Source organism: Providencia sp. TYF-12, from assembly GCF_041344805.1.
Classification (GTDB): domain Bacteria; phylum Pseudomonadota; class Gammaproteobacteria; order Enterobacterales; family Enterobacteriaceae; genus Providencia; species Providencia huashanensis.
Genome location: NZ_CP166833.1, coordinates 2,824,208 through 2,881,878, shown reverse-complemented (window position 1 = coordinate 2,881,878; position 57,671 = coordinate 2,824,208). Strand labels below are relative to the sequence as shown.

Annotated in this window: 59 protein-coding genes, 1 riboswitch and 1 other annotated feature (1 of these 61 cut by a window edge); of the genes, 33 read left to right on the top strand and 26 right to left on the bottom strand. The window is 40.7% G+C overall.

The window, feature by feature from the left end; genetic code table 11:
- Positions 1-375 precede the first annotated feature (375 nt).
- The gene (locus ABE954_RS13115; protein WP_371025902.1) at positions 376-1,140 is read left to right on the top strand and encodes an SDR family oxidoreductase; all 765 of its coding nucleotides are present in this window, start codon (positions 376-378) and stop codon (positions 1,138-1,140) included.
- A gap of 98 nt (positions 1,141-1,238) precedes the next feature.
- Here ABE954_RS13115 and tkt read toward each other — a convergent pair whose 3' ends face one another.
- Together tkt and rpiB are read right to left on the bottom strand one after the other, a co-directional pair.
- Positions 1,239-3,248, bottom strand: coding sequence for a transketolase (tkt, locus tag ABE954_RS13110; protein ID WP_042844121.1), 2,010 nt, complete (start codon positions 3,246-3,248; stop codon positions 1,239-1,241).
- Positions 3,249-3,269: 21 nt separating this feature from the next.
- The gene (rpiB, locus tag ABE954_RS13105; protein WP_042844119.1) at positions 3,270-3,722 is read right to left on the bottom strand and encodes a ribose 5-phosphate isomerase B; all 453 of its coding nucleotides are present in this window, start codon (positions 3,720-3,722) and stop codon (positions 3,270-3,272) included.
- 323 nt (positions 3,723-4,045) lie between these two features.
- On the opposite strand from rpiB, the gene ABE954_RS13100 reads away from it, so the two are divergent.
- From ABE954_RS13100 to ABE954_RS13080, 5 genes are all read left to right on the top strand, one after another.
- The gene (locus tag ABE954_RS13100; protein ID WP_129465822.1) at positions 4,046-5,158 is read left to right on the top strand and encodes an alcohol dehydrogenase catalytic domain-containing protein; all 1,113 of its coding nucleotides are present in this window, start codon (positions 4,046-4,048) and stop codon (positions 5,156-5,158) included.
- Between the two features lie 128 nt (positions 5,159-5,286).
- Positions 5,287-6,558 (top strand): MFS transporter, encoded by a 1,272-nt coding sequence (locus ABE954_RS13095; RefSeq protein ID WP_042844117.1) that lies wholly within the window; start codon positions 5,287-5,289, stop codon positions 6,556-6,558.
- A gap of 12 nt (positions 6,559-6,570) precedes the next feature.
- Positions 6,571-7,572: a dihydroxyacetone kinase subunit DhaK gene (locus ABE954_RS13090; RefSeq protein WP_210786977.1), complete on the top strand. Its 1,002-nt coding sequence runs from the start codon at positions 6,571-6,573 to the stop codon at positions 7,570-7,572.
- An 11-nt stretch (positions 7,573-7,583) separates the two neighbouring features.
- Complete coding sequence (gene dhaL, locus ABE954_RS13085) at positions 7,584-8,237, top strand: dihydroxyacetone kinase subunit DhaL (protein WP_042844115.1); 654 nt, start codon at positions 7,584-7,586, stop codon at positions 8,235-8,237.
- A 162-nt stretch (positions 8,238-8,399) separates the two neighbouring features.
- Entirely contained in the window at positions 8,400-9,362 is a 963-nt protein-coding gene (locus tag ABE954_RS13080) for a sugar-binding transcriptional regulator (RefSeq protein ID WP_042844114.1), read from the top strand.
- A 165-nt stretch (positions 9,363-9,527) separates the two neighbouring features.
- On the opposite strand, the gene ABE954_RS13075 is transcribed toward ABE954_RS13080, so the two are convergent.
- Positions 9,528-10,940 carry an MFS transporter gene (locus ABE954_RS13075; protein WP_371025479.1) on the bottom strand — a complete coding sequence of 471 codons (1,413 nt, stop codon included), beginning with the start codon at positions 10,938-10,940 and terminating at the stop codon, positions 9,528-9,530.
- A 98-nt stretch (positions 10,941-11,038) separates the two neighbouring features.
- Between ABE954_RS13075 and ABE954_RS13070 the strand changes: the two genes are divergently transcribed.
- Together ABE954_RS13070 and crcB are read left to right on the top strand one after the other, a co-directional pair.
- Positions 11,039-11,824, top strand: a complete 786-nt coding sequence (locus ABE954_RS13070) for a helix-turn-helix transcriptional regulator (RefSeq protein ID WP_042844111.1) — start codon at positions 11,039-11,041, stop codon at positions 11,822-11,824.
- A gap of 117 nt (positions 11,825-11,941) precedes the next feature.
- Positions 11,942-12,011, top strand: a riboswitch (Fluoride riboswitch).
- A 111-nt stretch (positions 12,012-12,122) separates the two neighbouring features.
- Complete coding sequence (gene crcB, locus ABE954_RS13065) at positions 12,123-12,503, top strand: fluoride efflux transporter CrcB (protein WP_042844110.1); 381 nt, start codon at positions 12,123-12,125, stop codon at positions 12,501-12,503.
- Positions 12,504-12,600: 97 nt separating this feature from the next.
- Here crcB and ABE954_RS13060 read toward each other — a convergent pair whose 3' ends face one another.
- The gene (locus ABE954_RS13060) at positions 12,601-13,551 is read right to left on the bottom strand and encodes a sugar-binding transcriptional regulator (RefSeq protein WP_042844108.1); all 951 of its coding nucleotides are present in this window, start codon (positions 13,549-13,551) and stop codon (positions 12,601-12,603) included.
- 176 nt (positions 13,552-13,727) lie between these two features.
- Between ABE954_RS13060 and dalD the strand changes: the two genes are divergently transcribed.
- The 6 genes from dalD (at position 13,728) to ABE954_RS13030 (ending at position 22,324) form a co-directional block, all read left to right on the top strand.
- Positions 13,728-15,116, top strand: coding sequence for a D-arabinitol 4-dehydrogenase (gene dalD, locus ABE954_RS13055; protein WP_048606977.1), 1,389 nt, complete (start codon positions 13,728-13,730; stop codon positions 15,114-15,116).
- An 11-nt stretch (positions 15,117-15,127) separates the two neighbouring features.
- Positions 15,128-16,597 (top strand): xylulokinase, encoded by a 1,470-nt coding sequence (gene xylB, locus ABE954_RS13050; RefSeq protein ID WP_048606978.1) that lies wholly within the window; start codon positions 15,128-15,130, stop codon positions 16,595-16,597.
- 89 nt (positions 16,598-16,686) lie between these two features.
- Positions 16,687-17,976 (top strand): MFS transporter, encoded by a 1,290-nt coding sequence (locus ABE954_RS13045; protein ID WP_042844105.1) that lies wholly within the window; start codon positions 16,687-16,689, stop codon positions 17,974-17,976.
- A 637-nt stretch (positions 17,977-18,613) separates the two neighbouring features.
- Positions 18,614-19,837, top strand: a complete 1,224-nt coding sequence (locus ABE954_RS13040) for a hypothetical protein (RefSeq protein ID WP_042844104.1) — start codon at positions 18,614-18,616, stop codon at positions 19,835-19,837.
- A gap of 8 nt (positions 19,838-19,845) precedes the next feature.
- Positions 19,846-21,081 (top strand): Zn-dependent hydrolase, encoded by a 1,236-nt coding sequence (locus ABE954_RS13035; protein ID WP_166687144.1) that lies wholly within the window; start codon positions 19,846-19,848, stop codon positions 21,079-21,081.
- Positions 21,082-21,139: 58 nt separating this feature from the next.
- Positions 21,140-22,324, top strand: coding sequence for an amidohydrolase (locus tag ABE954_RS13030; protein WP_166687145.1), 1,185 nt, complete (start codon positions 21,140-21,142; stop codon positions 22,322-22,324).
- Between the two features lie 117 nt (positions 22,325-22,441).
- Here ABE954_RS13030 and ABE954_RS13025 read toward each other — a convergent pair whose 3' ends face one another.
- Both ABE954_RS13025 and ABE954_RS13020 read right to left on the bottom strand, forming a co-directional pair.
- Positions 22,442-22,618, bottom strand: a complete 177-nt coding sequence (locus ABE954_RS13025; RefSeq protein WP_071548014.1) for a DUF2526 family protein — start codon at positions 22,616-22,618, stop codon at positions 22,442-22,444.
- 59 nt (positions 22,619-22,677) lie between these two features.
- Positions 22,678-23,238, bottom strand: coding sequence for a helix-turn-helix domain-containing protein (locus ABE954_RS13020; protein WP_042844101.1), 561 nt, complete (start codon positions 23,236-23,238; stop codon positions 22,678-22,680).
- A 150-nt stretch (positions 23,239-23,388) separates the two neighbouring features.
- On the opposite strand from ABE954_RS13020, the gene ABE954_RS13015 reads away from it, so the two are divergent.
- The gene (locus ABE954_RS13015; RefSeq protein WP_042844099.1) at positions 23,389-24,045 is read left to right on the top strand and encodes an AzlC family ABC transporter permease; all 657 of its coding nucleotides are present in this window, start codon (positions 23,389-23,391) and stop codon (positions 24,043-24,045) included.
- Positions 24,046-24,047: 2 nt separating this feature from the next.
- On the top strand, positions 24,048-24,365 hold the full coding sequence (locus tag ABE954_RS13010; RefSeq protein WP_042844097.1) for an AzlD domain-containing protein: 318 nt from the start codon (positions 24,048-24,050) through the stop codon (positions 24,363-24,365).
- A gap of 61 nt (positions 24,366-24,426) precedes the next feature.
- Here ABE954_RS13010 and ABE954_RS13005 read toward each other — a convergent pair whose 3' ends face one another.
- The gene (locus tag ABE954_RS13005) at positions 24,427-24,615 is read right to left on the bottom strand and encodes a YegP family protein (RefSeq protein ID WP_042844096.1); all 189 of its coding nucleotides are present in this window, start codon (positions 24,613-24,615) and stop codon (positions 24,427-24,429) included.
- Between the two features lie 298 nt (positions 24,616-24,913).
- The gene (locus ABE954_RS13000; RefSeq protein ID WP_166687146.1) at positions 24,914-25,237 is read right to left on the bottom strand and encodes a hypothetical protein; all 324 of its coding nucleotides are present in this window, start codon (positions 25,235-25,237) and stop codon (positions 24,914-24,916) included.
- A gap of 275 nt (positions 25,238-25,512) precedes the next feature.
- On the opposite strand from ABE954_RS13000, the gene ABE954_RS12995 reads away from it, so the two are divergent.
- Positions 25,513-26,517, top strand: coding sequence for an LLM class flavin-dependent oxidoreductase (locus tag ABE954_RS12995; protein ID WP_042844093.1), 1,005 nt, complete (start codon positions 25,513-25,515; stop codon positions 26,515-26,517).
- Between the two features lie 94 nt (positions 26,518-26,611).
- Here the strand turns inward: ABE954_RS12995 and ABE954_RS12990 are convergent, their stop codons facing one another.
- From ABE954_RS12990 to hxpB, 4 genes are all read right to left on the bottom strand, one after another.
- Positions 26,612-26,998, bottom strand: a complete 387-nt coding sequence (locus ABE954_RS12990; protein ID WP_042844092.1) for a YkgJ family cysteine cluster protein — start codon at positions 26,996-26,998, stop codon at positions 26,612-26,614.
- Between the two features lie 247 nt (positions 26,999-27,245).
- Positions 27,246-28,637, bottom strand: a complete 1,392-nt coding sequence (locus ABE954_RS12985) for an L-cystine transporter (protein ID WP_042844090.1) — start codon at positions 28,635-28,637, stop codon at positions 27,246-27,248.
- 181 nt (positions 28,638-28,818) lie between these two features.
- Positions 28,819-29,394 (bottom strand): metal-dependent hydrolase, encoded by a 576-nt coding sequence (locus tag ABE954_RS12980; protein ID WP_166687177.1) that lies wholly within the window; start codon positions 29,392-29,394, stop codon positions 28,819-28,821.
- A 191-nt stretch (positions 29,395-29,585) separates the two neighbouring features.
- Complete coding sequence (gene hxpB, locus ABE954_RS12975; protein ID WP_042844088.1) at positions 29,586-30,251, bottom strand: hexitol phosphatase HxpB; 666 nt, start codon at positions 30,249-30,251, stop codon at positions 29,586-29,588.
- A 282-nt stretch (positions 30,252-30,533) separates the two neighbouring features.
- On the opposite strand from hxpB, the gene ABE954_RS12970 reads away from it, so the two are divergent.
- Positions 30,534-31,073 (top strand): YniB family protein, encoded by a 540-nt coding sequence (locus ABE954_RS12970; protein ID WP_042844087.1) that lies wholly within the window; start codon positions 30,534-30,536, stop codon positions 31,071-31,073.
- Between the two features lie 151 nt (positions 31,074-31,224).
- Here ABE954_RS12970 and ABE954_RS12965 read toward each other — a convergent pair whose 3' ends face one another.
- The 5 genes from ABE954_RS12965 to ABE954_RS12945 form a co-directional block, all read right to left on the bottom strand.
- Entirely contained in the window at positions 31,225-32,094 is an 870-nt protein-coding gene (locus ABE954_RS12965; RefSeq protein WP_042844086.1) for a fructosamine kinase family protein, read from the bottom strand.
- A gap of 362 nt (positions 32,095-32,456) precedes the next feature.
- Positions 32,457-33,323: a metal ABC transporter permease gene (locus ABE954_RS12960; protein ID WP_042844084.1), complete on the bottom strand. Its 867-nt coding sequence runs from the start codon at positions 33,321-33,323 to the stop codon at positions 32,457-32,459.
- Positions 33,316-34,206 carry a metal ABC transporter permease gene (locus ABE954_RS12955; RefSeq protein ID WP_042844083.1) on the bottom strand — a complete coding sequence of 297 codons (891 nt, stop codon included), beginning with the start codon at positions 34,204-34,206 and terminating at the stop codon, positions 33,316-33,318. Before ABE954_RS12955 ends, ABE954_RS12960 begins: the two co-directional genes overlap by 8 nt.
- Entirely contained in the window at positions 34,203-35,093 is an 891-nt protein-coding gene (locus ABE954_RS12950) for a manganese/iron ABC transporter ATP-binding protein (protein WP_042844082.1), read from the bottom strand. Before ABE954_RS12950 ends, ABE954_RS12955 begins: the two co-directional genes overlap by 4 nt.
- Position 35,094: 1 nt before the next feature.
- The gene (locus ABE954_RS12945) at positions 35,095-36,006 is read right to left on the bottom strand and encodes a metal ABC transporter substrate-binding protein (RefSeq protein ID WP_071548016.1); all 912 of its coding nucleotides are present in this window, start codon (positions 36,004-36,006) and stop codon (positions 35,095-35,097) included.
- Positions 36,007-36,290: 284 nt separating this feature from the next.
- Here ABE954_RS12945 and ABE954_RS12940 point away from each other — a divergent pair, with 284 nt between their 5' ends.
- Complete coding sequence (locus ABE954_RS12940; RefSeq protein WP_042844080.1) at positions 36,291-36,950, top strand: transglycosylase SLT domain-containing protein; 660 nt, start codon at positions 36,291-36,293, stop codon at positions 36,948-36,950.
- On the opposite strand, the gene ABE954_RS12935 is transcribed toward ABE954_RS12940, so the two are convergent.
- Positions 36,944-37,648 (bottom strand): MarC family NAAT transporter, encoded by a 705-nt coding sequence (locus ABE954_RS12935; protein WP_042844079.1) that lies wholly within the window; start codon positions 37,646-37,648, stop codon positions 36,944-36,946. The genes ABE954_RS12940 and ABE954_RS12935 overlap by 7 nt on opposite strands.
- Before the next feature lie 454 nt (positions 37,649-38,102).
- Here ABE954_RS12935 and fos point away from each other — a divergent pair, with 454 nt between their 5' ends.
- The 13 genes from fos to ABE954_RS12870 all read left to right on the top strand — a co-directional run bounded on the left by fos (position 38,103) and on the right by ABE954_RS12870 (position 49,755).
- Positions 38,103-38,516, top strand: coding sequence for a fosfomycin resistance glutathione transferase (fos, locus tag ABE954_RS12930; RefSeq protein ID WP_042844077.1), 414 nt, complete (start codon positions 38,103-38,105; stop codon positions 38,514-38,516).
- 105 nt (positions 38,517-38,621) lie between these two features.
- Positions 38,622-39,020 (top strand): hypothetical protein, encoded by a 399-nt coding sequence (locus ABE954_RS12925; protein WP_042844076.1) that lies wholly within the window; start codon positions 38,622-38,624, stop codon positions 39,018-39,020.
- A 100-nt stretch (positions 39,021-39,120) separates the two neighbouring features.
- Positions 39,121-39,570 carry an isoprenylcysteine carboxylmethyltransferase family protein gene (locus ABE954_RS12920; RefSeq protein ID WP_042844075.1) on the top strand — a complete coding sequence of 150 codons (450 nt, stop codon included), beginning with the start codon at positions 39,121-39,123 and terminating at the stop codon, positions 39,568-39,570.
- 73 nt (positions 39,571-39,643) lie between these two features.
- A complete protein-coding gene (locus tag ABE954_RS12915) occupies positions 39,644-40,231 on the top strand; it encodes a hypothetical protein (protein WP_048606987.1) in 588 nt (195 codons plus the stop codon).
- Between the two features lie 257 nt (positions 40,232-40,488).
- A complete protein-coding gene (thrS, locus tag ABE954_RS12910; protein WP_042844073.1) occupies positions 40,489-42,417 on the top strand; it encodes a threonine--tRNA ligase in 1,929 nt (642 codons plus the stop codon).
- A 3-nt stretch (positions 42,418-42,420) separates the two neighbouring features.
- Positions 42,421-42,960, top strand: coding sequence for a translation initiation factor IF-3 (gene infC, locus ABE954_RS12905; protein ID WP_071548018.1), 540 nt, complete (start codon positions 42,421-42,423; stop codon positions 42,958-42,960).
- Positions 42,961-43,332: 372 nt separating this feature from the next.
- On the top strand, positions 43,333-43,872 hold the full coding sequence (gene infC / locus ABE954_RS12900) for a translation initiation factor IF-3 (protein WP_071548019.1): 540 nt from the start codon (positions 43,333-43,335) through the stop codon (positions 43,870-43,872).
- An 81-nt stretch (positions 43,873-43,953) separates the two neighbouring features.
- Positions 43,954-44,151 carry a 50S ribosomal protein L35 gene (gene rpmI / locus ABE954_RS12895; protein WP_004263702.1) on the top strand — a complete coding sequence of 66 codons (198 nt, stop codon included), beginning with the start codon at positions 43,954-43,956 and terminating at the stop codon, positions 44,149-44,151.
- A gap of 45 nt (positions 44,152-44,196) precedes the next feature.
- Positions 44,197-44,553, top strand: a complete 357-nt coding sequence (gene rplT / locus ABE954_RS12890; RefSeq protein WP_042844069.1) for a 50S ribosomal protein L20 — start codon at positions 44,197-44,199, stop codon at positions 44,551-44,553.
- Between the two features lie 87 nt (positions 44,554-44,640).
- Positions 44,641-44,772 (top strand) — a sequence feature (Phe leader region).
- A gap of 120 nt (positions 44,773-44,892) precedes the next feature.
- A complete protein-coding gene (gene pheS, locus ABE954_RS12885) occupies positions 44,893-45,876 on the top strand; it encodes a phenylalanine--tRNA ligase subunit alpha (RefSeq protein ID WP_048606990.1) in 984 nt (327 codons plus the stop codon).
- 14 nt (positions 45,877-45,890) lie between these two features.
- On the top strand, positions 45,891-48,278 hold the full coding sequence (pheT, locus tag ABE954_RS12880) for a phenylalanine--tRNA ligase subunit beta (RefSeq protein WP_129465830.1): 2,388 nt from the start codon (positions 45,891-45,893) through the stop codon (positions 48,276-48,278).
- Between the two features lie 4 nt (positions 48,279-48,282).
- A complete protein-coding gene (gene ihfA / locus ABE954_RS12875; protein ID WP_004263721.1) occupies positions 48,283-48,579 on the top strand; it encodes an integration host factor subunit alpha in 297 nt (98 codons plus the stop codon).
- A 288-nt stretch (positions 48,580-48,867) separates the two neighbouring features.
- The gene (locus ABE954_RS12870; RefSeq protein WP_166687178.1) at positions 48,868-49,755 is read left to right on the top strand and encodes a hypothetical protein; all 888 of its coding nucleotides are present in this window, start codon (positions 48,868-48,870) and stop codon (positions 49,753-49,755) included.
- A 77-nt stretch (positions 49,756-49,832) separates the two neighbouring features.
- On the opposite strand, the gene ABE954_RS12865 is transcribed toward ABE954_RS12870, so the two are convergent.
- From ABE954_RS12865 to ABE954_RS12830, 8 genes are all read right to left on the bottom strand, one after another.
- A complete protein-coding gene (locus tag ABE954_RS12865) occupies positions 49,833-50,063 on the bottom strand; it encodes an ogr/Delta-like zinc finger family protein (RefSeq protein ID WP_166687179.1) in 231 nt (76 codons plus the stop codon).
- A gap of 71 nt (positions 50,064-50,134) precedes the next feature.
- Entirely contained in the window at positions 50,135-51,241 is a 1,107-nt protein-coding gene (locus ABE954_RS12860) for a phage late control D family protein (protein ID WP_371025478.1), read from the bottom strand.
- Positions 51,238-51,684 (bottom strand): phage tail protein, encoded by a 447-nt coding sequence (locus ABE954_RS12855; RefSeq protein ID WP_240133214.1) that lies wholly within the window; start codon positions 51,682-51,684, stop codon positions 51,238-51,240. Before ABE954_RS12855 ends, ABE954_RS12860 begins: the two co-directional genes overlap by 4 nt.
- Positions 51,685-51,759: 75 nt before the next feature.
- A complete protein-coding gene (locus tag ABE954_RS12850; RefSeq protein WP_371025477.1) occupies positions 51,760-53,907 on the bottom strand; it encodes a phage tail tape measure protein in 2,148 nt (715 codons plus the stop codon).
- Complete coding sequence (locus ABE954_RS12845) at positions 53,900-54,019, bottom strand: GpE family phage tail protein (protein WP_036962273.1); 120 nt, start codon at positions 54,017-54,019, stop codon at positions 53,900-53,902. The genes ABE954_RS12850 and ABE954_RS12845 overlap by 8 nt, the downstream gene beginning before the upstream one ends.
- A gap of 14 nt (positions 54,020-54,033) precedes the next feature.
- The gene (locus tag ABE954_RS12840; protein ID WP_036962040.1) at positions 54,034-54,342 is read right to left on the bottom strand and encodes a phage tail assembly protein; all 309 of its coding nucleotides are present in this window, start codon (positions 54,340-54,342) and stop codon (positions 54,034-54,036) included.
- A gap of 9 nt (positions 54,343-54,351) precedes the next feature.
- A complete protein-coding gene (locus tag ABE954_RS12835) occupies positions 54,352-54,867 on the bottom strand; it encodes a phage major tail tube protein (protein WP_036962042.1) in 516 nt (171 codons plus the stop codon).
- 2 nt (positions 54,868-54,869) lie between these two features.
- A complete protein-coding gene (locus ABE954_RS12830; RefSeq protein ID WP_371025476.1) occupies positions 54,870-56,042 on the bottom strand; it encodes a phage tail sheath protein in 1,173 nt (390 codons plus the stop codon).
- A gap of 211 nt (positions 56,043-56,253) precedes the next feature.
- Here ABE954_RS12830 and ABE954_RS12825 point away from each other — a divergent pair, with 211 nt between their 5' ends.
- A protein-coding gene (locus ABE954_RS12825) for a phosphoethanolamine transferase (RefSeq protein WP_166687184.1) crosses the window boundary here: on the top strand, positions 56,254-57,671 show its 5' portion. It continues 94 nt past the right edge of the window; 1,418 of the gene's 1,512 nt are visible here — the first part of the coding sequence; it begins with the start codon at positions 56,254-56,256; its stop codon lies off the right edge, out of view.

Here is a 57,671-nt window from a genome sequence, read left to right as displayed (position 1 = left end):
TTATGCGCCAGTTATTGCTAAATTTATACTGTATTATGCAGATAGTGGTTAAAGGACTATCAATAGGGGACTATGATTGTTTTATAATCTGTCATTGTGCTATCGAAAAAATGGATTAAATACTCATGTTAATATAAACAAATAATCAGTTTGAATTTAATTATGAACAAATGTTCTTAATCTTATTTTTTATTTCTAATAATATGAGAAGTGGCTCATTTTTATAAATTATAAATATAGATTTAAACCTGTAACACTATTATATTAGTAAAACTAAATATTAATTAACTCTCATCGAATATCATGGTGTTTCAGTTTCACCATCGTATTCATATTATATTTTTATTAAATATCACATCATGATGTTAAGGAATTATAATGAAAAAATTTAGTGGATATAACACCAACTTTTCTCTTGATGGTAAAGTGGCCGTGATCACAGGGGGAGCCGCAGGTATTGGGCTCGCCATTGCTCAGTTATATGCCGAGAAAGGGGCTAAAGTTGCCTTAGTTGATAAATCAGAAAAGGTTACTGAGGTAGCTAAAACGCTAGGAAATAGCTTAGGTATTCAATGTGATATCACAAATTCTGAGTCAGTTTCACAAATGGTTCAACAGGTTTTACAGCATTATGGCTCATTGGATATTGCTGTAAATAGTGCGGGGATTGTGGCATTAGCTCCTGCGGAAGATTTAGCAGAGTCTGATTGGGACTTAACCATGAATGTGAACTTAAAAGGTACCTTTCTTGTTTGTCAGGCAGTTGGTAATATCATGATTAAACAAGGAAAAGGGAAGATAATTAATATGGCTTCCCAAGCAGGGGTCATTGCTTTAGATCAGCATGCCGCATATTGTGCCAGTAAAGCAGCGATCATTGGCTTAACTCAAGTATTAGCGCTGGAGTGGAGCCCTAAAGGGATACAAACTAATACAATTTCTCCAACTATTGTGATGACGGAATTAGGTAAAAAAGCATGGGAAGGGGAGAAAGGTGATGAAATGAAAGAAAAAATTCCTGCTAGACGTTTTGCTGAACCGTCAGAAATTGCGGCATGTGCGTTATTTTTAGCCAGTGATGCATCTGATATGATCACTGGACATAATTTAGTTATTGATGGTGGATATAGTATTCAATAATTATCTAATTAAAAATAAGCCAAATAATAATGTTATTATTTGGCTTGTAATAATAATTACAAAGTAGGATAACGAATTTTAATAAAACTTAGCTTTAATTATTTATCGGCCTGTAATAATGAAAGTGACATACTAATTAGCTTTTCAACAGTGAAACCAAAATAGTCAAATAACTGCTTAGCAGGTGCAGATTCGCCAAAGCTATTCATTCCCATTATTAACCCATCCAAGCCAACATATTTACGCCAGTAATCATCAATGCTAGCTTCAATGGCAATACGTTGACGAACATGATTAGGTAAAACCTGTTGTTTATATTCATCAGGTTGTTTATCAAAAGTATCAGTGGATGGCATTGATATAACATTGACGTTAAAACCCTGTGCGGTTAAAACCTGCCAGGCTTCAACCGCTAAGGTGACCTCAGAGCCCGTCGCAATTAACAATAACTCAGGTGATTGGCTATTACTTCGTAAAATATACCCCCCACGCTGGATACAGGTAAGTTGCTCAGAGGTACGTGAGTGCTGATGGAGATTTTGCCTTGAAAGGACTAAGGCCGTCGGCTTATTTTGTTGCAGTATGGCTTGTTGCCAAGCAACTGCGGTTTCTACTTGGCAACAGGGCCGCCATACGGAAAGGTTGGGAGTAGCCCGCAATGCGGCTAATTGTTCGACCGGTTGATGAGTCGGTCCATCTTCACCTAAGCCAATCGAATCATGGGTGTAAATCAGAATTTGCGGTAATTTCATTAAGGCGGCCATGCGTACCGCATTTTGAGCATATTCACAGAACATCAAAAAGGTTGCGGTGTAAGGGCGAAACCCTCCGTGTAATGCAATACCATTGGCAATGGCAGTCATGCCAAATTCCCGTACACCATAATGAATATAATTACCCGCAGGATATTCATTGATAGGTTTTGAGCCTGACCAGTAAGTCAGGTTACTCGGCGCTAAATCTGCCGAGCCACCCATTAGCTCAGGTAAAACAGGGCCGATAATATTGAGAACATTTTGTGAAGCCTGACGAGTGGCAATTTCTGCTGGGTTATTATTCAGGTGCTGAATGTACTCATTGATAACTGAACTAAATGATCCGGTGGGTTGGTTTGATAAGCGCTGGTTTAATTGAAGGGCTAATTCGGGATATTGCTTGGCATATTCCCGTAGAGCCTGTTCCCAACGTAATTGCTGTTCAGCACCACGCTCTATTGCATTCCATGGTTGGTAAATCTCTTCAGGGATTTCAAAAGGTGGGTACTCCCAGCCTAATTGTTGACGCGTTAATGCAATTTCATCGTTCCCAAGGGGAGCACCATGTGAACTCGCTGTTCCCGCTTTATTGGGGGAGCCATATCCGATAGTGGTGCGACAAATAATCAATGTTGGTTTAGAGGTTTGTTGATGGGCTTGCTCAATCGCGGCTTTAATTGCAGGACGCGAATGTCCATCAATGGCTCTAATAACATGCCAACCATAGGCTTCAAAGCGTTGTGCGGTATCATCGGTGAACCAGCCTTGTACATCACCATCGATAGAGATCTGGTTATCGTCATAAAAAGCAATCAGCTTATTGAGCTTAAGAGTCCCTGCTAAAGAGCAAACCTCATGGGAAATCCCTTCCATCAAGCAGCCATCACCGAGGAAAGTATAAGTAAAATGATCGACAACAGGGAAACCTGAGCGGTTAAAGGTAGCCGCTAGTGTTTTTTCCGCGATAGCCATTCCTACTGCATTAGCAATACCTTGTCCCAGAGGGCCTGTGGTGGTTTCAACTCCCGGTGTGTAGCCTAATTCAGGATGACCAGGTGTTTTTGAATGTAATTGTCTAAACTGCTTTAAGTCCTCGATAGAAACATCATAGCCCGTTAAATGAAGCAAACTGTATAGCAACATTGAGGCGTGGCCATTTGATAACACAAAACGGTCGCGATTAGGCCAGCAGGGGTCGGCTGGGTTATGTTGTAAGTAGTCTCTCCATAATACTTCAGCAATGTCTGCCATCCCCATAGGGGCACCTGGGTGACCCGAATTTGCCTGTTGTACAGCATCGATTGAAAGAAAGCGGATTGCATTTGCTAATTTATTTTGTGTTTGTGTGCACATAACAAAACTCCCAAATTAAAACTAACGTTCCCCATTTTCATATTCACTAATACGGGCTACTTTGGGTGCTGAACGTCCCCCTTCATAATGGGAAGCTAGCCATGTGTCGACGATTATTTTGGCTAATTCGGGGCCTATTACCCGTGCTCCGAAAGTGATAATTTGCGCGTCATTGCTTTTTTGTGCCCGCTCTGCTGAGTAAGTATCATGGCAAAGCGCTGCACGTATCCCCGCAACTTTATTGGCTACGATAGACATCCCAATACCCGTGCCACAAATTAAAATTCCGCGTTGGTGTTTACCTTGTGTGATGGCGGTGGCGACGGCATGAGCAACGTCGGGGTACATTTCATCTTCAACCCCAGTCTTTAAGCAGTAATCTGTCACTTCAATATTTAGCTCTTTTAAGTGAGCTTTAATTAAATCTTTCATTTCAAATGCAGCGTCATCAGCACCAATGGCAATAGATAGCATGATAGAGATCCTTATGGTTGAACAAATGTTCATTAACTATTCAATTGTACTTAATAGAAAATAGGATCTTATGAACAAATAATCAATAGGTGAACATATGTTTTTATTTTTGGTATGCTTGATTCTGTGATCTAGGGCTTTAAATTACATTTTTTTTCGATAAATAGCGAAAAGTAGTCGTTTAAAAGCTATTTTATAAGAATATTTGCTCTAAATCACACTTTGACAATCTGGTTATGGGCAAGGATAAAGAAAAGAAGGTATGGTTAATTTGTATCTTCATTGAACTTATGTTCATTTTACAAACCGCCGAGGATAGAACTATGTGTGAACACTGTGATTCAAAAGCAACGATGAGCGCAGGCATCCCAGATAAAATGCAAGCCGTGGTTGCTTATGCACCGAAAGATTACCGTTTAGAAACGGTGGATGTGCCAAAAATTAGTGAAGAAGAAATTCTAGTGCGTGTAGAAGCTTGCGGTATTTGTGCAGGTGATGTGAAAGCCTTCGAAGGTGCCCCAAGTTTTTGGGGGGATGATGAACAACCTGCGTATATTAAAGCGCCGATGATCCCAGGGCATGAGTTTATTGGTCATGTTGTTGGTTTTGGTTCAAAGGTAGAAGGTTTTGCATTGGGCGACCGTGTTATTTCCGAACAAATCGTCCCATGTTGGGAGTGCCGTTTTTGTAAACGTGGTGAATATTGGATGTGTGAAAAACATGACCTGTATGGCTTCCAAAAAAATGTGAATGGCGGTATGGCTCAATACATGAAATTCACTAAAGAAGCGATTAACTACCATGTTCCTGTTGATATGCCAATTGAAGATGCCATTTTGATTGAGCCTTATGCTTGCTCCTTACATGCAGTGCAGCGCGCCAATGTCAAATTGGGGGATGTGGTAGTACTTTCAGGCGCAGGAACATTAGGCTTAGGAATGATTGGTGCGATTAAAAAGTCTGGTGCTGGAAAACTGGTTGTTTTAGACCTCTTTGATAAACGCCTTGAACTAGCAAAAGAATTTGGCGCGGATATCGTATTGAATCCGAAACGTGATGATGTGGATAAAATCGTTAAAGACATGACGGAAGGCTACGGTTGCGATATCTACATTGAAGCGACAGGCGCACCAAAATCTGTAGAACAGGGGCTGAAAATGATCCGTAAACTTGGAACATTTGTCGAGTTCTCTGTATTTAAAGACCCAGTGACCGTTGATTGGAGCATTATTAGCGACCGTAAGGAACTGGACTTATTAGGTTCTCACCTAGGCCCATATTGCTACCCGTTAGTCATTGAAGGTATCGGTAATGGTGATTTCCCAACAAAAGGTGTCGTCACTGATATCTTACCATTAGAAAAATTCGCAGAAGGCTTTTCTATGATGGCGAAAGGTGACCCGCATATTAAAGTGGTCTTAGACCCGAACCTATAATGCTGTAGCCGGTTCAAATTAAACGCGAAATAAAAAATAACGATAAAAATTGGACCTGAATAAATGTCACCCTACCAAGGCTTGTTATTCAGGTCCTAACCCAGCGAACAAGCACTGAGGTTAACGATATGATAATCAATAAATTGTCTAAAGTAACGGGTTTTTCACCAAAGTTACTACTTGGCTATTTTGGCGTCCTTATCTTTATGATGGGGGAAGGGCTAGAACAAGGTTGGCTATCGCCTTTTATTATTAGCCGTGGAATGAGTATTGAAGAATCTTCATTACTTTTTAGTGTATATGGTTTTTTTGCAGCGGTTGCCGCATGGTTATCAGGGGTGCTTGCTGAGATTTATACGGCGCGTCGAGTGATGATTTTTGGCTTTGTGATGTTTGTGATTGGCTCGGTTATTTTCTTATCCGTCGGGCTGCCAAGCAATAGTTTATCTATCATGGTCCCAACTTATGCCTTACGCGGGTTTGGTTATCCAATGTTTGCTTATGGTTTTTTAGTTTGGGTAGCGTATGAAGCACCTATTAAAAAATTAGGTTCAGCCGTCGGAATTTTCTGGTTCGTTTATAGTGGCGGGCTAGGTGTATTAGGCGTGATGTATTCAAGTTATGCATTACCTATTCTCGGTGAAATGGCGACGTTATGGAGTGGGCTGATATTTGTCACTATTGGGGCATTTATAGCGATAGCGCTCAATCGCAATAAAGCGGGCGATGTACAAGACAAACCAAAAGAAAAAGTTTCGCTCAGCTATTTATTTAAAGGAATTACCATCGCATTTGAAAACCCTAAAATCGGTTTAGGGGGCATTGTAAGAACCATTAACACATCAGCGGCATATGGTTTTGTGATCTTCATGCCAATGTTTCTCGCTGACTTTGGTTTTTCTCGAACAGAATGGTTACATATCTATGCCGCACTTTGGACTGTCAATATTGCCTTTAACCTTATTTTTGGTGTTGTGAGTGACCGAATTGGTTGGCGCAATATTGTGATTTGGTTCGGTTGTGTCGGTTGTATGATTTGTACCCTAATGTTTTATTACGTACCGTACTATTTCGGTCACAGTTATACCCTGATGATGATTGCCGCCGGTTTGTTTGGCGCATGCTTGGCAGGATATGTGCCACTTTCAGCTATCATGCCAACGCTAGCTCCTGAAAACAAAGGTGCCGCAATGTCAGTACTTAACTTAGGTGCTGGGTTAAGTACCTTTGTTGGTCCAGCATTAGTAGGGATATTCATTAGTAGTGTTGGGGCATTGGGCGTGATTTGGATCTTCTCAGGGCTTTATTTATTTAGTGCGATACTGATGAAATTTATCACTGTACCGCAAGAACTGCTTGAACAGTCAGCAAAGATGCAGCTAACACCAGAAAATAAGTAAATTGAGGGAATTATGAATAGAATCATTAATGAACCTGATCTTGTTGTTGAAGATGCGATTCAAGGCTATTTGAAAGCGCACCCTGAATATTTTGCGCAAACGGAGAACGCTCGGGTTTTAAAATATCCACAAGCGCCAGTATCAGGAAAAGTAGGGATTGTCACCGGCGGGGGTTCTGGTCATGAACCTGCATTTTTAGGTTATGTTGGCGAAAATATGCTAGATGCGGTGGCGATTGGCGAAATTTTTTCCTCACCAACCGCAGGCGCATTCTTAGATGCCTTTAAAGCGGCTGACAGTGGCGCTGGTGTTGCTTGCTTATATGGCAACTATGCAGGCGATAACATGAACGTCAAAATGGCGATGAAAAAAGCTGAAAAAGCGGGCATTAAAATTAAAACGGTGGTGGCAACCGATGATGTTGCCTCAGCACCCGCCAGCGAAAAAGAAAAGCGTCGTGGTGTAGCCGGTGAAATTTTAATGTGGAAAGTTGGTGCCGCCGCCGCCAGTAAAGGTTATGACCTAGATGGCGTGATTGGCGCAGCGCAAAAAGCTATTAATAACTGCCATTCTATTGGTGTCGGTCTAACGTCTTGCACCATTCCAGCGGTAGGGCATCCTAATTTTCATATTGAAGATGGCATGATGGAATTAGGCATTGGGCACCATGGTGAGCCGGGTATTGAAATCATGCCAATTCAATCTGCTGCACAAATGGCTCAAACCATGTTAACGCCAATCTTAGATGATATGCAGGCAAAACAAGGGGATGAAGTCGTGGTGCTAGTTTCTGGATTGGGCGCGACTCCCGTAATGGAACTGTATATTTACTACGCAGAAGTTGAAAAACAATTGAGTGAGAAAGGTGTGCGCATTGTTCGCAATTACGTAGGTAATTACTTTACTTCATTAGAAATGATGGGCGTTACTCTAACCTTAATGAAGGTAGATGATGAATTAAAAACACTGATGGACGTACCTGCGTATTCATTAGGTTTAACTCAGGTTAAGTAAAGGAGCCAGTTATGCAAGTTATATCAACGGATTGTGGCAGTGAAGTAACCCTTGATTTAGTGAATATTATTGTGACAAACCGTGAATACCTGAGCGAAATTGATGGTGCTATTGGTGATGGTGACCATGGGATCAATATGGCAAAAGGTTTCAATTTATGTGCCAAGGCAATTGAAGGTCGTCAACTATCATTGAGTGAAGGGTTTGAAGAAATTTCAGATGCGTTGATGGAAGGTATTGGCGGGTCAATGGGGCCGTTGTATGGTAGCTTCTTTATGGGCATGTCTGACAGCATTTCAGGTAAAACAGAGCTAACGCAACAAGATTTTCTCGCCATGCTGCAAAATGGGTTATCTGAATTACAAGATATCAGCAGTGCCACTGTTGGTGATAAGTGTTTAATGGACACGTTGATCCCCGCGACCCAAGCATTCGAAGAAGCGACAACATCAGGTAAAAGCTTTAAACAAGCGCTTGACGCAATGCAAGAAGCTGCGATTGCAGGGCGTGATTCCACATTGGATTTAGTGGCAAAAATTGGTCGTGCAAGCCGTTTAGGTGAGCGTTCAAGAGGCGTGTTAGATGCGGGAGCAACCTCTTGCTGTCTCTTGTTATGTCAATTGGCTCAAAGTGTCGAAAAACAAGCTGCTCTAGCTAATGCCTGATTACCTAACCTAGTCATTATATGGATATATACGTCACCGTTGTTTAGGCGTATATATCCACTCTATTTTACAACTTACTTATTAATTGCCACTAGAAACGCTATACTAAAACCTTATTATCCTTGTTGCGATTAACACCAATAAAGAGGAAACCACTATCTTATGGATAGATCACAAACATCTTCCGATATCGAGCTACTCACTGAAATTGCGATAGCATATTATCGTGATGAAATTACTCAGGAAGAGATCGCCAATAAGTTTGGTATATCGCGGATTAAGGTGGGGCGCCTATTAAAGCGTGCCAAAGAGGAAGGCATTGTTGAGATCAACGTACGCTATCATCCTATTTTTAGTACTCAGTTAGAGCAACAATTACTCTCCCGTTTTCCAATATCCCGTGCATTAATCGCATTAGACCATCCAGATGAAGAAGAGCAACGCTATCAAGTTGGAACGTTGGTTGCCAATTATTTATCAACCACATTACGCGACAATATGATTGTTACTGTAGGGCAAGGGCGCAATGTGGCGGTTGTGGCAGACAGCGGAGGAGCTGTACCTGAAAAAGATTGCCGTTTTATCTGTGGGATAGGCGGGACTCATCGCCCTGGTGATTCGATTAATGCAGACCATATCAGCCGCCGATTAGCGAAAAAATTTGGTGGAACCAGTGAAACCTTATATGCACCAGCCTATGTTGAAAATAACGAATTAAAACAGTCATTCATGAAAAACGGCACCATCAAGGAAACCTTAGATCGCGCCCGTAAAGCGGATATAGCGTTGATTGGTATTGGTGACATGAATGAAGACAGCTATATGGTTAAGCTAGGTTGGTTTACGCCTCGTGAAATTGTTGATGCCAGCTTAAATCAAGGGGTTATTGGGGATATTGCGGGTTATGATTTTTTTAATGCACAAGGGCAACATGTAGACACTGTCATGAATGACCGGGTGATTGGTTTAAGTATTGATGAGCTGAGAAAAATCCCCTGTGTAATTGCGATTGCATCTGAGTCATCAAAAGCGATGGCGATCATGGGGGCCTTACGTACTGGGGCGATTGATATTATCGCCACTAGTGCCAGCAATGTGCGGACGATTTTAAAAATGTCCCAATAATGGACGACACCTATCTTAAATAAGCAATAACCCTGTTGGTGAGCCTATGGCACATGACAATCCTCCTAAGGGTGATTGATTTTGTCTTTTTTAAGCGGCATGGTGATACTGTAAAAGCAAACCACCATGCCGAGAGCTACGTTGATAGCGAAACCGTGCTGCAAGCTATTTTTTATACAGCAAGGTCAACCGCCCAGTGATCATCAATAACAAAACAGCGGCACAGATTGCCATCAATACATTAAACCCTAGCCCCCAACTGATGGCCCATTTTAATTGTTCAAATGGTAATTGTTTTGGCATAGCCGCCAATGCATATTGCATAATGACCGAAACACTTGTCGCCCCCATCGCCGCGCCAATTTGTTGTAGTGTTGCGGTAAAACCTGATGCTTGGCCGACAAGCTCAGGGGTGACTTTTGCTAACACGAGATTTAACATTGGCGTCATAATCATGCCTTGTGTAAAGCCGATGAAGAATAATATTGGAGATAGCCATTCCACTGGGCTGTTTAATGAAAAAGCATACAATGCTATCAGAAGTAGCACATAACTTATTGCGTAGAATATGGCCCCCCAAAATATGACTCGGTCACCATAACGACGAGTCCAATATGGCGTTATAATTGATGAGATAACAAAACCAATACTTGAAGGAACAAATATTAAACCGGATAAAAACGGGGTTAAGCCCATGCCTTTTTGCAGTAGCAACGATAGCATCAAAGGGAAAGCAGATGATGTTGCGTACACGCTCATGACAACCAAAAGCCCAATGACAAAGTCACGATGGGTTAAAATGGATAGGGTAAATAACGGTGCTTTTCCTTGCTTTTCTAATCGTTTTTCTTGATAGACGAATAAGGTAAGAAGCATAATCCCACTAATGAGTAATACTGTGCCTATCGTTGACCATCCCCAGACGGGTAGCATGAGTAATGGAAATAATGCGCAACAAATACCGCTACTGGACAGGAATACACCATACCAATCTAAATTCACTTTCATTCGATGGCCTTCAAGTAGAAAACCCGATAAAAAAACAGCTACCGCACCAATGGGGAGGTTGACTAGAAAAATTGTCCGCCAGCCTAAACCAAACAGGTCGAGTGTAATTAACCAACCCCCTAAAGCTTGCCCAGCAATAGCGGCCAATCCTAAACTCATTCCCAGATAGCCAAAGGCTTTTTTAGCTGTCTGCTCCTTAAAATTAATGCGGATACTGGAATAGACTTGAGGGAACAATAAGGCAGCAGATAACCCTTGTAGAAACCGAGAAGTGACTAATAAAGATGCCGTTGGTGCTAAAGCGCAAAGTAGAGAGGTGATTGTAAACAGCGTCATTCCGACACGATATAAGCTTTTTTTGCCATAAATATCGCCCAATCGTCCCCCCGTGATCAGCAGCAGCCCAAATGCTAATTCATAGCCGACAATGATGAGTGTGATTTGTGTCAGATTGGCATTCAATGATTGCTGGATACTTACAATGGCTACATTGACAACAAACAAATCAAAAATTGTCACAAAACCTGCCAGTAATAAAACAAATAGCGCAATACTTTGGTGTCGGTTCATATTTTTCCCATTTAGACAGACAAATAAATGGGGACTATAATGAATGCATTATCCTGATACAATTTAACTAGTTATACTATTACTAAAAGCAATAGGCTATGAAAAATAGAGAACGTAACCGCCCTGAGTTAGCTGATTTTTTAAAGCAAAAACGTGAAAGTGTCTCTCCTGAATCAGTCGGTTTACCACGCACAACTCGCCGTCGAACGCCAGGATTGCGCCGAGAAGAAGTTGCCGCACTCGCTGGTGTTGGTTTGACGTGGTACACATGGCTTGAACAGGGCCGAGAGATAGGGGTTTCAACGCAATTTCTTGATAACCTGTCAAATGCACTTAATTTAAATACGGCTGAACGCCAGCATCTTTATCTACTTACGCATAACAGAGAACCTATAGCGACTGGAAATACAGAACACTGTGTGCCTTCGGCAATTTCAAAAATGATCACTGATTTTCCAGATAACTATTTATGTTATGTGCTTAATTTGCATTGGGATGTACTGGCTTATAATTCACGTGCTGATGATTATTTTCATTTTTCCGAAGCTGAACCGTATTTATGTAATTTTCTTTATTTATTATTCACCGACCTTCGCTATCAAGAACGGTTTGCGGATTGGCCGTTAGTCGCTAAACAGTTACTCGCAAGTTTTCGTCGTGATTATGCTTTGACTAAAAATGACCCTAATATCAAAACATTAGTAAAAACGCTGGTGGGGCAATCTGCGCTATTTAATCAATTATGGAATAAGCATGAGATTTATCAGCCTTGTACTGGTGTCCGTGAATTGGTTTATCAAGGAAATTTAGAACATTATGACTACACATCACTGACGTTTGATATTGAAAAAGGGAATCGACTATTAGTTTATATTCCTAAATAAATCATATATTTACTTCTTTTTAATCTCTCGCCTTGACGAGTTGCAACTTGAATTATTTAGGAGTATGTTTTTAAAAAGAGTTCACATAATATAATAAATAACATTATGATTTTATGTAGAACTATGGGAGATGGCATTCCTCCTGTTACAAAACCGCCCATGTAGGGCTGATGATGCCTACGTTAACCTTTTCAAAAGATAGGGTACGTAGGTATTATGTGCCCTGAATTTAGGGCATGAATGATCTAATAGGAAACTTTCCTTTCATTTATCCCGCCAGACATTAAAGGAAGTTTCTATGTATGCCTCTTTATTTGCAATAGCGCTGGGTTCTGTTCTCGGTGGGTGGTTAAGGTGGTTTGTTAGCCTGAAACTTAATCACTTTTATCCCAATATTCCCCTTGGTACTGTTGTTGTCAACTTAGTGGGTGGCTTTGTTATTGGTTTTGCTATTTCTTATTTTGCCAACGCCAATATTAGCCCCGCCTATAAGTTATTTATTGTGACGGGCTTTTGTGGTGCATTCACCACTTTCTCCACATTTTCACTTGAAGTGGTCGTTTTAATTCAAGAGGGGAAATTTGGCTTTGCCATCAGCACCATTGCCATCCATGTTATTGGCGCGTTGGTCTTTACTTTGCTCGGTATGCTGTGTCATCACTGGTTAGCACAGGGGTAATATTAACCTTATAAACTGAACAAACCATTTTTTAATGGAATGATTCGTTATAAAAAAGAAGAAACTCAAGCGATGCATTATCGCCTGAGTTTCTGTTTTAATTATTTTCTAATAAATGATGAGCTGTGGCTTCATCGGTTACTAACCCTGTGACCCAACCGCCATTTAATACCGCTTGTATCGCGTGAGTTTTATGGGAACCCCCAGCAAAAGCAATAACAGGTTTATTCGGTGGTGCAAATAGAGGGACGCTGGTGTGTGTGTCATCTAACGCTGTCGATAGCCTTTCCCCATTAGCTTGAATAAAATGGCCTAATAGCTCAGCGGCTACGCCTTTCTCAAGTAACATTTCCAGTTGTTCATCGGTGACAAAGCCTTCCGAATTCAGCGGGCAGCCTTTTCCCACCTCACCAATACCAATAAAAGTTATGTCTGCATTTAAGGCTTTTTCTGTTACTTCCTTATACACACGGTGTTGGCACCACATGGCCTTATCTTCTGGGCTATCTGCATATAGCGGGGCAGGTAAGATATAATGGCGACATTGCAGCTTTTCTGCAAAACGCAGTGGAATATCATAACGTGTTGCCGAACTGTCCCGAGCGATAGCGCCAATCAATGAAACACATTGATGTTGCGGGGTTTCTAGGTAAGGAAGGGCATCAATAATACTTCGTAATGTTCGGCCTGAACCAATACCGATCACTTGGGGGTTGTCTTGTTCGATTAATTGTTCCATTAATTCAGCGCCAGCCACTGAAATCATATCGAGGGTTGAGCCAGTATCAAGCTGGCCTGATGGAACCACACAACAATGTGTTAGTTGGTATTTCTGTTGAATTTCATTGGCGAGTTTAAGGCACTCAGTAATTGGGTGAGTGATCTGAACATGGACCATGCCTTGTTCTTTGGCTAGTGAAATAAGGCGTTGTGCTACTTGTCGTGATAAACCAAGTTCATGAGCAATTTCTTGTTGAGTTTTGCCTGCCACAAAATATAACCATGCTGCACGCGCTGCTTGCTCCATTTTTTTTAATTCTTTCTGCATGGACTGTCTCCTGCTTTTTTACGATATTGTAATTCTGGGCAATTGCTTATTAAAAGGGCAAAAGTCAATATTGTGAGCATTATCGCAGTAATTGTGATCAAGTTGAAACTAAAATATAACAAACGGGCATATGCCCAAACTTGTAGCAAATATTTATTCTAAGTTAAGGGGTCACAATGTTAAAGCAAAAATCAGTGTGGATGCACATCGGTGCTGGGTCATTTCATCGTGCTCATCAAGCTTGGTACTTACACCGCTTAATTCAACAAGGTGATGATAGTTGGTCAATCGCATTAGGGAATATCCGCAATGATGCTAATACATTGCTTGATAACTTAGCTAAACAAAATGGAGAATACACACTCGAAACGGTTTCCCCTGAAGGGGAACGTCAGTACGAAAAAATTACCTCGGTGCGTAAAATCCTTCATTGGGACTCTAATTTAAGCCAACTCGTTGAACAAGGTTGTGATAAAGCGACTCGAGTGATCGCATTTACCGTAACAGAAGCAGGTTATTATTTGACTCCACAGCATGAGCTGGATGCTGAGCAACCAGATATCAAGGCTGATTTGGCAGGCGCAATGTGTACTATTTATGGTGCATTGACCCATATTTTACGGGCACGCTTAGCCGCACATGGTGAGCCGGTAACCTTATTAAACTGTGATAATTTACGTCATAACGGTGAGCGTTTCAGGCATGGTTTTTTATCTTTTTTACAATTAAAAGGTGAAACAGAATTATATCAGTGGGTAAAAGAAAGCACTCGCTCACCAAATACCATGGTAGATAGGATCACACCTCGGCCAACACCAGATGTGGCTGAACGTGTAAAACAACATACAGGCTGGGATGATAAAGCTCCGGTAATGGGGGAAGCATTCATTCAGTGGGTAATTGAAGATGACTTTATTAATGGGCGTCCAGCACTAGAAAATGTCGATGTTGAAATGGTGGATTCAGTATTACCGTGGGAAGAAGCCAAAATCCGTATTTTGAATGCAAGCCATAGCTGTATTGCTTGGGCGGGAACACTCATTGGTTTGAATTTTATTGATGATAGCACCCGTGAAGCGGCTATTAAGCAGATGGCTTGGAACTATGTAACGCAAGATGTCATCCCTTCGTTATCACCAAGCCCGCTAGATCTTGAGCAATACCGCGATGTCGTTTTAGCTCGTTTTAGTAATCCTTACATAAAAGATACTAATCAGCGAGTTGCCGCTGATGGTTTATCAAAAATTCCAGGCTTTATCACTCCAACACTACAAGAATGCTATCAACGAGGCCAAGTTCCTGCAGCAACAGCAGTACTTCCCGCACTATTTTTTGTCTTTTTACAGCGTTGGGCACAAGGCAAATTACCGTATGAATACCAAGATGGCGTGCTTGATGCTGCATATTATCTACCCTTGATGAATGCCAGTGATGCATTGGAAAAATTCGTTTCCAGTGAAATGCTATTTAGCACATTAGCGCATTCAACGCAGTTTCATGAATTAATGAAAAATACAGTGGCAGATGTTGAACGCTGGTTGAAATCACCACATCAACCTCTGTAAGGAGAAAGTCGATGTACCTTGGAATAGACCTCGGCACTTCAGAATTGAAGGCAGTTTTAATTAATGGGCAGGGAGAAATTGTCTCCTCTAGCCATATGGCATTAACCGTGCAAAGGCCCCACCCTCAGTGGGCGGAACAATCGCCAGATAGCTGGTGGGAAGCGACTAATTCGGTGGTAGCCACACTTCGTCAAAAAGCACCAGAAGCATGGGCAGCAGTAAAAGCGATAGGTTTATCTGGGCAAATGCATGGTGCGGTATTACTTGATAATCATCATCAAGTGCTACGGGATTGTATTTTATGGAATGACACTCGAAGCGCGAATGAATGTGAATGGCTGATGGAAAACCACCCAGAGTTTTTGACAATAGGTGCCAACCTTGTCATGCCCGGTTTCACTGCGCCCAAATTATTATGGGTAGCACGTAATGAACCTGAGGTATTTAATCAAGTTGCTAAGGTATTGCTACCAAAGGACTATTTGCGCTGGAAAATGACTGAACAGTTTATCAGTGATATGTCAGATGCTTCAGGAACCCTATGGCTCGATGTCGCAAAGCGTGATTGGTCTGATGAACTATTGGCTGCAACAAATTTAACTCGCGAACATATGCCTACTTTAGTGGAAGGTGCAGAGAAAAGCAGTGTACTTCGTGCAGATTTAGCTTCCCAATGGGGGCTCAGTGCAGATGTTATTGTGGCGGGAGGCGGTGGGGATAACGCCGCCTCCGCTGTGGGAGTTGGTGCCGTTAATGAAGGGGATGCATTAATCTCTCTTGGCACGTCAGGTGTCATTTTTGTCGTGAACAATCAATTGCAGGCGGCACCACATCAAGGCGTGCATGCATTTGCTCATGCTTTACCAGACCGTTGGCATCAAATGAGTGTGATGCTAAGCGCCGCCAACTGTTTACGTTGGCTTTGCCAGTTGTTGTCTACAACGGAAAACCAATTGATGGATGAAGTAGGCCAATTGACTGAACAGCAAAAAAAACAATCTCCCGTGTTTTTACCTTACCTTTCTGGAGAACGAACTCCGCATAATGATCCTTACGCAATGGGGTCTTTTTTCGCCTTAAGGAATGAAACAACACGTGCTCAGCTTGGTTATGCGGTGATAGAAGGAGTGACGTTTGCCCTTGCAGATGGCATGAAAGTTCTAACTGAAACGGGCACACAAATTAGCCGTTGTAGTTTAACTGGCGGGGGAGCTCGTAGCCCTGTCTGGGCACAATTAATTGCCGATGTGATTGATATACCGATTGTTACACACCCTGCAAGTTCATCCGGTGCGTTAGGTGCTGCACGCCTAGCGTGGCTGGCGGATGGCGGAGATACCGAAACAGTATGCCAAAAACCTGATGTGTTAGACACTTATTCACCGCAAGAACAATACCAAACTTGGTTACATCAACGGCTTGATGTATTCCGTTTATTGTACCAACAGCAAAAACAAGCAAGGGAATTACTGCCACAGTAAGTCAGTATGGCGGTGTTCCCTACACACCGCCATTACTGTTAACTCTTCGCGATTGATTAAAATAACAAAATGACAATGAGGAAACTGCAATGGAACAGAAGCAGTATTGGCTTGGTTTACCTAAGCATTTGTTCTGGGGGTTCATCGCTATCGCTATTTTTATGAGTGGTGATGGTTTTGAAATGGCTTTTTTATCCAAACATATTACTGACTTAGGTTTTACACCGACGCAATCCGCTATGGTATTTACGGTATATGGCTTAATGGCAGCGGTTGCCGCATGGGCATCGGGTGTGGTGGCTGAAATTATTACTCCACTTAAAGCGATGATGATTGGGTTTATTCTGTGGATAGTGATGCATGCCTTATTTATGGCTTTTGGTTTAGGCCTGAAAAGCTATACTCTAATGTTATTATTTTACGGTATTCGTGGGTTGGCTTACCCGCTATTTATTTACTCATTTATGATGATGTTAGTACAGGTGATCCCCCGAGCTCACCTTGCTGCCGCAACTGGGTGGTTTTGGGCGATGTATTCTGTTGGGATAGGTGTAATTGGTAGCTATTTACCTAGTTTTTCTATTCCAATGATAGGGGAAACCGGCACATTATGGATGGCAATCGGCTGGGTCGCAGTTGGTGGTGCGATTGCTTATTTTAGCTTACGCCATGTTCCAGTAGACCGTTCAAAAGTAAACTTACCCATGAAGGATAAAATGGCGGAATTGTCGCGTGCTGCGACCATTTTATTCACCAATAAAGATATCTTTATGGCCAGTTTGATTCGCATCATTAACACGATTTCTCTGTTTGGTTTTGCGATCATCATGCCATTGCTATTTGTTGACCGCTTAGGGTTTACCATCTCAGAATGGTTACAAATTTGGGCCGTGTTCTTCTTTGTGACTATTTTTACTAATATTTTCTGGGGGATTGTTGGGGAGCATATAGGTTGGATACGCCAAGTCAGGTGGTTTGGCTGTTTAGGCATGGCTATCTCAAGCCTGATGTTTTACTACTTACCGGTCTATTTTGGGCATAACTTTGCGATTGCTTTAATACCTGCCATTTTATTAGGGATTTTTGTCGCTGCCTTTGTACCTATGACTGCGGTTTTCCCAAGTATTGAGCCTAACCATAAAGGCGCAGCGGTTTCTATTTATAATCTTTCGGCTGGGTTAAGTAACTTTGCTGCGCCTGCGATCGCCAGTTTGGTCTTACCTTTCTTTGATATTGTTGGCGTGGTTTGGGCGTATACAGGGTTGTATATTTTTGCAGGTGTTCTGACATTCTTTATTAAAGTCCCACAACCGGGTTTTGAAAATAATCGTAAGGTAAAAACCACTAAGTCTGTAGTAGAGCAGCAAACGAGTAATTAACTTATTTTATTAAACTCAAATCGAGCCCTATGGCCATATTATGGTTATAGGGCTTTTCTCATTTAGAGAGTAAATAAGGTATTAGAAAAGGCAAAAAAAGCGAAAGGTATATCCTCCTTTACAGTGGCAATATAAAGAGAAACAGATTAACGGTTAAATAAAGTATAATATTCCACGCAAATGGAAATATTAGTCATATTTGTAAGGCTGTTTCTGCTGTTATCGCGAGATTTATTGAAAATACATCCTGAAGCAATAGAATATAATTTCATAGATTAAAATTTAGTCTATAGTCGATCTTGTTATAAATAAGCTAATAAGTGAGATTAAATATTAATATCTGAACTATCATTAAGATGATATTAAGGAGACGATGCTTTCTGTTGTTATATCTGACTATTGAACAAGATTATTACCTTTATTCTAACCTACTTAATTCCTGTTTTGTTATCTATACATCTGTATTTTCGGTGTTATTATGATTTTTGTTGCAATTTTGTATTTTTGCAGCGAATTGCTCTTAATACTGATGTTTTATCAAACAAAATAAATTTTTTAATAAAGTTAAAAGATAAATTAAAAGCTTATAACACCAAAAAATAATCTAATAAAAAAAGATAAATGCGGGGAAAAAGTTATGTCACAGATGTTAGCTCTGTTTCTGATTGTGGGGATATTATATATCGGGGATGCTATTGCGGTTAGAACGAAAGCGTGGGTTCCTTCTGTTTTCGTGTGTGCGGTATTATTTTTAATCGGTTATTGGACTATTTTCCCAAAAGATATTGTCAGTATTGCGGGTATTCCTCAAGTGGTGGCAATTGCCTTAATGTATTTGCTAATTACCAATATGGGAACACTGTTATCTTTAAAAGAATTATTGCGTCAGTGGAAAACTATTTTAGTTTCATTAGCGGGTATTTTAGGGATCATCATTTTTACCTTAATTATTGGCGTAATGCTATTCGATTTAAATACAGTATTGGTTGCTGTACCTCCATTAGTTGGTGGTATTGTCTCTTCACTAATTATGTCAAAAGGTGCAGCGGAAGCTGGTTTGGTTGATTTATCGGTTTTCGCTATTTTAATTTATGTTATGCAAGGTTTTGCGGGTTATCCGTTAACCGCAATAATGTTAAAAAAAGAAGGGCGCCGAGTTCTGGAAAAATACCGTAATGGTCAATGGAAAGAAACATTAGCTACTGGAGAAACAAAAGAGGTTGAAGTCAAAACACTCGTTTCTGAAGACGAAATGCCTCGTATGTTTAAAAAAATTCCTAGCCACTATAATACAAGCTATTTCAAATTCTTACGTCTAGCTTTCGTAGGGTATTTAGCATATTTAGCGTCCAGTTTTGCCGCACCTTTTGTTAGTATTAGCCCTTTTGTACTGTGCTTATTATTCGGTGTAATTGCATCTTCATTAGGCTTTTTAGAAAGGCAGCCATTGCAAAAGGCTAATGGCTTTGGCTTTGCTATTATGGCGTTAATGTTGTTTATTTTTGATACATTAAACCATGCCACCCCAGATATGTTATTACGCCTAGTTTATCCGATGGTGGTATTAATTTGTGCTGCAGTGATTGGAATGTTTATCGCATCATGGATTGTTGGCAAAATTCTAGGCGTGACTAAAGAAATGGCTTTTGCTGTTGCGCTCACTGCATTGTATGGTTTCCCTGCAGATTACATCATTACCAATGAAGCGATTAATGCATTAACAAAAGATGAAAAAGAGCGCCAAGTATTAACTAGCCATATGTTAGGGCCAATGTTAGTGGGTGGTTTTATTTCTGTCACTATGGTTTCTGTGGTATTAGCGGGCATTATGGTTGCGTATATTGTTCCAGTAGCGGGGTAAATAAAACAATGGAAACAAGTACTTCAAGAATTCAGCGCCATTTAGAACAATTGGCAGAATATACTGCGACACCAGGTCAAGGTACAACGCGGATGAGCTATAGCGAGCAAGATAAACAAGCTCGTGATTATTTAAAGCAGGAAATGACCGCATTAGGTTTACACGTTCGCGAAGATGCGATCGGGAATATTTATGGGCGTTTGGAAGGTCAACAGCCTGATTTACCGGCAGTTATTATTGGTTCTCACTTTGATTCAGTTCCTCACGGTGGTGCATTTGATGGACCAGCGGGGATAGTCACGGGGTTAGATGTTGTTGCTCGGATACGCGAACAAAACTTAACACCAAAGTACCCATTAGAGGTGATTGCGCTGGTGGAAGAAGAAGGAACCAGTTTTGGCCGTGGTTTGATGGCTTCAAGTGTGATCACGGGGCTAATTGGCACCAAAGAATTGCACCAATTAAAAGATAGGCAAGGGGTAAGTGCCGCTGAGCGAATGGCTGCTGCGGGTTTTAATGCCGACAAAGCGTCAGAAGCTGTGCTTGACCCTAAAAAAGTGAAAGCCTTTTTAGAATTACATATTGAGCAAGGCCCCGTATTAGAACAGGCGAATGAAGATGTTGGCATCGTCGAAACAATTGTTGGTATTAGCCAGTTAGAAATAAAACTCACAGGTAAAGCAGGGCATGCTGGCACAACACCGATGAATATGCGCGCAGATGCCCTTGTTTGCGCTAGCCGAATTATCAGCCAAATCCCTAAGCTTGCAGAAGCTGCGGGGGATAATACTGTCGCGACAGTGGGACGGTTGGCGGTTTTACCAAATGGGGCTAACGTGATCCCAAGTGAAGTCACCTTCAGTGTTGATATTCGTTCTAAAAACGATGAAGCCCTTAGAAAAGTCATCGCTCAAATTATGGCTTTAACAGAGCAAGAAAGTACTGAAGCGGGAATAAGCAGTGACATTATTCAGCCATTATATGTTCAACCGACTGAGCTAAATAGCGAGATTCATACTCTAATGCAAGAACATGCCAGCGCTCAAAAGCTACGTTTTCGTAGCATGGTCAGTGGTGCAGGGCATGATACGATGATTTTTGCACAGATCACCCAAACGGGACTGATATTTGTCCCAAGTCGCAATGGGCTTAGTCATCATCCGGATGAATGGACTGATTATGCACAAATTGCACGCGGTGTTGATGTGATGTTTGAAACCGTTAAGTCACTCATAGAATGTTAATTATTAATTATATAAGCCATGCAAAACGTTATTTTGTGATGGGGTAAAAGGTAGAAAAATGATCAGCAAAACTATTACAGCCGCAATCAAAAAACATACTCAAGAAATGATTGCATTTCGACGTGATTTACATGCTCATCCTGAATTGCCATTTGAAGAAGTACGTACAACAAAACGTATTGCCGAAGAATTAGACAAAATAGGCATAGAATATCGCTTAACTGAGCCAACAGGGGTTATCGCTGAAATCAAGGGGGCGAAGCCAGGCAAAACCGTTGCATTACGTGCTGATATTGATGCGTTACCCGTATTGGAATTAAACGATTCGTTAGAATATAAATCCACTACAGCAGGGAAAATGCATGCCTGCGGTCATGATGCACACACAGCCATGTTGTTAACCGCGGCCAAAGCGCTATACGAGGTACGTGAAGAGTTAGCCGGCAATGTGCGTTTGATTTTTCAACCTGCGGAAGAGATTGCTCAGGGTGCATTAGCGATGATCAAACAAGGGGCTATCGAAAATGTGGATAACGTGTTTGGTATGCACATTTGGACAACGACGCCATCAGGCAAAGTTTCTTGTAATGTTGGCGGTTCATTTGCGTCTGCGGATTTATTAAAAGTCACCTTTAAAGGGCGAGGTGGGCACGGTTCTATGCCAGAGGCGACAATAGACGCTGCGGTTGTTGCTTCGGCTTTTGTGATGAATTTACAAGCTATTGTTTCTCGTGAAACCTCATCATTAGATTCAGCAGTGGTAACGATTGGTAAAATGGAAGTGGGAACTCGCTTTAATGTTATCGCTGAAAATGCGGTATTGGACGGAACGGTACGGTGTTTCGATATTGAAACGCGTAATCGTATTGAAGCCGCTATCCGCCGTTATGCAGAACATACTGCAGCGATTTATGGTGCAACAGCACAAGTCGATTATATTTATGGGACTTTACCTGTGATCAATGAAGAGCGCAGCGCACTGCTTGCTCAGTCAGTTATTTCGCAAGCCTTTGGTGAGCAAGCGTTGATCAACGAAAGGCCAACCCCAGGGGGCGAGGACTTCAGCTTCTACATTGAAGATATTCCGGGGTGTTTTGCGTTGCTAGGTACCGGGAATGCTGAGAAGGATACGCAATGGGCACATCACCACGGCTGTTTTAATATCGATGAAGATACGATGGCGACGGGGGCTGAGTTACATGCACAATATGCATGGGCCTATTTACAGCAGCAGGAATTTTAATTGAGTATGTTAATGTTCTTAGGGCTCGTTATTCTACCTATACCGGGCCTCCCTTTGACTTTGTTGCCTATTTATTTTGTTTATTAACACTCAGTATAGCGGCTAAGTATTTGGTCGCTATACATTATGGTGGGCAAATATAGCCTCCCTTAGACGCTGTTGTTGTGTAAAACGTTGGTCTTCATTGAGTTGTGGGTCATGGGATAACTGCATTAGCATTTCATTCATATGGTGAACAGAGTTTTCACCAATGAGCCGGTCAACTTTTTCGATAATTTCATCATAGTAGGGCATGTTTTAAGCTCCAATTAATATAGTCTATGGCTATTAGAGTGTTATAGGTATTTATGATGTCAATTTTGTTTCTCTATGACCATAACGGCCATCGTATTGGGTTCTAAGGCTCGCATGATATGCGGCTCATCTCCTGGATAATGAATATAATCCCCAACTTTTAACTCGACAGGGTTATCTAATGGGCCAACCAAAGCCCTACCGGCCATAATAATGATATGTTCACTTACACCATGCATATGTGGTTCTGAAATACGGTCACGACCCGGTTGGGCAATAACAGTATAAATATCACGTCGTGAATCATTAGGTGCAGATGATAATAAAAATGCTAAATAATTAGCATGTTCCGCACTGACGGGAAGGGCTTCCCCGTGGCGTATCACAGTGACAGCATCTTGTTTTTCTTCAATTAAACGAGCAAAAGGGATATCTAACGCAACACAAAGCGCCCATAAGGTTTCGATACTTGGGTTACCACTACCAGATTCCAATTGCGATAAGGTCGACTTCGCAATACCTGCTTTACGAGATAACTCGGACAACGATAACCCATTTTTTTGCCTTTCACGAGCCAGTGCTTTGGAGATCAACTCAATGGGGGGCGAAGGTAAGTTCAATTTTTTATCCTATTTATAATACTCGCTACAGATGATGAGGCTTACGCATTTGTCACCTACCTGCAACTTGAATTTTTCTGAGTATTGATTGCACTTTATAGTAAAGATCGACATAATGAACAAATGTATTTTATATCGAACGATTGGAAAATGCTAACTTCAACACTTAATAATAGCACAGTGAAAAATATCGCTCTCGTTTGTATTGCGGACTTAATTGTCGGTATTTCATATGGTGCACTTGCCCTTTCTCAAGGTTTTGATTGGTGGGTCCCTCTGACGTTATCTATTTTAGTACTTGCTGGAGCCTCTGAATTTTTATTTATTGGGGTTATTTTTTCAGGGGGAAGCCCCATTTCAGCTGCCTTAGCGGGTCTACTGGTTAATTCAAGGCATATTCCTTTTAGTTTTGCGGTTAGTGACCTAACAGGCAAGGGGGCAAAAGCGCTATTGGGTTACCACATCATGAACGATGAAAGCGTTGTATTTGGCTTAGCACAAGAAACAAATACAGAAAAACGCGCCGCATTTTGGCTGTGTGGGGTCGGGATTTTACTTTGTTGGCCTATAGGTGTACTGATTGGGGAAGTATTAGGCAGTTTAATCAGTGACACACATGTCTATGGCATGGATGCTATGTTTCCTGCGATTATTTTAGCGCTTTCATTGCCTGCGCTCACGGATAAACGCTTACGGATTACGGCCATTGTGGGCGCCGTTATTGCTGTTTTGGTAACCCCCGTCTTACCTGCTGGGATACCTGTTTTACTCGCATTATTGAGCCTAGTTATTTATATAAGGAAATAGTCATGACAAACAGCCCATGGTTAATATTTTGCGGGGTTTTACTACTAGCGGTCGGTACTTATTTAATGCGCGCATCTGGTGCATTACTTAGAGGCCGGGTGATTTTATCGGAAAATAGCAAAGCCCTTTTTTCAGCGGCAGCAATTATTATTTTGTTTTCTGTGGCCGTAACCTCTACATTATTTTCAGGAGAACAGTTGTCGGATTGGCAAAAAATAGTAGGGGTGTTAGTTGCAGGCGTACTTACATGGTATAAAAAACCATTTATTGTCATAGTTTTGTCTGCGGCAATTGTCACTGCGCTACTTCGGTTAATTTAGAATACAACTAATTGTAATTAGCGCGATAAAGCCCCTACCTAAAGAAAGTAGGGGCTATCAATTAAGCGGTTAAGTCTTTAATCGTCTCAGAAGGGCCATTGGTTTGTACTGACGCAATACCTTTTAATGCAGATTGTTTAGATGCATACATTTCACTTGTCGCAATGATCTCATGGTTAGCTGCTTTTAAAACGAAATAATAAGGCTGAGCAACATCTTTGGTAGATTTTTTTAATTCATAATACCCCATGGTAGGCTCCTGACTTTTGTGGTTAAAAATATGAAAACCGAGGAATAAATCATAAGCAGCAAATAAATATCTGCTTAAATAAGGTTAGTCGCTATTAGGTATTATTACTAGAAGAGGGGATAAAATTCAGAAAAAGTTCAAAAAAAAGCCCCTGATAAACAGAGGCAATCGTAGGATATATAGAACTCTTTATTATGTGGCTAAGATATCGGCTTCTATCTTATAAGGCTAGTCGATTATAGTTATCGATAAAAAAGGTTTTGCCGATAACGCCATGTAAGTTAACTGATATAGCTTACTACTGGGTTACTGGTGTATTGTTAGCTTTAGGCATCGGCATTGGAGTTATGTTCTTAAATTCAGGGACTTCCATCACGGTTACTTTAACCATGTAGCGTTTGCCATCTTCAATTTTAGGTGTATTATCCGCCAGCTTTTTTATTGTTTCATTTGGGGTAGTTGTCTGTTCCGCCACGCTATAAACCATATTATGGTGATTGCCATTTCCCATATGTTGACGTGGCATGTGGTTATTCCCTCCATTGCCGATGTTTGCTGCTGTCGCAGCAAAGCCGATAGACATTAACGTTAGGGCGAATAAACTGGTAGTTATTTTTTTCATTGCGATTTCCTTTATATTGGTGATGAACCAATAGTTAACCAATTGATTTCCACCCGCAATCGCTTTTACCTCCGCTGACTGAAGCTCCTTAATTACTGCACTTTTTGTTCAATCTTAATTCATATTCATGAGAAAACAGTGGGTTAGTAGACTTTTTTTTACATTTTTAGACCTCTTGTGCTAATGGGAACTTAAGCACTGGAGACATCAAATCGGATAGTCTACGATGGTAAGTTAGGTTCTATATCAATAAAACCCTAACAAAGTGAGCGTATATGTCTGATAAAAAAACACCCCTTTCTTTGCTTGATTTAGCACCAATTATTCAAGGTTCCACAGCCAAGGAGGCTTTCGCTCATTCCCTTGATATCGCAAAATTAGCGGAAAAATTGGGTTATCACCGTTATTGGTTGGCAGAGCACCATAATATGACAGGGATAGCTAGTGCAGCGACTTCAGTGTTAATTGGCTACCTTGCCGCGAATACTCACACTTTGAGACTTGGTTCTGGGGGCGTCATGTTACCGAACCATTCACCATTGGTGATAGCCGAGCAATTTGGCACACTTAATACGTTGTATCCTGAGCGAATTGATTTAGGTATTGGGCGAGCCCCTGGAAGTGACCAAAGGACAATGCAAGCATTACGTCGTCATATGAATACGGATATTGATAATTTCCCGCAAGATGTAGCACAAATCGTGAGTTGGTTTGATGCAACTAACCCAGAGCCTGCGGTACGCCCGGTTCCTGGGTATGGTGAGAAAATCCCCGTATGGCTACTCGGCTCAAGCTTATACAGTGCGAGGTTAGCGGCTCAAATGGGGTTGCCATTTGCGTTTGCTTCACATTTTGCACCGGACTTGCTGCTGCAAGCACTTGAGGTTTATCGTGCTAACTTTAAGCCATCATCACGGTTGTCAAAACCTTATGCCATGGTCTGCATTAATATTATTGCGGCAGACACCCAGCGCGAGGCTGAGTTTTTATTTACGTCGATGCAACAAGCTTTCGTTATGTTGCGCCGAGGTCAGCCATCGCAGCTTCCCGCCCCTGTTGAAAGTATGGAAAACATTTGGTCGCCAGCAGAGGAATTTGGTGTGCAACAAGCATTGGGGATGTCATTAGTGGGGGATAAAACTAAGGTGGGTTACGGTTTACAAACCATTTTACGCCAAACTCAAGCCGATGAAATCATGGTAAATGGTCAAATTTTCGATCATCAAGCACGTTTATATTCCTTCGAGTTAGCTATGCAAGTCATGAATGAAATTGTTTAAATTAGCTTCATAGCATTTGTTTGCAAGAGCGCGGGCAATCAACTTTTATTCATAACCAGAAAAGATAACCCAGAGAACTCTGGGTCATTGACGGTTAGCAAGCGATTTGCGGGTGGTGAGGCTCTAAAGGCGGTAAACCATGCGCTGCTCGCGCTCTGTCACAGGCTTCATTATATATTCCATCCTGCCAAGATTGCTCAAATTCACGACACGGCGTAGGCCTTTGAGCATAAATGGAACAAGATACACATTTGCCTATTGTACCTTCTAGGGCGGTACAACGGGTGTTTTGTTTTTGGTTAGTACCCTGCATACAGCTCATAAACGGCGTAATCTGCTCAGTTAAATGTTGGGGAACAACACCGCCGCCGCTTTCGGCTTCAGCCCAATAAAATGAGACACGAAAATAGGCGCAACAAGCACCGCAGCTTATACAGGGGTTATCTGAAGGATCAGTTTTTAGTATATGGACATTAGTCATATTAAAAACCACAAATAAATGTTGATAGAATTCCCATAGAAAATGGGATGACGCAACACAAGCAGGAAGCTCAAGAAAACGTTGCTCAGATTTTATTATCTAATGTTATGTTAGTTGATGGCAATGATTTTCAGTATAAAAGCCCGTGTTTTATTATTAAATGCAGGGTTAATGTGATTAATCATAAATTTACAGCAATAAAAAACCTGCTTATAAGCAGGTTTTTGTATCGATGAATGTTTAAAAACTAGACATGTTTTAATTCGCCATCATCGTCTTGGTTAAATACGGTTTTATCCGTTTCTCCCATAAGTTGGCTCGTCACCGTACCGGCGGTCATTGAACCACTGACGTTTAATGCGGTACGACCCATATCAATTAATGGTTCAACAGAGATTAATAGTGCGACTAAAGTGACGGGTAGCCCCATTGCTGGCAACACAATTAATGCTGCGAATGTTGCGCCACCACCGACACCAGCAACCCCCGCTGAACTGATTGTGACAATACCAACTAACGTTGCGATCCAGAGGGGATCAAATGGGTTAATCCCCATTGTTGGTGCCACCATGACGGCTAACATAGCAGGGTAAATACCGGCACAACCATTTTGACCAATGGTTGCCCCAAAAGAGGCAGAGAAACTGGCAATAGATTCAGGAATACCGAAACGACGAGTTTGTGTTTCAATATTTAATGGAATACTTGCTGCGCTCGAACGGCTCGTAAATGCAAATGTTAATACAGGGCCTGCCTTCTTAAAGAATTTAATTGGGTTTAAGCCGGTAGAGGTAACCAATATACCGTGTACAACAAACATGATGGCAAGTGCCACATAGGATGCGACAACGAAAGTACCCAAGTTAATAATGTCGTGAAGATTCGAACTCGCAACCACTTTAATCATTAGCGCCATAACACCATAAGGGGTTAAACGCATCACTAAGCGAACTAACTTCATCGCCCATGCTTGTAATACATCAATTGCTGCTAATGCTTTTTCACCGCGCTCTTTGTCATCTTTAAACAGTTGTAAAGCGGCTACCCCTAAAAAGGCAGCAAAGATAACGACACTGATTATCGATGTTGGATTAGCACCGGTTAAATCTGCGAATGGGTTTTTAGGGATAAAGGATAAGATTAACTGAGGTACAGTTAAGTCAGAGACTTTACCAATGTAGTTACTTTCAATAGCGGATAGACGAGCTGTTTCTGACTGACCTTGGACTAGGCCTTCAGCAGTCAAACCAAATACGTTAGCAATTAAAATACCAACTAATGCGGCAATAGCCGTGGTAAACAACAATGTACCAATGGTTAAAAAACTAATTTTACCCAGTGATGACGCTTTATGTAGCCTTGCTACTGCGCTTAAAATTGAAGCAAACACTAATGGCATAATTACCATTTGTAATAGCTGAACATAACCATTACCAACAATATTAAACCATAGAATGGAGTCTTTTACCGTTTGATGACCACTGCCATAAACTAGGTGCAGTATAACGCCATAGGCGACACCAAAAACCAGACCTACTAACACTTTTTTAGATAGGCTCCAGCCTTTAGCTCCCAGTTTTGCCAACAGTATTAGCAGTGCTACAAAGCCGAGCACATTAATAATTAGAGGAATATTCATTCCGAACTCCAAATCATATTTTTATAAGGTATGTTACTTGCCCTTTAATCCTTAATGGTTATAAGGATTTAGTTGCTTCAAACAACTGGTTATATGTTATCAATAGAAAAAGCACTTTTCTTATATCAAATGGTAATAAGATAGTATTATTCATACTTACAGTATATGACAAAACTTTAATTTAGATAGCAAAGTGAGTATCTAACTGATAATGAATGTATTTTATCACATTCTCAATTTGGCTATAAAAATCCAGTTGGTATCCAATAGGCAAAAAACAGGCACAAACCGTCAAAATAACAGCAATAAAACGCTCTGTTCGTTTGCTATTTTTCCCTCGAATAATGGGAAAACAAAAACGTTGAGGTAATGGCCATAAAAACGGTACACCAGAAGGTGTAAGCATATCGGCGATTAGGTGGCTGAGGTAACCTAATAAAAAGGCTTGAATAAGGTCATTTGGCACTTGCCATTCTATTGGCATCCATTGATAACAAGCTGCCATTACTAGTAACCATGCAACTAAGCTATGAGTAAAACCCCGGTGACCGCAGAGTTTAGAAATTGGTAATGAAAAAATGCGTAGCAACCTGCCGGGAAGAGATGAAGGGTGGTCAATATCGGGTAATAACGCGCCTAATAATGCACCCGGAACCATGTGTAGCCAATCACCTTGAGCAAGCTCAGGGGTGAGTTGAAGTTTATGGGCCATTATTAAAGAGGCGACGGAAAAAAGCAGATGCCCTTCAGCAGTCATGGTGGATAAAATACCATCTGTTTATCTATACAGTTAATTGGCAGTATAAAGTGTTTGAAAAGAATATGATAGAGGCAGAAAGGTAAAAAAACTCTTATTTATTAGCAAATAAGGAAAGGATTTTATATTTTTAAGCAAATCCCCTACCTAAGTAGGCAGGGGTGAGTGATAATTAATCAACATACTGATTCTTAACGTAAATGCTCAGCCTTTAACTCATTCAAAGAGGTGAGCTTGATATCGGCTAAGCCAAAGCGAGGGTCATTAAAATGCTGGCTATCAGGCACAACAATAGAGCGCATTCTTGCAGCCTTCGCAGAAATCATACCGTTAAAAGAGTCTTCCAATGAAACACAATTAATTGGTTTAGTTGATAATTCAGAGGCTGCTTTAAGGTAAACTTCTGGGTGTGGTTTACTCATCGGTAAATCCGCTGCGGAAACGACGGCAGAAAAGTAGTCACGAATATCCAGTAAGTTTAACACTTTTTCTAACATGTACAGGGGGGAAGCCGAAGCGAGGGCTATTTTTAGATCCATCGAGCGGCAAAGTTCCATCGCATGTTGTACGCCTGGCAAAATGGGGCGAGTTTCTTCAACTAAGCCAACAACTCGGTCAATAATTCGTTGTTTGGCTTCTTCTTGGCTACATCCTTGCCAAGGGGAAGCGTGGTACCAAAGTTCAACCACATGGTCAATACGTAAACCCAGTGTATCAGGCAGGGTATCTGCAATTGAAACGTCGACACCAAGTTGTGAAAAAACTTCAAGTTCAGCCTGTGCCCAGAAAGGTTCCGAGTCGATCAATAAACCATCCATATCAAAAATAACCGATTGGATGGGAAGGTTATGGTACATATCAAAACTCCATTCAGGTCGTATTAATTAACGAGCCAACTATAGTACCAGCAAAGGGCTAATATTCGTATTAATTGACATCAGTATTATCAGCTTTATGGCAAGATAATTAGGCATTCTGCGCGATAAATCGCCTTGAACCCAGGATGTTAGTATGTTGAACATTCTGAAAGTCGAATTATTACTATCAATAATGAATTGAAATTTGGAGGCATTTCATTATTTCAGCTATTATTAGCCATGAAAGTTTATCAAGAATAATAACTCTGAGGAAAAGCAGTAATGAATTACCACAATGCCAATTATGTCGCGATCGGCAAACGTATTTTTGGGTGGGTTGTTTTTCTGGTAGCATTAATTTCGACGTTAGCGTCTTTAATTAAACTTGCTGGCATGAAAGGGCTTGCAGGTGAAGGCATTAATGCGGTTGCCAATGACTTTATTAAATTAATGGCTGAAATGGTACGTCAAACGACACCGTTTTTAAATTTCTTTTGGAATAACTCACCAGTGCCTCAAGTCGCGAATGGCTTTTCAGGTAGCAATATCGGTTTTATCATTATTTTTATCTTTATTTTTGTTGGGCTAGCGCTTAGTGCTTCAGGTTTACGTATGTACCGGCAAATTAAATTTATTCGCGAAAGCTTAGAAGACCACGTGATTATAGAAAAAGCGAAGGGGTTAGAAATTTCCAAAGAAGAACTCGAAGCAAAAGTGACTATTCCACGGCACACTATTTTTACACAATTTTTTATTCTTTATTTTTGGCCTATTGTTTTAGGAATTGCCTTGTATTTTCTATTACGTTTCTTGAACTGGTGATTTTCAAATTTTACGTTATGAGAGTGTTGGCTGTGTTTAGCGACTCGGGGCACATACTTAGGTATGCTCCCCGAGATATCAGTATTTACCGCTAATTCATAACGCAACTTATTTGGCTGGTTGATACTTTGTGATTAGAGTTGCTAAAAAGTTATTTTTCGTTGAGTAGGTTATCTACAATAGTACGTGCTAATTGATAACTTTGTTCATTACCAAAAATATGGGCTTGATTGATTAAATAATACAACTGGTAAATGGGTTGCCTATCTAAAAAACCATTTGGAAGTGGCCAAACGCTTTGGTAGCCATCAATAATTTGTATTGGTAATTCTTTATATAGTGGGAGCATAGCAATATCACATTCTCTATCTCCCCAATAACATGCTGGGTCATAAAGTACGCCATCAATTTGATGGGTGATAGAGCAGTTAGCAGGCCATAAATCGCCGTGTAAAAGAGAGGGTTGGGGTTGGTGACCTGCTAGCTTGTGTTTAACAATATCGACAATTTGCTGAATATCGGCAAAAACCATCCCTTTTTCTGAGGCAAGTTGTAATTGTAAGCCAATCCGCTTTTCTGCAAAGAATGAATTCCAGCGCTTTTCCCAACCATTGGGCTGAACCACAGTGCTTAGCATGGTATCAAAATCAAACCCATAGCTGGGTTGCTCTTCCCATTGATGTAACCTTGCTAATTGTTGACCAAAGTGCCAAGCGTTGGTGCTATCAAAGGGTTTAAGAGGAAAATATTCGAGAAGAAGAAAGCTGTGGTGTTTGTTACTACCTACACCATAAACCTTTGGTACAGTTATGGTTTGGCTTTTAGCGAGCATTTCAAGTTGTTCGGCTTCTTGCTTGAACAAAGGTAAAAATTCACGCCGATTTTGCTTAATAAACACGGTATGGTCGCCGTAGTCAATTCGTAGCGTATGGTGAATATCACCACCAGAGAGAATGACTTTGTTACGTAGCTCTGCCTCACCTAAGTGTTCACTTAATAAACGACACATTGCTTGCCACATGACTCACCTCGCCTCTGCTTTGGTATTCATTAATACAATACTATAGTGATAATTTAGGAATTAACAGTGATAATTGTTTAAAAATAAGAGGGTATCACGAAAAAACTGAATAATTATCAGGTATAAAACCTAAATCTAGGTTATTGCAGAGGCGGTTCGGTTTACTTGTTTTTTATTAATTAACCCCGAGGTCTGCTGGAGAAAATAATTAACCATTTTAATAGTGTTGTTAGTTAATAATTTTATCAATAAAAGAGGAGGGATATCAGTATGCCAAAGTGTTTGTATGTTATCTTTATTCAGAAAGGAAAAAGCTGAACTTATCATACAGCGGTTCAGCTTTTATTTTTTCTCTCAATGCATTATGCGGTATGCATACTTTGAGGGTTAGTTTGGTTTCTTTTTCGAGCTAACACTAATTTGCTATATAACAGAGCAATTACAAAATAAACTGCTTGAGTCACTACAATTGTTGGCCCAGTGGTAGCGTTGATATGGAAGCTTAGAATAGTTCCTATCACACTTGATGTTACCGAAGCGATAATCGCGACAACGAGCATTTTCCCGAAGCTCCGACACAGAACAAACGCAATAATTCCCGGTGAGATCAGCATGGCAATAACCAGTATGATCCCAACAGCTTGCAGTGAAGCGACAATGGTTAATGCAAGTAAAGACAGTAAACCATAATGAATCAGCTTGACGGGTAGGCCAATCACACGGGCTTGGTTTGGATCAAAGCAATAAAGCATAAAGTCTTTACGCTTCAGTAAAATAATTGCGATGGTGATTCCGGCAAACAGTAAAATCTGTTTAAACTCACTATTGGTTATCCCTAAAATATCACCAAAAAGAATATGTGTGAGGTGCTGCTCAGTATCGATTTTGGCAAACATAACCAAACCAATGGCAAACATACCTGAGAAAACGATCCCCATAACCGTATCTTCTTTTATTCGGCTATTTTCTTTTAAATAACCTGTTGCAACAGCACAGAATAAACCCGAAGCAAATGCCCCAATAGCGAGAGGGATACCTAATACTGAAGCGATAATAATACCCGGCAAAACAGCATGGGAAATAGCATCCCCCATTAGTGACCAGCCCTTTAACACCAAAAAACACGAGAGAATAGCACAGACGGTCCCAGTGACTATTGCGGTAACGAGTGCTTTTTGCATAAATGGAAATGCAAACGGAGCCATCAATACGTCAATAAAATCACTCATGAGATGCTCCTTGTTGGTGTGATTGGTGGAGCTGGGCGACTTCTTTCCTTGCCTTACGGCGTGAAGCAAAAATACCGTGTTTAGGTGCAAAGAAGAATGCCAGCAGGAAAATAATGGTTTGTAATGTGACGATAAGACCACCAGTAGCACCATTAAGGAAATAGCTGATATAAGCACCAACTGCGCTCGTGACTGTGCCAATGGTAACTGAAATTATAAGTAAGCGCTTAAACTGATCAGTTAATAAATATGCGGTTGCTCCTGGGGTAACTACCATGGCAATAACTAATATAGCGCCAACAGTTTGTAATGCTGCGACCGTACAAGCACTTAATAACGTGAAGAAAATAATTTTCAGACGTAACGGGTTTAACCCAATAGAACGAGCATGGCTTTCATCGAAGAAGACGGCTAATAAATCTTTCCATAGACATAGTAAAACGATGAATGAAACACCGATAATAATTTCTACTTGTAAGACATCAGCATCAGCAATGCCTAAAATATTACCGAAAATAATACTTTGCACATTTACTGAAGTCGGGTTTAAAGAAACAATCAATAAACCTGCAGCGAAAAATGTGGAAAAAATAAAGCCTATGACAGCATCTTCACGTAACCGCGTTAAATGTTTTATTAATGTCATGGCAAGTGCCGCAAGGATACCAGTAAAGAAAGCCCCCGCAGCATAAGGTAAACCTAACGCATAAGCACCAGCCACGCCTGGAACAACGGAGTGGGAAAGTGCGTCTCCCATTAATGACCAGCCCTTTAACATCAAATATGCAGATAAAAAAGCACAGACTGCACCGACAATGGCGCTTACCCAAATGGCTTTTACCATAAAGTCATATTGAAAGGGCTGTAATAACATTTCAATCATTCGGAACCCTTAGTTTGATTTTTTCGAACTGGCGCATCATGGTCATGACCATAGAAGACAGCAGCTCTTTCATCATCGGTAATAACAGTAACAGAACGCGGGTCATCGTCGTCATGAAGTTCTTGACCTGACAAGTTGATATGGCGCAAGACCCCACCAAAGGCTTGTTGTAAATTTCGTTGTGTAAATGTGGTTTCGGTCGGACCACTCGCCAATACAGTGCGATTAATTAAAATCACATGATCACAAAATTCAGGAACACTCCCTAAATTATGGGTTGAAACTAAAATCAGGTGCCCTTCATCCCGCAAACTGCGTAATAGGTCGATAATGGCATTTTCTGTTTTAACATCAACACCGGTAAACGGTTCATCAAGTAATAGAACTTTACCTTCTTGTGCGAGAGCCCGAGCGAGAAAAACCCGTTTCTTTTGACCACCGGAGAGTTCGCCTATCTGACGATGCTCAAGCCCTGTAAGGTCAACTCTATCTAGCGCCATTTTTACGGCATCTTTATCTGCTTGTTTGGGAATACGGAAAAAACCCATTTTTCCGTAACGCCCCATCATCACAACATCTGAAACTAAAACGGGAAAATTCCAGTCAACTTCTTCTGTTTGTGGAACATAAGCAATGACGTTTTCTTTTAAGGCAGCTTTGATGGGTTGTTCGTTTAACATTACACTGCCAGAAGATGGGGTGACTAGCCCCATAATCGTTTTAAACAGCGTCGATTTACCACTCCCATTTACGCCAACGAGAGCACAAATAGAGCCACCTGAGATATTGAAGCTTGCGTCATAGATAGCTGTATGGCCATTGTTATAGGTTACAGTTGCATCATCGACGATAAGATTCGGGTGTTCGAATTGATTAGAGTGATTCATATTACTGTGAAAATCCTTTCGCTATCGTGTCTACAGTCGTATTTAACAGGTCAATATAAGTGGGTACAGGACCATCAGCAGTGGATAATGAGTCTACATATAATACACCGCCATATTTTGCCCCTGTTTCTTTACTGACCTGACGAGCTGGCTTATCAGAAATCGTACTTTCGCTAAATACGACAGGGATCTTATATTTGCGTACAGTATCAATGACTTTTTTAACTTGCTGTGGAGAACCTTGCTCTTCAGCATTAATCGGCCACAAATAAACCTCTTTAAAGCCATAATCTTTAGTTAAATAGCTAAATGCCCCTTCACTTGACACCAACCAACGTTCGTTTTCTGGGATACGGTTTAAACGTTCGCGAAGCGGAGCGTCAAGTGCTGCAATTTGCGCCGCATATTTTTTGGCATTTGCATTATATACTTCAGCATTTTCAGGATCATATTTCACTAAGGCTTCACGGATATTTTCTATATATATTTTAGCGTTAGCGGGTGACATCCATGCATGAGGGTTCGGGTTATCTTTATATTCACCCTCACGGATTGGCATGGGTTCAATCCCTTCGGTTACCACGACAGCAGGGACATTTTTGAAGTTTTCAAAGAAACGTTGGAACCAAACTTCTAAATTCATACCATTCCATAGGATTAAATCCGCATCGTAGGCTTTCATTATGTCTTTAGGGGTTGGCTGATATCCGTGAATTTCAGCACCCGGTTTGGTTATTGACTCGACAATTGCGGCATCACCAGCTACATTTTGTGCTATGTCTTGAATAATTGTAAAAGTAGTAACAACTTTAAACTTTTTCGCAAAGGCGGGTTGGCTAGCAAATATAATTGCTGTTAGCACAAATAAGGTTGTTATTAGAGGTGCAGATAAACGAGATAAATTCTTCTTCATAAAAATTGACCCTGACATTATTGGTTTAGCGTTTTCTAGCATATAGTTGTTAAGGTTTATAACAATTACATTTTATAACTCAACTGATAATGATAATCAATATCGTTTGAGTAAATAAACACAAATATTGTGGAATAACATACATACCCATTATGAAATGCTGGTTTTTATTGTTATTTTGTATGACTAAAACACGTCCTGAAGTAAAAGTTAAGTAAAAATAATTTTATTTTTCCTAGGATTAGTTATTCTTCCATCGGCTTAAGTAGCAGAGGATTATAATAGTGAAGAAAATGATTAGCGGGGCTATTCTGTTACTGCTACTTGCTGGTTGTTCTAGTGAACCAGATAGACCAGTGGCGAAGCAACGAATGTTGGATAACCCTAACACCTTGCCAGCGACGACACAAAATGGTGTATTCCCTCGCACTCCTTTTGATGAATTTATTCGGGACTCAGCAGCCCGCTACAGTATTGATGAAACTTTAATTAGGGCCATCATTGAGGTAGAGTCGAATTTCAGGCCGGAAGTTGTAAGCAAATCAAATGCGATTGGTTTGATGCAAATTAAAGCATCAACTGCGGGGAGAGACGCTTATCGTTATCAAGGAAAGTCCGGTGAACCTAGTTCTAGCGATTTAAAAGACCCTCGAAAAAATATTGATATAGGCACTGCATATATTCGAATTTTGAGGGAGCAGCAGCTTGCAGGTATTAGCCACCCGCAAACGTTATATTACGCAACAGTTGTGGCTTATGTGAATGGCGCAGGGGCACTATTAAGAACGTTTGATAATGATAAAAGTAGGGCAATAGCTATGATTAATAGTTTATCACCTGAAGAGTTTTATCAACACGTTCAAACTAAGCATCCCGCACCACAAGCTCCGCGCTATTTGTGGAAAGTTAAAAATGCATACAATGCATTAGCGATGTCTTACTGATATTCCTTCAATAAGTGTGGGAGTTGCGCGACAATCTCAACAATACCGTTGATAACAAATTGCACTCCCATACAGATTAATAAGAAACCCATTACACGGGCTATTGCATCAATACCGCTATTTCCTAACCATCGCATAATTGATGTCGCACCTCTCAAACCAATCCACACGATTAGACTCGCAATTAAAAAGGTGAGTACTGGCGCTACTTTTAATACCCAAGGAGCAAAGCTGACATTCCCTTGCAATGAGGCCGTTGAGCTGATGATCATCGCAATAGTACCTGGCCCCGCAGTACTTGGCATTGCTAATGGAACAAAGGCAATACTGGGTGACTCTTGGCGTTTTTTAGGGACATTAGGGTCATCAAGAGCTGCTGCTGTTTGGTCTTCTCCTGAATCATTACTGGGAAATAACATACCAAAACCAATAAATGCAACAATTAACCCACCTGCAATACGAAGCCCAGGTATTGATATACCAAATGTATTCATCACTAATTGGCCTGCATAAAAGGCTATAGTCATAATTGCGAATACATAAATAGAAGCGAGTAACGATTGGTGATCACGTTGCTCTTTGGTCATATTTGCGGAAATACTGAGCATGACCGCAATCGCTGTTAAAGGGTTAGCGAGTGGAAGCAATAAAACAAGGCCAATACCAACAGCTTGAAATAGCTCGAGGAAATTTGTCATAGTGATTAAATACAAGCTCCCAGTTTAGATAGATGAGTACCCTTATCTTAGATGATAACAAAATTTGTTATAGATCTGTACCTTAGCATATCTACCTAGATTAATGTTTTAATATTAAAACAAAATACGATTAAGAATTTATGTAAACTACAAATGAGTACTGGGACGAAAAAGTTGTTCACATTAACTGTGGATAACCCTCAGTTTCCTTTGTGAATAACTCAATTAACTTTATCAATAACATAGACATATGTGGATGAGCTAAAAGTATTCAATTATAATAGGCAAAAAAAAACCTTTTTATGGGGGTCATAAAAAGGTTAAGGGCATCTATTAACAGGTTGTCTTAATGTTGATGTGTTATAGATTGTAACGGTTACAATGTTATTTACTGGTAGTTTATGTAAATTCATTAAAAGAAATCGTTTAGCGTTCATATAGGATGAAAAATAGTATGTTAGTTGGAATTAACCATTTAACCATTGCAGTGACTGATGTTGAGAAAAGCATCTTCTTTTATCAATCATTACTTGGTATGAAGCTACATGCAAGTTGGAAAAATGGAGCGTATATCTCCTGTGGGGATTTATGGTTATGTTTATCGTTAGATAAAACACGCTTATCTTTTTCACATACCGAAACAGATTACACTCATTATGCTTTTACAGTTAGTGAGGCAGATTTTCCTATCTGTGTTGCCAAACTAAAACAGGCTAATGTCATTGTTTGGAAAGAAAATAAGAGTGAGGGGAAATCATTTTATTTTCTTGACCCTGATGGGCACAAATTAGAACTGCATGTGGGTGGCTTATTGCAACGTTTAAAAAGCTGCCAAGAAGCCCCTTATGAGGGTATGAAATTTTATTAAATAAGCCTGAGAATTTCTTTACAAATGATTTTTAATTTTAAAAATAGCTTTACGTAGAGTGATATATCCTATTTTTAATGAATTATTAAAGAAATAGGAATAGGTATGAAAAAACTCATAGCGACATTCGCAGGGGCGTCAATGTTGTTGGTTTTGGCTACCGCAATGATTTTGATTGTTTTCCCTCAGCAGTGGAAACAAAATATTTATCCAACTATATCTCAACTATTGCCAACATCGCTTAGTACAATTTTACCTAAAAGTTTAGTGAGCAATAATGTCTGTGATAGCTTAGAGGATAATCTGCAAAACTTTGCAAGCTACCTTAAAGTTAACCAAGACATTGTAGATATTAAGGGTATGAATAGCTTAGATGAGCAACTGACGAATATCCAAGCAAGGATTGATGCAATGCCGTCAGATGTTCGTGACCTTGTATGCCAGCAGGAGTATAGCAAATTAGAAGGGTTAAAAAGTGTATTCTCTTTAGGGCCTAATAATTAATTTTTTGGGTTAGTTATTTTGCTTGGTAATATCCCATACAAAGCCTTTCTATTGTTTTATAATATGCTGATTACCTTATTTTTGAGTTTAAGGCAGCATAATGAAAATTCTAAAATTTCCATTGTTGAATTGGCTAATTGCGAATGGCGTTGCAGTTTATTTTCTTTTTAAACAAGGTGCGTTAGATTGGTATTTTTCTGGCTGGCTGGGGGTTTTAGGGATTTTAGTTGCTCTAGAAAGTGTCAGTTGGGTGGCAACAAGTTTATTTTATTTTTATAAACATAAAACATCGCCTAATCCGAGTGTGCGGGCAACGCACCTCATCACAAATGGCCCATATCGATTATCCCGCAACCCCATGTATCTGGCTTTTACTTCCATGAGTTTGGCTCTGGCTCTATTAACACATTCCCCATATTTCTTAGTTTCTGGCTTAGTATTCTGGCTAGTAACCGATTTATATACAATTCCGCAAGAAGAAAACTTTTTAGCTAAATCCTTTAAAGCAGAATGGGATAGTTATCACAAACAAACGAGGCGTTGGTTATAAAATCATATTAATGAGACTTATTCTCATCTATGATTGAGTCTATTTTTCTATAACGCACAGGCTAAGGTAATTAATGAATTATCAAGTGGCTCCATTTTGGATTAATTCAGGTAAGTTAGCGTGTTTGATTGTTATTAGTTTGTTCCTTGCATTTTTTTCTGTAAGTACTTTTATCGCATATTTACTGGTTATTGGTGTGGGATGGGCAGTATTGGTATCGTTCAAAATACATGCAATGAAAGAAAAGGGAGTAATACTAAAAAACAGTGATACATCAGATTGGATGGTTTATATCCAAGGTATTCCAGTTGAAGAGAAAAGGCAGACATTAGCTAACCCCTGTTTTGCAACATTACAGCACGCCCAGTCATTTTTCAGCAATGCATTTATGATTAGGGTTTTAATTCAAGTTATATTTTGTAGCTATATTCTTTGGCAAATATGGGGATTAGATAATATCAATGTACAAATACTTACCTTGATTGGAGTGGTATATCTTGGGTATACGTTATGGGTATCAATTCAGCGATATATTACTCTTAAACAAGGTAACTTAATCATTGAAGAATTAACGGCGCCTAGTGGATCTCTTTGGTATAGGGTGTATTTCAAAGAAAAAGAAAAACTATTTCCTGCTTTGGATGGATTATTCGCCATTTAATCGGGAAGGTATTGATTTTTCTTATGAAGAAGAACAATAAACGGCTTTGCGCTATCGCCATAAATTATGTCTGTGTTATCATTGATAGTTGAGTTACTCGCGATGTATCAATTTATGTTATCTTAATTTAACTAGAATTGTGTACATATCTCGCATAGTGAAGTGAGAAATCGTTAGTAACGTATTGATTTATAATTTTGGAATAATCAAGCAAGTGATCTGGCGTGTGGGTCACCACTGCTGATAAGGATTTTTTAATGCCTGTTATTACTCTTCCTGATGGAAGTCAGCGTCAGTTTGACCATCCTGTTTCTGTGATGGACGTGGCTCGCGATATTGGCGCGGGTCTAGCAAAAGCGTGTATCGCCGGTCGCATTAATGGCGAACGTGTTGATGCGTGTGAAATGATTGAACATGATGCTAATGTGTCAATTATTACGAGTAAAGATGACGACGGACTCGAAATTATTCGTCACTCTTGTGCTCACTTGTTAGGTCATGCCATCAAGCAATTATGGCCAAACACCAAAATGGCAATCGGTCCAACTATCGACAACGGTTTTTATTATGATGTCGATTTAGACCATACGCTGACGCAGGAAGATTTGGAAAAGCTAGAGAAGCGTATGCTTGAGCTTGCCAAAACAGATTATGATGTGGTGAAAAAACGTGTTTCTTGGAGCGAAGCTCGTGAGACATTTGTTGCCCGCGGCGAAGACTATAAAGTTGAAATCTTGGATCAAAATATTAGCCAAGATGATCGCCCTGGTTTATATCACCATGAAGAATATGTTGATATGTGTCGTGGTCCACATGTACCTAATATGCGTTTTTGTCACCACTTCAAATTGCAAAAAGTGGCTGGCGCGTATTGGCGTGGTAACAGCGACAATAAAATGTTGCAGCGTATCTACGGTACCGCATGGGCTGATAAGAAACAATTGGCAGCCTATTTATTGCGTTTAGAAGAAGCCGCTAAGCGTGACCATCGTAAAATCGGTAAACAATTAGATTTATATCATATGCAAGAAGAAGCGCCAGGTATGGCGTTCTGGCATAATGATGGTTGGACAATTTTCCGTGAACTGGAAACTTTTGTACGTACGAAACTGAAAGCTTATAACTATCAAGAAGTTAAAGGTCCATTCATGATGGATCGCGTACTGTGGGAAAAAACAGGTCACTGGGATAACTATAAAGATGCAATGTTCACGACTTCATCAGAAAACCGTGAGTATTGTGTAAAACCAATGAACTGCCCTGGTCACGTACAAATCTTTAACCAAGGTTTGAAATCTTATCGTGACTTACCATTACGTATGGCAGAATTTGGTAGCTGTCATCGTAATGAGCCATCAGGTGCTTTACATGGTTTGATGCGTGTGCGTGGCTTTACTCAAGATGATGCACATATCTTCTGTACAGAAGAACAAATTTTAAGTGAAGTAACTAGCTGTATTGAAATGATTTATGATGTTTACGCAACTTTTGGTTTTGAAAAGATTGTTGTGAAACTATCAACTCGCCCTGAAAAACGTATCGGTACTGACGAGATGTGGGACAGAGCGGAAGAAGACTTAGCTAACGCTCTGAAATCAAAAGGTATTGAATTCGAATACCAACCAGGCGAAGGCGCATTCTATGGTCCTAAAATTGAATTTACACTGTATGACTGCCTTGACCGCGCATGGCAATGCGGTACCGTCCAGTTAGACTTCTTCTTGCCGGGCCGTTTAACCGCTTCCTATGTAGGCGAAAATAACGAACGTATCGTTCCTGTTATGATCCACCGTGCTGTATTGGGTTCACTTGAGCGCTTTATTGGTATTTTAACAGAAGAATACGCAGGCTTTTTCCCAACATGGTTAGCACCACAACAAGTGGTTGTAATGAACATAACGGATAGCCAAGCTGATTATGTTCAAGAATTAGTTAGCAAGCTGCAAAGTGTTGGCATTCGCGCGAAAGCAGATTTACGTAATGAGAAAATTGGCTTTAAAATCCGCGAACACACGCTGCGTCGAGTCCCTTACATGCTAGTATGTGGTGATAAAGAAGTTGAATCAGGCAAAGTTGCTGTACGTACCCGTCGTGGTAAAGATTTAGGTAGCCTTGATGTCAACGAATTCATGACTAAACTGCTTGAAGAGATCCGCAGTCGTCAACTCAATCAGATGGAGGAATAAGGTATTAAAGGCGGAAAAAAACTCCCAACAGCACGTCCTAATCGTATTAACGAAGAGATCCGTGCTACAGAAATCCGTGTCACAGGTCTAGACGGTGAGCAACTCGGTGTTATGAGTGTGCGTGAAGCACTCTTTAAGGCTGAAGAAGCAGGTGTCGACTTAGTCGAAATCAGCCCAAATGCTGAGCCACCCGTTTGTCGTATTATGGACTACGGTAAGTATCTTTATGAGAAGAGTAAGTCTCAGAAAGAACAGAAAAAGAAACAAAAAGTTGTTCAAGTGAAGGAAATTAAATTCCGTCCAGGAACAGACGAAGGCGACTACCAAGTTAAATTACGTAGTTTAATTCGCTTTTTGGAAGAAGGTGACAAGGCTAAAGTCACACTACGTTTTCGTGGTCGTGAAATGGCTCACCAACAGATTGGTCTGGAAGTGCTTAATCGCATCAAAGCTGATCTGGATGAACTGGCGTCAGTGGAATCATTTCCTTCAAGAATTGAAGGGCGCCAGATGATCATGGTATTGGCACCAAAGAAAAAATAATTAAGCCAGTATTGGTATAGCTAAGCAGTGCTCGTTATGGGCACTGCTTATCTTGTATTGTCAGTAATGTGAGCAAATGTCGTGCTTATTCAGTAATAAGCTAAATTAATAACTAATTAAAATAGACTGATTGATAGAAATAAATACGGTAAAACTAAATTTTTAAATAAGTTAACGTGATTTATTTCAAGATTTACTTGAGTAATCGGGCAATAAGCATTAAAATCCGCGGTCGAATCGCTTTGTCAGTTTTTTAATAATAAGCAGACAAGCCAAAGAATCTTGTACGCAGATGTTGTATTAAGCAATAATAGTTCTGCGTATTGCTTTAGAGAGTATGCAAATCTCTTTATCCAGTTGGAGGAATGAAGTATTAAAGGCGGAAAAAGAATCCCAACAACACGTCCAAATCGTATTAACGATGAAATCCGTGTTCCTGAAGTCCGTTTAACAGGTTTAGACGGTGAACAGTTAGGCATTATGAGCGCACGCGAAGCGCTTGAAAAAGCTGAAGAAGCAGGTGTAGATCTTGTGGAAATCAGCCCAAATGCTGAACCGCCAGTTTGTCGTATCATGGATTACGGCAAATTCCTTTATGAGAAGAGCAAATCTCAAAAAGAACAGAAAAAGAAACAAAAAGTTGTTCAGGTGAAGGAAATTAAATTCCGCCCTGGTACAGATGAAGGTGATTATCAGGTCAAACTACGCAACCTGGTTCGCTTTCTAGAAGATGGTGACAAAGCTAAAGTTACGCTGCGTTTTCGTGGTCGTGAAATGGCTCACCAACAGATTGGTCTGGAAGTGCTTAATCGCATCAAAGCTGATCTGGAAGAACTGGCGTCAGTGGAGTCATTCCCTTCAAGAATTGAAGGACGTCAGATGATTATGGTGTTGGCACCGAAGAAGAAATAATTAGGCCTTGCAAGTAATAGCGAAAGTTATTCGCCTAATTAATTCGTAGTTTATCACAATGCGAAGTTGGAAATAAAAGAAATGCCAAAGATTAAAACTGTACGTGGCGCAGCAAAGCGCTTTAAAAAAACTGCAGGCGGTGGCTTTAAGCGCAAGCATGCAAACCTTCGTCATATCCTGACTAAAAAGTCAACTAAGCGTAAACGCCATTTACGTCCGAAAGGAATGGTATCTAAGGGCGATCTGGGTCTGGTAGTAGCCTGCCTGCCTTACGCATAAGTAAACAATTTAGTTAATTAAGATAAAAGACGATAGGAGATAGCTATGGCTCGCGCAAAACGTGGTGTAATCGCCCGTGCACGTCACAAAAAAATTCTGAAGCAGGCGAAAGGTTACTATGGTGCACGTTCACGTGTTTACCGCGTAGCGTTTCAGGCGGTAATCAAAGCTGGTCAATACGCTTACCGTGACCGCCGTCAACGTAAACGTCAGTTCCGTCAACTGTGGATCGCGCGTATTAACGCAGCGGCTCGTCAGAACGGTCTGTCTTATAGCCGTTTCATCAATGGCTTGAAAAAAGCTTCGATTGAAATCGACCGTAAGATCTTAGCAGACATCGCAGTTTTCGATAAAGCAGCATTCACTGCTTTAGTTGAAAAAGCAAAAAGCGCTTTAGCTTAATTGTTTGCTTGAAGAGAGGAAGGTAACTTCCTCTTTTCATTTATAACTATTTGTGTTAATACTTTAATAGCCCATTTTTTGAGAAATCATTGCATGTGTTTTGTTATTTTTCGTTTCTTTTTTTACTTTAGCACCTGATTCTCGGGGGCTTTTGCGCGTAAAGATAGAAAGAATAAACGAAAAGTTACGCTAAAGCCTCCTTAGGGAGGCTTTTTTGTTTCTGGTTTAGGATTAAATACAGTAAAATCAGTTAACTACCCCGCCATCTTAAATGGAATGTGGGTTTAATAATTTAGTGAATAACTAGCAAAAAGACCGAGTGGTCATAAAGGGGAAACAATGCCACATCTCGCTGAGTTGGTTGCACAGGCAAAAGCAGCCATTGAACAGGCCCAAGATGTTGCTACGTTGGAGTCAGTGCGTGTTGAATTTTTAGGCAAAAGCGGCCACTTCACACTACAGATGAAAACGTTGCGTGATCTGCCTGCCGATGAACGTCCAGCAGCAGGGGCCGTAATAAATGAAGCCAAAGTACAGGTTCAAGATGCACTAAACGCCCGTAAAGATGCCATGCAAGCTGAGATCCTCAATGCGCGTCTCGCTTCAGAAAAAGTGGATGTATCATTACCTGGGCGTCGTATGGAAAACGGTGGACTACATCCAGTGACCCGCACGATCCAGCGAATTGAAGAATTTTTTGGTGAATTAGGTTTCTCTGTTGAGACTGGCCCTGAAATTGAAGATGACTATCATAACTTTGATGCGCTAAACATTCCTGCTCACCACCCAGCACGTGCAGATCATGATACTTTTTGGTTTGATGCTAAGCGTTTGTTACGTACCCAAACCTCTGGGGTACAAATTCGTACTATGAATGGTCAACAACCTCCAATTCGTATCATTGCACCAGGTCGTGTATATCGTAACGACTATGACCAAACACATACTCCAATGTTCCACCAAACAGAAGGTCTGATTGTTGATAAAGACATCAGCTTTACTAATTTAAAAGGCACATTGCATGACTTCCTGAATAACTTTTTTGAAGAAGAAGTACAGGTACGTTTTCGCCCATCATATTTCCCATTCACAGAACCTTCAGCTGAAGTTGATGTCATGGGGAAAAATGGTAAATGGCTAGAAGTGTTAGGTTGTGGCATGGTACACCCGAATGTACTTCGCAATGTTGGGATTGACCCAGAGGTCTACTCAGGTTTTGCATTTGGTATGGGAATGGAACGCTTAACAATGTTGCGTTATGGCGTTTCTGACCTACGTGCATTCTTCGAAAATGATCTTCGTTTCCTCAAACAGTTTAAATAAGGCGGGTTTATCTCATGAAATTCAGTGAACTATGGTTACGCGAATGGGTGAACCCGGCGATCAATAGTGACGCACTATCAGACCAAATCACTATGGCTGGTCTTGAAGTTGATGGGGTTGAAGCTGTTGCTGGTCAATTTCACGGTGTTGTTGTTGGTGAAGTGGTTGAATGTGGTCAACATCCCAATGCAGACAAATTACGTGTTACCAAAGTGAATGTTGGTGGCGATCGCTTATTAGATATTGTCTGTGGTGCTCCAAATTGTCGTCAAGGGTTGAAAGTTGCAGTTGCAACGGTAGGCGCAGAACTGCCGGGTGATTTCAAAATCAAAGCGGCAAAATTACGCGGTGAGCCATCAGAAGGCATGCTGTGTTCTTATTCGGAACTGGGTATTTCTGATGACCATAGCGGGATTATAGAATTACCGTTAGACGCCGTTGTTGGAACCGACATCCGCGAATATTTAAAACTTAATGATAACGCAATTGAAATCAGCATTACGCCAAACCGTGCAGATTGCTTAAGTATTCTTGGTGTGGCTCGTGATGTTGCTGTTATTAATAAATTAGCGCTAACTGAGCCTGCTATCAATGTGGCTCCTGTTACGACTAAAGACACATTTCCTATCCGTGTTGAAGCTCCTAAGGCCTGTCCGCGCTTTTTAGGCCGTGTAATCAAAAATATCGATGTGTCTGCACCGACACCGATGTGGATGAAAGAAAAGCTGCGTCGTGGTGGTGTGCGTTCTATCGATGCTGTTGTTGATATTACCAACTATGTATTACTAGAACTAGGGCAACCTCAGCATGCGTATGACTTAGACCGTTTAGATGGCGCTATTGTTGTACGTATGGCAAAAGAAGAGGAAAAACTGGTTCTTCTTGATGGTAGTGAAGCCACATTGAAACCAGATACACTTGTTATTGCTGATGAATCTAAAGCATTGGGAATTGCGGGTATTTTTGGTGGTGAACATTCAGGTGTTAATGCTGAGACGAAAAATATCCTGCTAGAGTGTGCATTTTTCGACCCTCTATCAATCACAGGTCGCGCACGTAATTACGGCTTGCATACTGATGCCTCTCACCGTTTTGAGCGTGGTGTTGATCCACAACTACAATTTAAAGCTATTGAACGTGCGACAGCGTTAATCGTTGAAATTTGTGGTGGTGAAGTCGGCGAAATTATTGATGCTACGAGTGAGCAACACTTACCAAAAGCAGCCAATATTAAGCTGACGCGCAATAAATTAGACCGTTTGATTGGCCATGTTATTGAAGATGAATTAGTTACCGACATTTTAACACGTTTAGGTTGCCAAGTCGTGGTTTCAGCAGGGTGTTGGGATGTAGTGGCACCAAGCTGGCGTTTCGATATGCAAATCGAAGAGGACTTAGTAGAAGAGGTCGCACGTGTTTATGGCTACAACAATATTCCTGATGTGCCGTTACGCGCCGATCTGGTTATGACTAATCATAAAGAAGCTAACTTACCATTAAAACGTCTTAAAGCGATGTTAGTTGACCGTGGATATCAAGAAGCGATTACGTATAGCTTTGTGGACCCGAAAGTTCAGGCATTATTGCACCCACAACAAGATGCATTAATGTTGCCGAACCCAATTTCTGCGGATATGTCGGCGATGCGTTTGTCTCTATGGACTGGTTTATTGACAACGGTTGTCTATAATCAAAATCGTCAACAAAATAGAATTCGTTTATTTGAAACAGGTCTACGCTTTATTCCTGATAATCAAGCAGAATATGGAATTCGCCAAGAACCTATGTTGGCGGGGGTCATTACAGGTAACAGATTTGAAGAACATTGGTCATTAGATAAACAAGTTGTTGACTTCTTTGACTTAAAAGGTGATCTTGAAGCTGTTTTTGAATTGACTGGGAAACTAAATCAAATTACATTTAAATCTGAGGCACATCCTGCATTGCATCCAGGTCAAAGTGCTGGGATTTATCTGGAAAATGAACACATTGGCTTTATTGGTGTGGTTCATCCAGAATTAGAACGTAAACTCGATTTAAATGGTCGTACGGTGGTGTTTGAGGTTCGTAGTGATGCGATAGCACAACGTGTCATCCCTGAAGCTAAGGCGATTTCACGCTATCCGTCGAACCGCCGTGACATCGCTGTGGTCGTGCCAGAACATGTAGCTGCTGCAGAAGTTTTAGCAGAGTGTAAAAAAGTTGGCATAAATCATATAGTTGGCATAAACTTATTTGATGTGTATTGTGGTGAGGGAATAGCAGAGGGTTATAAGAGCCTAGCTATCAGTCTTATCTTCCAAGATACTCAACGTACGATGGAAGAAGAAGAGATTACCGCGACCGTTGATCTGTGTGTTGCTGCGTTAAAACAGCGATTCCAAGCCTCCTTGAGGGACTAAACCTATGGCGCTTACTAAAGCTGAAATGTCAGAAAATTTGTTTGAAAAACTGGGTGTTAGCAAACGTGATGCTAAAGACCTTGTCGAAACTTTCTTTGAAGAGGTTCGCCTTTCCTTAGAAAATGGTGAGCAAGTAAAATTATCTGGATTCGGTAACTTTGATTTACGTGATAAAAATCAACGTCCCGGACGTAACCCAAAAACTGGGGAAGATATTCCAATTACTGCACGCCGTGTTGTTACTTTCCGTCCAGGCCAAAAATTAAAAAGCCGCGTGGAAAAAGCAACACCTAAAGAGTAATCATATCAATTGATATAGAAAAGACCGCCTAGGCGGTCTTTTGTTTATCTATAATCGCATGTTTTATAAAAGGATTTATAAAACATCATCCACATTACATCCACATGTAACCCACCTTTAGCATTAGCCCCTTGCAATAAGGGGCTTTACTTATCGTTTAAAGCTATCTCTAAATTCAAAATGCATGTTTAATCGAACCAATGAAATGGCAATAAACAAGTAGTATTTATATTTACAGTAAGTATATTAGTTAGCATGCACATCAATATAAGATAAGGAAATATAATAATGCTTTCGTTTCAGATTAGTAGACCAGTTGTTTTGATGGATATATGTACTATTTCATATATTAAGGATAGAAAAAAAATTAAAGGGGGACAAGATCAAAGAAAACAAGAGCGATTAAGACAATTGAAGGTTCTTGTCGATCGTGGTTATCGTTTTTCATTTCTATTAGCTATCTTAGAAAAAGGAACAGATCGTAACCATCCTTTAAATTGCGATCAATTGCTAGAACGATTTAAAAGAGATTATGATTTAATCGTTGATTTTATTGGAAAAAACAATATTGTTGAATCCATTCAAGCACTGGACCAACTTATACCTATATTTATGGATGAAACATATTCTAAGGATGAGAGAGCTGAACTTTCAATACCATCAAGTATTAAATTATTAGAGTTTTATAACGATATGAAAATATCAAGTACACCTTCCGCTAAGGAACGATTTGATTTAGCAGTAAAAATCACTACTGAAGGGAAAACATTAGGATTAGTTAAGGGGTATCCTCCAATATCGATTTGTGTATCTGCTATCTATGGGTGTGAAGATGCCAGAAAAGTACTAAAAATTAAAAAAGATGGTAGTAAGTTTAATCCAAGCAATTGTTTAGGTGACATTATGTCATTTTATAGAGTTGCTGAGGCCACATACCGAATTAAAGAATTTCTTCCAGATGCAAAAGTTATATATAGGACAGAGGATGAAGCACTTGAAAATCTTCATAAATATTTAATAACAACGGTAAAAAGTAAGATAGATAATACATCTGCTATGAATATTATTTGTACTAATCCAGAAAAATTATTTCCGACTTTATTTAAAAATGAAAAATGTATAAATCAAACTGAACTTGATAGTATTTATGAGTTGTTAGATTTTAAAGTGAATTAAATTGCCGAAGCTAAGATAATTGGCTAAATATCTCGCAAAAGGTATATTTTCAATTATCTTAACTATTTAATTATAGTTTATGAGTTAAATTTTAATTCTAAAGTTTCTTGTTTATCTCGATTGATATGTGATTTCACGGCATCTACTTCTCCCGGCTTACTAATAAATCGTGCTACTGATTCGTGGCTAATGAACGTTGCACTACAATTAATATTTTGGCACTGGTTATAGCGTTCTTTGGTTTCGGATGAGACTTGATAGGAACTACGTGTATGTGCAGAGTGACCGCATTCAGGACAATTCATCATGATTATGTATCCTTTGTCATGATGTTGATGTTATGTAAATTATATCATGTATATCCATACAGTCTAAAAAATTATTCGTCAGCCATATCTAAATCCGAAATTTTCACCTCTAACTCTAATGCGGTTGTAAAACCACTGTCATTCAGTGAATGAACGACTCGCGTTAATGTCCAGTCCGCGTTATCAATTTCGGGCTTGAACCCGCTCACGGTGATGGGCATTTCAGGGTAGAGATCTGCACGGCCAACCGCGAGTTGAATCGAAAATGACGCAACACCACGTTGGATTTTTTCCCATTGGGCTTTAGCTGCTCGGGCTGCATTTTCTTTAGTGGCGTAAGTATGGGAAAGCGTCAGGACATTCCCTTGTTCACCTGCTAAATATTCCCCTTGTTTTTCTTTAGGTTCTGTTGGCTTTACAGGTTTAGCTGGCTTTTTACTTTTTCGTTTTCGCTTTACAGTGACTTCTTTTTTCTTTTTGGGCTCGCGGGTGTTTAGCCAATTAGCCACAACGCCAGTGTATGCGCCGCGGTCTGCCAGTGAAAAGCGGTGTCCATCACCCACTGAACGGGTGATATGCATCGTTTGAATGGGCTGGCCTGTGGCGGTTAAGCCTTGGCCTTGTTTCATAAACAGTAAATTACCATTTTTAACTGCAACGATTGCCCCCTCTGATTTCGCTACTCGTGTTAAAAATGAGCCGTCCGATTCGTTGGTTTGGTCGATATGAGCGAGTTTAATTTTATCTAATTTTTCATCAATAACCGCCTTTAACTTATTGCGTTCCGCCAAGGTGCGGACAATATCGCCCAACGATTTTTGATGGTAAGACTGCTCACGCTTGACGTTTAAAGTGTCGCGAAAGTCCGCACTACGACCACGGATCGTGAGCTTATCTGGCACGCCGCTATGTTCAACCTCATCAACTGTAAATGTTCCTTTGTAAATCAACGGTGAATTTTTCCAGCCAAGGTGTAATGACAGGGTTTCACCTCGCTTGGGTAAGGCGAGTTGTCCGTCGCTATCATCCAGCTCAATATCTAATTGGTCAGCTTCAAAACCGCGATTGTCCGTCATGGTTAATGACATTAAACGCCCTTGAATTTGAGCATTAATATTTTCACCGCCCGCCGCGAGGGCGAAAGCTGGGGTTAGCTCGTCTTTGGTTAAAAAACTCATAATGGCAACGCCCCACGGATATCATTTAATTGTTGGTTTAAATCCCCAAACATTTCAGACAGTGATTCATCCGTGCGTTTTAATTTCAGCGTAAAATCAATTTTTCTGGCCGAGCCATCATCAAAAAAAATACTTTTCGATTGGGTGATTTCTTCAATCACAAACATACCGTAAATAGTGCCTGAGCCATCAATCAGTGACCATGCTTTTCCCGTTTCTGCCATTTGCTCTAATACCAGTAATGACAGCCTGCCGCCAGTCAGTGACGGAAATAATGAGCCGCTTAATGTGATATCGTCATTATCAAGGCCGATAAATTGAACTGCGGGGCGTTTGCCGACACGATTATTCACGCCATAACGGTATTTTTGGTTAATTTGCATCATTTGGTAAGGCGTTGTATTGAGTTGAAAAACGAACAAGCCCAGCGCTGCCATTGCCATAATTAATACTCCTCACTGTCTTGGTAGCGGCTTAACTGCCTTGCCTGTGTTTGTCGCTGACGTTGCTCTAGTTGTCTAGCCACTTCTCTTGCAATATCGTTTGCTGACTGGTTCGGTAGTGGGCAATCCTTTCACATCTGCGACAATCTGCTCCCATTTGTCTGAAATGGTTTTCTTAACTAACACCCACATACGAGAAGTGATAGCGACAATCTCATCCCAGTGCTGATAAACCAGCCCGACAAGCCCCCAATTCAGCACATAGGATTTAACCCCCTCCCAAAATTGGGAAAATATCTCTGTCACTCTGTTCCATAATTTTTTTGCGTACGGAACGATATCATCCCAATATTCATAAATCAGGTAAGCCGCACCAGCGATAGCCGTGATAATTAAGATAATCGGGTTAGCTAATAGGGCTTTACCGAGCATCATAAATGCCGTTCCAATTAACTTAATAGGCTTAATCAGTAATGAGAGAAAACCACTACCTTTGATACCTAAAACGGACAGACTTAATTTCGCCATGGCGAGTGGTCCAATTAATGCCGCAATCATCAATGTGATACCGCCACCAACGGCCAGCACGGCTCCTAATCCCAACGTGATCATGGTGATTTGTTTAACCAGTTCAGGGTTTTTCTTTGCCCATTGGCCAAACTTCGAAATGAGGTCTGTGACTCGTTTAGTGATATCCCGCAAAGGGCTATCTGCACCGCCAAAAATTTGTATTCCTACATCTTCATAAGCTGAGGTTAAGTTTTTTAAGTCGCCATCAAGGTTATCTGTCATGGTTTTGGCGACTTTTTCCGCTTCCCCTTTGGCGGCTTTAACTTCAGCAATTAAAGTTTGTAATTGCCCGCTTCCTGCTTGGTCAACAAGTACCGTTAGGGCTGCAAATGCCTCTTCGCCAGCAATGTGCTTGAATAATCCCGCACGTTCTGCATTACCCATTTTTTTGGTTTTTTTATCTAGTTCAACAAGTATATCTGTAAATTCACGCAAGTTACCTTTTGAATCACGAGTTTTAATTTTCAGTTTATCAAGGGCTTCGCCGGCCATTTTGGGTGGTTCAGCCAAACGACCTAAAATAGATTTTAATCCTGTACCCGCCATGCTAGCCTGAATACCCGCATCACCCAGCTTTCCCGCGGCTGCGGCTGCTGTTTCTATATCAACACCAAGACCTGATGCCACTGGTGCTACATATTTCATGGTGTCGCCGAGCATCGTGAGATTGACGTTTGAACGGGTAAAGGTGGCAACAAGGGCATCACTGACACGGTTCATTTCATTCGAATTCAGCTTAAAGCCGGTCAAGATGTTGGAACCAATATCAGCCGTGGTGGCCAAGTCGATATCACCGGCTAATGACATGGATAAAGTACCGGACATGGCATTTTTAATTTGTTCTGGCTTAAAACCAGCCATGGCATAGAACGCTTGGCCTTGTGCAACTTCATTAGCGGTGAATGCGGTTGTTGCCCCAAGGTCTCGCGCTTGCTCCCTTAACATCTTGTAGTCGTCGGAATTTTTATCAAGGCGGGTTAAGGCTTGCACTTTCGACATGCCGATTTCAAAATCATAGCCTGGTACTAAGACTTTTTTAGCCGCATAACCTAGCCCCACACCGGATGCAAGCATACCCGCGCCGCTACCGGCCATTTTATTACGTACTCCCATGGCATTTTGATAGCTATTTTTTGCCGCAGACATGCGCTTTTCTTGGTTGGCCACCCGTTTTAGTTGCTGCTCTTGTTGCTGTAATCGCCGGCTTGTGCTGGCAATGTCGCTATTTAATTTTACTTGGGCTTGGCTTAGCTGGCGTGTTGAAATACCACTGCCTTTTAGGGCTTCCCGTTGGCGCTGCAATGAGGCACTCAGTGTGCCGGTTTCAGCTTTGAGTTTTGCGGCCGCCGCTTTTGCGCGGTCAAGCTCCCGTGATTGAGCTTTCGTGGGGTTTTGAACGGTGGATAATTCACGTGCGAGCCGGCTAACTTTGGCGGTAGCCTGTTGATACACTTGACTGGCACTATCAAGGGATTGCTTGGTTTTCTTAAACCCGTCAATTTGCTTGGCTTGGTTGTTGAGCTCTTTGAGTTGTTGTTTAGATTGGCGGAGGGTTTCCGCCAATTTTTTATTTGACGCTTGGGCGCTCTTAAACGGTTTCGTAAATTTATCGACGGCGCTTAAAATCACCCGTAAACGTAAATCTTTACTCATCTTCTACACCGCTACGTTTAAGGGCGTGATAACGCCATTCTAATAATTCGGTTAGGGAAAATTCATCGGTGACAGCGGGTGACCAGTGAAAAATAGTGGCAATATCTGCCACTAAATCATTGACGGTTAATCGTTCTGGAAATCCATAGTCACCGACTTCGGTAACAAAAAAAGCACGAGCTCTTTGGTTAAATTCAGCATATCCGCAGGGTTCATCATGATTAATTCGGGTTTCGTCAATGCCGGTGCGGTGACGCGGGGTAATACCAACATTGCCGAATCCACATCCATTTCCATCAGTGCGGCTAAGCGAACACCACGCAATGCACCAGAATTGGGTTTACGTACCACAATCTCTGTTACTGTGGTTGTTCCTCGCGTGATAGGCTCATCTAGCGTGACGGTGATTTGATTTTTTTCTACTGGTTCAGTCATTTACTTTTCCTATAAACCTAATGCGGCGCGTTGTTCTTCTAAGCGGTCAACACCATCAACTTTTTCAATCATATTGAGTAAATCAATCTCAATGAGTGTTTCACCATCCCAAATCAGTTTGTAATACGTGGCATTAAAAGGCGCTTTGACTTGGGTGTTTTCACCGGCCTTGCCATTACCGGAGTCAATTTCACTGAATCGACCCCGTAACACGACCTCAACGGCGGTGTATTCTTTGGTATCTTGGCGTTGATAAGCACAATTGAGGCGCAACATCACGCCATCAATTTGAGTGATACCCCATTGCTTATAAAGCTGGGCTTCTAAGCCCCCGAATGTTAATTCGGCTGAGAGCGCATCATCTTCTAACCCCATATCAATTTTGACGCCGCCATTCATGCCGCCGCCGCGATAGGTTTCAAATTTACGGGTGATTTTCGGTAGCGTGATTTCTTCAATACGCCCCATATAACTTTCACCCTCATTGAATAAATTTAAATCTTTAAGTTTGCGTGGTAAGGCCATGATTACCCCTTAATTTTTGAGCCAAAATCCAATAAATAGCGGTCAGTGATACGCTGACGTAACAGTAAGTTTTCCAGTGGGGGTACGGCTGTATAGTCATAATCAATGTATAACTTGCCGCTTTTCAGCTCTTCTTTGGTGTTAACGTCTGGATCGAACCAACATTCCCCCCCCAATAAATAACCCTGCGTTGTCATACTGCGCAGTTTTGCATTGATACTTTCGATAATATCGCGAGCCAGTGAGGGGTTTAGTGCGCCATCAATTGACCAGTCGAGCCCCTCGGCGATGGTGTCGGATAACACTTGCGCAGTGCGGGTGTAGGACTCAAAGGCAAACAACGGATCATCTGAACAAGTACGGGAGCCCCAAAACTTGAAGCCGTTATTGCGAATTAGCGTGGTGATATCGTTTTCGTTAAGTAAGCCGGCATCGGTGGCTGGGTCTTGTAAATCCCATGACACATCGGCAGAAATGCCGGTTACCCCATTAACGCCTACGTTAGACAAGGTTTTATGCCAGCCAATTTCATTATCAATCTTGGCACGTAAACCCAAGGCACACGCGGTGGCGTAGATATTACTCTCTGCATTCGTGACGGTGTCCCAACTTTGGAATTCAGGCCAAATCAACATTAATTCACGTTGATTAAAGTTTTTACGGTAATCAATCGCATCCGAAATGGTTTTACTGCCATAGGCGCTAATATAAGCCATGGCACGCATTTTTTGCGCGATACCGGCGAGCGTTGATGAAACCGCCTGTGTATCATGAGCCGGTACGGCTAGAATGCGAGGTTTAACACCTAAGCGGCCTTGCGCCACGGTTAATGCCTGCAAGCCGGTTTTGCGGCCATCGGGCGTGGTGCCACCAATAATATTGGATGTGGTTTCTGCTTCGCTTTCGCCTTGCTCAACACGCACAACGACGGTAACCGGTTTTGATTGGTTACCGATAGCATCTAGTGAGCGTGCAAGCGTGCCAGTTTCGCCAGCTTTACCTGCTGCATTTTTCACATCTGTAATTAAAACAGGGGTATTGAGTGGAAAGGCTTTTGTGTCTGCATCATCAGCAGTACACACCATTCCGACAATGGCGGTGTTGATGGTACGAATAGGTCGCGTGCCTTCGTTGAGTTCAATCACTCGCACGCCGTGGTGATAATCTTGAGCCATTACTAGCGTCCTCTATTTTGCAATAGCTCAATTTTGGGTTGGGGTTAAGGCAAATGCACGAAATGGGCGTTGTGTGGTACGTGACACAGCTCAATTAATGATAAATTTTTCTGATCATATTAAAGATTCAATTCTATTGTTATGTTTCGTTTACTCCATTTGTGCTACCCTACGCGGCAAAAATTAAGAGTAAATCTTTCAAAAGCGAGTTATGATCCAGAAAATACAACATGTAATTTTAAGTAAAATAATGCTGAAGTTTATCGCATTATTTTTTCTCTTTTCTATATTACACAAGGTAATGGGCTACCCATTCAAGCCACTGTATATCTTTTTTATAAGCATTGGTTTGCTTTATGTGAACAATAGCACCTACCGTTTTGTTGTTTTATTTTTCACCATTTTAGCTGCTATTTATTTACCAGTCGGGTTGATCTACGGCCCCCCTACATATAATACAGTTGCTTCCTTTTATTATACTGACATACAAGAATCACGAGAATTTATATCAAATATAGATAACAAATATTTTATTTATTCTATCTTAATATTCGTTTTTGGAATCTTAGTTAGCTTTATTAAAGCCAATCCGATGAATTATCGTAAAAAGACGATATTAAGTATCGCAATGGTGGTTTTTTTCTTCACTCCCTCAAAATATGCTTTAAGTGGTAAATATGAGAGAGCGGCTAATTCAGGAACACCAGAAACCCGTTTTTTTACAGAACTCATTTATTCTGTATATTCTTTAATCGACGAGATTGAATTATATACAAGTGATGACACTTTTAAGATCACAGAGGTTAATAACCAATATGATACTTACGTGATTATTATTGGTGAAAGTGTCCGAAAAGATTTTATGCAAGAATATGGTTTTAAAATACAAAACACGCCATTTATGAGCTCAATCAATGGGACTTTTTTTACTAACTACATATCTGCGGCGAGTTCGACACAACCGTCTTTAACACATAGCTTATCCTTATATCCTGAAATCGGTAATAATATCATTACATTAGCTAGCAAAGCAGGTTTCGATACTTATTGGTTATCTAATCAAGGATTTGTTGGTGAATATGATGGTTCAGTTGCCGCTATAGGACGAAGGGCAAATAATAGCTTCTTTGTTAAGAGAGGAAGCTCAGATGATAAATTAGTCTCTCCAGACGGTGCTTTATTACCTGAATTTAAATTGGCGCTGGAATCACAAAAACCCAAAAAACTTATTGTTGTTCATCTTATGGGAAGTCATACGCCATTTTGTACCAGAACAGAGGAGCAGTATGACCATTTTTATCAGAATAAAAAATTCTCTTGTTATGTCCAAAGCATAAAAAACACAGATAAATTGTTATCAGAAATATATTCTGATTTAAGTAAAACCAAGTCAAAATGGTCAATGATGTATTTTTCTGATCATGCGTTATCTTTAACATATGACAAAAATGAATTGGCACATAGTGATAAATACAAACAGAACTATGAAGTGCCTTTTTTCATCACATCTTATAATTCTAAGCATAAAGAAATGATAAATAGTCGTCGTAGTGGGCTCAATTTCATGTCTTTATTTTCACAGTGGACAGGAATAAAAGAAAGTAACATTGAGAGTCATTGCAATATGTT

Bases quoted from the DNA above. Each gene is read 5' to 3' on its own strand.
- tkt (WP_042844121.1), bottom strand. From the start codon at position 3,248: ATGTGCACACAAACACAAAATAAATTAGCAAATGCAATCCGCTTTCTT.
- rpiB (WP_042844119.1), bottom strand. From the start codon at position 3,722: ATGCTATCTATTGCCATTGGTGCTGATGACGCTGCATTTGAAATGAAA.
- ABE954_RS13100 (WP_129465822.1), top strand. From the start codon at position 4,046: ATGTGTGAACACTGTGATTCAAAAGCAACGATGAGCGCAGGCATCCCA.
- ABE954_RS13095 (WP_042844117.1), top strand. From the start codon at position 5,287: ATGATAATCAATAAATTGTCTAAAGTAACGGGTTTTTCACCAAAGTTA.
- ABE954_RS13090 (WP_210786977.1), top strand. From the start codon at position 6,571: ATGAATAGAATCATTAATGAACCTGATCTTGTTGTTGAAGATGCGATT.
- dhaL (WP_042844115.1), top strand. From the start codon at position 7,584: ATGCAAGTTATATCAACGGATTGTGGCAGTGAAGTAACCCTTGATTTA.
- ABE954_RS13080 (WP_042844114.1), top strand. From the start codon at position 8,400: ATGGATAGATCACAAACATCTTCCGATATCGAGCTACTCACTGAAATT.
- ABE954_RS13075 (WP_371025479.1), bottom strand. From the start codon at position 10,940: ATGAACCGACACCAAAGTATTGCGCTATTTGTTTTATTACTGGCAGGT.
- ABE954_RS13070 (WP_042844111.1), top strand. From the start codon at position 11,039: ATGAAAAATAGAGAACGTAACCGCCCTGAGTTAGCTGATTTTTTAAAG.
- crcB (WP_042844110.1), top strand. From the start codon at position 12,123: ATGTATGCCTCTTTATTTGCAATAGCGCTGGGTTCTGTTCTCGGTGGG.
- ABE954_RS13060 (WP_042844108.1), bottom strand. From the start codon at position 13,551: ATGCAGAAAGAATTAAAAAAAATGGAGCAAGCAGCGCGTGCAGCATGG.
- dalD (WP_048606977.1), top strand. From the start codon at position 13,728: ATGTTAAAGCAAAAATCAGTGTGGATGCACATCGGTGCTGGGTCATTT.
- xylB (WP_048606978.1), top strand. From the start codon at position 15,128: ATGTACCTTGGAATAGACCTCGGCACTTCAGAATTGAAGGCAGTTTTA.
- ABE954_RS13045 (WP_042844105.1), top strand. From the start codon at position 16,687: ATGGAACAGAAGCAGTATTGGCTTGGTTTACCTAAGCATTTGTTCTGG.
- ABE954_RS13040 (WP_042844104.1), top strand. From the start codon at position 18,614: ATGTCACAGATGTTAGCTCTGTTTCTGATTGTGGGGATATTATATATC.
- ABE954_RS13035 (WP_166687144.1), top strand. From the start codon at position 19,846: ATGGAAACAAGTACTTCAAGAATTCAGCGCCATTTAGAACAATTGGCA.
- ABE954_RS13030 (WP_166687145.1), top strand. From the start codon at position 21,140: ATGATCAGCAAAACTATTACAGCCGCAATCAAAAAACATACTCAAGAA.
- ABE954_RS13025 (WP_071548014.1), bottom strand. From the start codon at position 22,618: ATGCCCTACTATGATGAAATTATCGAAAAAGTTGACCGGCTCATTGGT.
- ABE954_RS13015 (WP_042844099.1), top strand. From the start codon at position 23,389: ATGCTAACTTCAACACTTAATAATAGCACAGTGAAAAATATCGCTCTC.
- ABE954_RS13010 (WP_042844097.1), top strand. From the start codon at position 24,048: ATGACAAACAGCCCATGGTTAATATTTTGCGGGGTTTTACTACTAGCG.
- ABE954_RS13005 (WP_042844096.1), bottom strand. From the start codon at position 24,615: ATGGGGTATTATGAATTAAAAAAATCTACCAAAGATGTTGCTCAGCCT.
- ABE954_RS13000 (WP_166687146.1), bottom strand. From the start codon at position 25,237: ATGAAAAAAATAACTACCAGTTTATTCGCCCTAACGTTAATGTCTATC.
- ABE954_RS12995 (WP_042844093.1), top strand. From the start codon at position 25,513: ATGTCTGATAAAAAAACACCCCTTTCTTTGCTTGATTTAGCACCAATT.
- ABE954_RS12990 (WP_042844092.1), bottom strand. From the start codon at position 26,998: ATGACTAATGTCCATATACTAAAAACTGATCCTTCAGATAACCCCTGT.
- ABE954_RS12985 (WP_042844090.1), bottom strand. From the start codon at position 28,637: ATGAATATTCCTCTAATTATTAATGTGCTCGGCTTTGTAGCACTGCTA.
- ABE954_RS12980 (WP_166687177.1), bottom strand. From the start codon at position 29,394: ATGACTGCTGAAGGGCATCTGCTTTTTTCCGTCGCCTCTTTAATAATG.
- hxpB (WP_042844088.1), bottom strand. From the start codon at position 30,251: ATGTACCATAACCTTCCCATCCAATCGGTTATTTTTGATATGGATGGT.
- ABE954_RS12970 (WP_042844087.1), top strand. From the start codon at position 30,534: ATGAATTACCACAATGCCAATTATGTCGCGATCGGCAAACGTATTTTT.
- ABE954_RS12965 (WP_042844086.1), bottom strand. From the start codon at position 32,094: ATGTGGCAAGCAATGTGTCGTTTATTAAGTGAACACTTAGGTGAGGCA.
- ABE954_RS12960 (WP_042844084.1), bottom strand. From the start codon at position 33,323: ATGAGTGATTTTATTGACGTATTGATGGCTCCGTTTGCATTTCCATTT.
- ABE954_RS12955 (WP_042844083.1), bottom strand. From the start codon at position 34,206: ATGATTGAAATGTTATTACAGCCCTTTCAATATGACTTTATGGTAAAA.
- ABE954_RS12950 (WP_042844082.1), bottom strand. From the start codon at position 35,093: ATGAATCACTCTAATCAATTCGAACACCCGAATCTTATCGTCGATGAT.
- ABE954_RS12945 (WP_071548016.1), bottom strand. From the start codon at position 36,006: ATGAAGAAGAATTTATCTCGTTTATCTGCACCTCTAATAACAACCTTA.
- ABE954_RS12935 (WP_042844079.1), bottom strand. From the start codon at position 37,648: ATGACAAATTTCCTCGAGCTATTTCAAGCTGTTGGTATTGGCCTTGTT.
- fos (WP_042844077.1), top strand. From the start codon at position 38,103: ATGTTAGTTGGAATTAACCATTTAACCATTGCAGTGACTGATGTTGAG.
- ABE954_RS12925 (WP_042844076.1), top strand. From the start codon at position 38,622: ATGAAAAAACTCATAGCGACATTCGCAGGGGCGTCAATGTTGTTGGTT.
- ABE954_RS12920 (WP_042844075.1), top strand. From the start codon at position 39,121: ATGAAAATTCTAAAATTTCCATTGTTGAATTGGCTAATTGCGAATGGC.
- ABE954_RS12915 (WP_048606987.1), top strand. From the start codon at position 39,644: ATGAATTATCAAGTGGCTCCATTTTGGATTAATTCAGGTAAGTTAGCG.
- thrS (WP_042844073.1), top strand. From the start codon at position 40,489: ATGCCTGTTATTACTCTTCCTGATGGAAGTCAGCGTCAGTTTGACCAT.
- rpmI (WP_004263702.1), top strand. From the start codon at position 43,954: ATGCCAAAGATTAAAACTGTACGTGGCGCAGCAAAGCGCTTTAAAAAA.
- rplT (WP_042844069.1), top strand. From the start codon at position 44,197: ATGGCTCGCGCAAAACGTGGTGTAATCGCCCGTGCACGTCACAAAAAA.
- pheS (WP_048606990.1), top strand. From the start codon at position 44,893: ATGCCACATCTCGCTGAGTTGGTTGCACAGGCAAAAGCAGCCATTGAA.
- pheT (WP_129465830.1), top strand. From the start codon at position 45,891: ATGAAATTCAGTGAACTATGGTTACGCGAATGGGTGAACCCGGCGATC.
- ihfA (WP_004263721.1), top strand. From the start codon at position 48,283: ATGGCGCTTACTAAAGCTGAAATGTCAGAAAATTTGTTTGAAAAACTG.
- ABE954_RS12870 (WP_166687178.1), top strand. From the start codon at position 48,868: ATGCTTTCGTTTCAGATTAGTAGACCAGTTGTTTTGATGGATATATGT.
- ABE954_RS12865 (WP_166687179.1), bottom strand. From the start codon at position 50,063: ATGATGAATTGTCCTGAATGCGGTCACTCTGCACATACACGTAGTTCC.
- ABE954_RS12860 (WP_371025478.1), bottom strand. From the start codon at position 51,241: ATGAGTTTTTTAACCAAAGACGAGCTAACCCCAGCTTTCGCCCTCGCG.
- ABE954_RS12855 (WP_240133214.1), bottom strand. From the start codon at position 51,684: ATGGCAATGGCAGCGCTGGGCTTGTTCGTTTTTCAACTCAATACAACG.
- ABE954_RS12850 (WP_371025477.1), bottom strand. From the start codon at position 53,907: ATGAGTAAAGATTTACGTTTACGGGTGATTTTAAGCGCCGTCGATAAA.
- ABE954_RS12840 (WP_036962040.1), bottom strand. From the start codon at position 54,342: ATGACTGAACCAGTAGAAAAAAATCAAATCACCGTCACGCTAGATGAG.
- ABE954_RS12835 (WP_036962042.1), bottom strand. From the start codon at position 54,867: ATGGCCTTACCACGCAAACTTAAAGATTTAAATTTATTCAATGAGGGT.
- ABE954_RS12830 (WP_371025476.1), bottom strand. From the start codon at position 56,042: ATGGCTCAAGATTATCACCACGGCGTGCGAGTGATTGAACTCAACGAA.